We start from the raw sequence: 56,711 nt of genomic DNA on the forward strand, positions 1-56,711 counted from the left end.
AAGAGCCGCTCCAAATACGGTACGAAGAAAGAAAAGCCGGGTGCTAAAGGCGCTCCCGCTAAAGGTAAAAAATAAGATAAGGTCTCGCCCCCGGGTATAATATTCCTTTATACACAGGGCCGGCCACTTAATAAGTAAACAAAAATAAGCGCCGCAAGAGAAGGTTTTGCAGGAAGGCCCCGGTGGTTCCCTGCCGGTCCATTCCGTTAAGATCTTTTCCGCTGCGGATATAAATTCAGTGATACAATGAGGAAATCACAAGCAAAAAAACTCCCGCTGGCTCCAGACCCTCGTTTTAACGATAAGCTGGTGACCCGTTTTGTGAACAATATCATGTGGCAGGGTAAGAAAAGCATTGCCTATGATATTTTCTACAACGCTCTGGAAAGAGTAGCGAAGACAACCGGCGAAGACGGTTATGAAATTTGGAAAAAAGCCCTGTCGAACGTAACGCCTGCCGTAGAAGTACGCAGCCGTCGTATCGGTGGCGCTACCTTCCAGATCCCTTCGGAAGTACGTCCCGACCGTAAAATCTCCCTGAGCATGAAGTGGCTGATCCGTTACAGCCGCGAGCGCAATGGTCGCAGCATGGCCGACAAGCTGGCCAACGAAATCGTTGCCGCCAGCAAAGGTGAAGGTGCCGCTTTCAAAAAGAAAGAAGATACCCACCGTATGGCCGAGGCCAACAAGGCGTTTGCTCACTTTAAGGTGTAACTTTTTGTTGACAATTCAGTATAAAGAAATCCCACTTACCGGTGGGATTTTTTTATGCCCGGGCGAACTAAAGCCTGTTCATAAAAAAAACCATCCTGCAGCACAGGATGGTTTTTTTATGGATACTGCGGGGGCAGTGGTCTTAATCGTTATCCTCGTCTTCGCCGGAAGCGGGGCCCGATGTGTCTTCACCTTTTTCGCTTTCGCCGGCAGCGCCGGTTTCAGGGAAATGGTCGACAGGGGAGGGAGCGTTCTCCGGGGTTTCGTTCCCGGTAGTGCTGTCCGTTCCTTCCAGCAGGGGCGTCGATTCCAGGGCTGATTTCGTTTCTTCGGATTTGGCGCGGCCTCTTTTGGAAGCGGATTTCACCTTCCCGGGAGCAGCGGCGGCGCGGCCTTTGATGCCGGCGCTCTTAGCGGCCGATTTTACCGGGGCGGCGCTCTTCACGCCACCCTTGGCGGCGTTGCCGGCACGGCCCGGGGCGATGCCCTTGGTCGTGGTCTTGGTAGGGGCGGCGCTCTTAACGGCGGCGGCCTTAACGCCCTTGGTAGCGGACTTGGCGGCCTTGACGCCTTTTAAGGGGCTTTTGGCGGCCTTGGCAGCGCCTTTGATGCCTTTGGCGGCTTTAGGGGCGGCTCCTTTGATCGCGCCTTTGGAAGCGCCTTTCACCGCAGCTTTCACGGCACCCTTATGGGCACCTTTTACCGCACCTTTCACAGCGCTTTTAGCGGCACCTTTCACCGCACCTTTAACGGCACTCTTGGCGGCACCCTTGACGGCGCCTTTATTGGCTCCTTTTACAGCCCCTTTCACGGCACTTTTGGCGGCGCCTTTCACGGCTTTTTTCGGAGCGGCCTTGGCGGCGCCCCTGGCAGGAGCGGCGGCACCGCGGCCGGTGCTTTTAGCGGTACCGATGCCTTTGGCTCCGCCGCGGGCTGCGGTCTTGGTAACGCCTCCACGGCCTCCGGCGCTTTTGGTGGCGGCTTTAGCGGCCACGGCCTTGCCTTTGGCGGCTTTACCAGCACTTTTGATGGCTCCTTTGGCGGCTCCCTTGATGGCGCCTTTCACGGCTCCTTTGGAAGCGCCTTTCGGGGCTGCGGCCTTCGCGCCTTTGGCGGCTTTCACGCCGGTTGCACGGCCGGCGCTTTTCGCAGCGGCCTTGGGGGCGCTTTTAGCGGCTTTTGCAGCTCCTTTTACAGCTCCTTTCGCCGCCTTGGTGCCGGCAGCACCTTTGGGGGCAGCTTTTTTGACGGCAGCCTTTTTAACTGATTTTGCCATTTTAATGGGTTTTTTGTGAATTAATGGGTTTTGAAGTAAGGGTTACTTTTGTGTATGAAAATTACAACGTTAACACCATTTACAAAAACTATGCGAACACAGTTATACACATTGTCAATAAAAATTAGTATGAAATAGCCCAAAACCCCCATGGCATTTAACAAACAAACAATAAATGCCGAAAAAAAATGCTTTCTATTTCCTTACCTTTGCGAACTCGTTTTCGTGAATTGGAATGCGGTTGAGCAACCGGGGAATAGAAAGGTGAGGAAAACCCTTCCGGATCACGGCAAAAAAAACAAACTATATCAATTCAATCATCATGGCAGACTTGAGATTTCAACGCAACTTTGGTATCGCCGCCCACATCGATGCCGGCAAAACCACCACTACCGAGCGTATTTTGCGCTACACGGGTATGATCCACAAAATAGGTGAAGTACACGAAGGTGCTGCCACCACAGACTGGATGGAGCAGGAAAAAGAAAGAGGTATCACCATTACTTCTGCCGCCGTAAGCTGCCAGTGGAACTTTCCTACCGTAAAAGGAACGGCTGATGCCAATACCAAAAAATATTATTTCAACATCATTGATACTCCGGGCCACGTGGACTTTACCGTAGAGGTGGAGCGTTCCATGCGCGTACTGGACGGTCTGATCGCCCTGTTCTCTGCCGTTGATGGCGTGGAACCCCAATCCGAAACCGTTTGGCGCCAGGCCAACCGCTACCGCGTTCCCCGTATCGGTTTCGTCAACAAAATGGACCGCCAGGGTGCCGACTTCCTGATGGTGGTCAACCAGGTGCGCGACATGCTGGGTGCCAAAGCCGTTCCCCTGCAGCTGCCCATCGGTGCTGAAGACGATTTCAAAGGCGTGGTGGACCTGATCACCATGAAAGGGATTGTATGGCACATGGAAACCGAAGGCATGACCTTCGACAACATCCCCGTGCCCGAGGATATGAAAGAAGACGTGGAATACTGGAGAGCCCAGCTGATCGAAGCCGTTGCCGAATACGACGACAAGCTGCTGGAGAAATTCTTCGACGATCCGTCCTCTATCTCTGAAGCCGAAGTACACGAAGCCATCCGTAAAGCCACCATCGACCTGAGCATTGTGCCGATGATGTGCGGTTCCTCCTTCAAAAACAAAGGCGTGCAGACTGCCCTGGATGCCGTTTGCCGTTACCTGCCTTCTCCCGTGGACATCGACGCCATCGTAGGTACCGATCCCAACACCGGCGAAGAACTGGTGCGCAAGCCCGATGCAAAAGAACCCTTCGCGGCCCTGGCCTTCAAGATCATGACCGATCCTTTCGTAGGTCGTCTGGCCTTCTTCCGGGCTTATTCCGGTCACCTGGATGCCGGTTCCTACGTGCTGAACGTACGCAGCGGCAAGAAAGAGCGGATCTCCCGGATCATGAAAATGTTCGCCAACAAGCAAAACCCCATCGACTTCATCGAAGCCGGTGATATCGGTGCCGCCGTTGGTTTCAAGGAAATCAAAACCGGTGATACCCTTTGCGACGAAAACCACCCCATCGTTCTGGAAAACATGTTCATTCCCGAGCCGGTGATCTCCGTAGCCGTTGAGCCCAAGACGCAGGCCGACGTGGATAAAATGGGTATGGCCATCGCCAAGCTGGTAGAAGAAGATCCCACGCTGCGTGTACGCACCGACGAAGAGACCGGCCAAACCATCCTGAGCGGTATGGGTGAGCTGCACCTCGAGATCATCATCGACCGGATGCGCCGCGAATTCAAAGTAGAAGTAAACCAGGGCGCTCCCCAGGTAGCTTATAAAGAAGCCTTCCAGAACACTGTAGAACACCGCGAAGTGCTGAAGAAGCAGTCGGGTGGTCGCGGTAAGTTCGCCGACATCATCTTCGAACTGGGTCCCATCGACGCCGAGTTCAAAGAGAAGAACCCGGATGAGAACTACCAGTTCGTGAACGACATCTTCGGTGGTTCTATCCCCCGCGAATTCGTTCCGGCTATCCAGAAAGGTTTCCAATCGGCCATGACCACAGGTGTGCTGGCTTCTTACCCCGTAGACAACCTGAAGATCCGCGTATACGACGGTAGCTTCCACGCGGTTGACTCCGACTCCATGTCCTTCGAGCTTTGCGCCAAGCAAGGTTTCCGGGAGGCCGCCCGCAAAGCCAAGCCGGTGCTGCTGGAGCCCATCATGAAGGTAGAAGTAATCACCCCCGACCAATACATGGGTGATGTAACCGGTGACCTGAACCGTCGTCGTGGTATGATGGAAGGTATGGACACCCGTGCCGGCGCCCAGGTGATCAAAGCCAAGGTTCCGCTGAGCGAAATGTTCGGTTATGTAACCCAGCTGCGCTCGCTGTCTTCCGGCCGTGCCTCCTCTACCATGGAGTTCTCGCACTACGCCCCCGCTCCGAACAACATCGCTGAAGAAGTGATCGCCAAGAGCAAGGGGAAAGTAAGCGCTTCCTAAGGCAACTTTTTCCAATAGATCAAAAGCCCTCCCGCTTCAGCGGGAGGGCTTTTTCGTGCAGCACCTCCCGGAAATTATCCATAAAGCACCGTCCTTCCGTTAGCGTGGCACCAAACTTGCTAACTCAGCAGTAAAATTTAACTGATCTATGACCACCAGACGTTTCAGCGCAGTTTTTATGACTGTTTTGGCTTTGTTCCTGTTTGCCTGTTCGAAAAAGGATGCTTCCAGCACCGGCACCGAGAAACCCCGCCTGCAGGTATACCTGACAGACGATCCGGGCGATTACGAAGGCGTTTATATCGACGTGCAGGACATCCGCATCAACTATACCACCGATTCCACCAACGGCTGGCAAAGCCTGCCGGGGGTGAAAAAGACCACCTACAACCTGCTGACCCTTACCAATGACAAGGATACGCTGCTGGCGGATGCCGAACTGAACACCGGCAGGGTAGAGCAGATCCGCCTGATTCTGGGCACCGAGAACTATGTAAAGGTGAACGGCCAGATGATCAAGATGGAAACCCCCAGCGCCCAGCAATCCGGCCTTAAGCTGAACATCCACCAGGAAATCAAGGAAGGCATTCTTTATAAAGTGCTGCTGGACTTCGACGTGGCCAAATCGGTAAAAGAAACCGGCAATAAGAAGTATATGCTGAAGCCGACCATCCGCACCGTCCTGGAAGCCATCGGTGGCAGCGTAAAAGGCTATGTAAAGCCTGCTACCTTCCCCACCGCCGTCCTGGTGATCAAGGGATCGGATACCGTTGCCAGCACCTATACGAACAATGGTGGCTATACGCTGAAAGGCCTCGGAGCAGGTACCTACGACTTCCACTTCCTGCCCACAGACACCGCTTATAAGAAGGCTGTGAAAAATAGCGTAGGCATCCAGGTGAATACCATCACCACCGTGGATACCGTGACGTTAGTAAAATAGGCATTAGCAATTCCTCATAATTTCAGGCCGTTCCGTTCCCGGAACGGCTTTTTCTTTATTAGGCCTCTTCAGAGGTAACAACAGTGACAGGCTGGGTAGTTTTCAGGGGATCGTTAAAGACGAACCAGGCGCCCCAGACACAGCTGAGCAGGTTGCACAGGAAAAACAGCAGGCTAATGGTAACGCCCAGCTCGGGGGCCAGGTGGAAATATTTAGCGCCTTCGGCAAATACCAGCTCGCGGGTACCCAGGCCGCCGCCCATGGATACAGGGAACACGGCCACTACCGAGGCCAGCAGGAAAATAAACAGCCATTGCGGCTGCAGGGGCAGGCCCAGGCTGGCCAGGATCAGGTACACACAGCCCACCTGGATGCCCTGTACCACAAGGCCCCAGAACAGGGTGGGGAAGAAGCCCGGCAGAAAGTCTTTGAAGAAAAAGCGGATGCCCCCGTAAAAGGCGCCCACGGCCAGCAGGGAGCCGGCAATCAGAAAGGTATCGACAAGCGCATTATCGAGCACGATGACGCCATAAATCGCCAGAATGGCGCCGAGGCCCAGCAGGCCGCTGAAGCGGTCGAGTAATACGGCCGAAGAGGTCTTTTTCAGGGGCGCCTGCCGCTTCCGGTTCAGCAGGATCACCTTGTAGGCGTCGCCGCCGATCGAACCGGGCAGGAAGAGGTTGTAAAACATCCCCAGCCAGTAGAGCTTGAGGTTTTCCCATTCGGGCAGCCGGAGGTTGATGTTGCGCAGGTAGATATTGAGGCGGAAGGAAGAAACGACCTTGGAAAGGGTGTACAACAGCACGGCGCCGGCCAGCAGCCACCAGTTGGCCTTCAGCAGGGCGTGGAAGGTATGCTGGAAGTCGATCTTGGTGGACATGTACCAAAAGCAGAGGAGGGTGACGGCGATCTTCAGAAACAGCGTCAGGGCTTTCCTGACGGGGGAGGGGGGCGTATCGGGAATGGCGGACATGGCAGGAAGAAGCGGGGCTAAAACCCCCAAGGTAAGGCAGCGGACCCCAAGGAAGCGGCCTTTAAAATAGTTTTAACACCTTCTTAAAGATTCTGATGAAAAAAGACCCCGAAAACTTTGCAGAATCGTGATCATCCCCATACCTTTGCACTCCCATTCGAAAAAGTGGATTAGCTCTTATGTCACAGAGAATCAGAATAAAATTGCAGTCTTACGACCACAACCTGGTGGATAAATCGGCCGAGAAAATTGTAAAGACTGTACGCAGCACAGGTGCAGTTGTAACAGGTCCTATTCCTCTGCCCACGCGTAAAAAGATCTTTACCGTATTGCGTTCACCGCACGTTAACAAGAAAAGCCGTGAACAATTTCAGTTGGCAACGCACAAGCGTTTGCTGGACATTTACACCTCTTCTTCCAGAACTGTAGATGCGCTGTCGAAGCTGGATCTGCCCTCTGGCGTGGAAGTGGAAATCAAAGCCTGATGATTCCCTGCCACGATCGTGGAAGTGAATGAAGGTTTTTTCAATTTTTCGTCATCTCTCAATTGCCCGGTACGTTGCCGGGTCAAGAAAAGAGCTCTGAGTTTTAAAAATCCTCAGCCAATTTAAAAGCTGGGGTTACATATAAACAAGCCCTTCGAGGTTTGTTTGTCGCCGGTACTTCCCCAGTCTCGTCCAGCCGCAAGGGCCGGACGGGGCGCCTCGGGAAAAGGTCGGCGATGAACCAGGATTGAAGTCCCGCCCCTGTGCGGGAATGTCTTGTACAACCTTGCGGGGAAAAACCGTAAGAAAATGAAAGGAATCATTGGTAAAAAAATCGGGATGACCAGCATCTTCGATGCGGGCGGAAAGCAAGTTGCCTGCACCATTATCGAAGCTGGTCCCTGTGTTGTAACACAGGTCAAAACACAGGAGACAGATGGCTACACTGCCATCCAGGTAGCATTCGGCGACAAGAAAGAAAGCCGTACCACTCTCGCAGAGAAAAATCACTTCGCTAAGGCCAATACAGCCGCCAAAAAATTCGTCAAAGAATTCAGAAATTATTCCGAGGAGAAAGCCCTTGGTGACACTATTTCCGTAGACATTTTCGCTGAAGGCGAGAAAGTGGAAGTAGTAGGCACCTCTAAAGGAAAAGGCTTCCAGGGTGTTGTGAAACGCCATGGCTTTTCCGGTGTAGGCGAAGCTTCTCACGGTCAGCACGACCGTCAAAGGGCCCCCGGTTCCGTGGGCGGTTCCTCTTACCCCAGCCGTGTATTCAAAGGAATGCGCATGGCCGGTCGTATGGGTACCGATCGCGTGAAGGTGAAGGGCCTTAAGGTCGTTAAGATCTTCCCTGAGAAAAACTACATTTTGGTAAGTGGTTCTGTTCCGGGCCACAATGGTTCAATCGTTTTAATCCAGAAGTAACATGCAAGTAGAAGTAGTAAACATACAAGGACAAAAAACAGGTAGAACTGTTGAGCTTCCTGAAGAAATCTTCGGCATTGAGCCGAACGACCACGCCATTTACCTGGCTGTTAAGCAATACTTGGCTGCCCAGCGTCAGGGAACGCACAAGGTGAAAACCCGTGCGGAAGTGAAAGGTGCCAGCCGCAAGCTGCACCGTCAAAAAGGTACCGGCGGCTCCCGTAAGGGCAACATCCGCAACCCCCTGTACAAAGGTGGTGGTACCATCTTCGGCCCCAAACCCCACACCTACCACATTAAACTGAACCGTAAGGTGAAGGACCTGGCGAAAATCTCCGCCCTGTCGTACAAGGCGAAAGAAAACGCCATCGTGATCGTGGAAGACATCACCCTGGACGCCCCCAAGACCAAGACCATCGTGGGTATCCTCAGCGCCGTAGACGTGGCCGCCAAGAAAACCCTCTTCATCACTCCCGAGCAAAATACCAACGTGTACCGCAGCATCCGCAACGTACCCAACGTACTGGGCGTGATCCTGAGCGATATCAATACCTACGACATCGTGAACAGCGAAGTGCTGGTGTTGACCGAAAGCGCCGCAAAGATTTTTGCAAGTGACGAGGCTGAAGTAGCCGCTTAATGATAACCTTTTAAAAGCTGATTCAGATGAAACTCTCTGAAGTATTGATAAAGCCCATTTTAACCGAGAAAGCCAACGCCCAGCAGGAAAAACTGCGCCGCTACGCTTTCAAGGTAGCCCGTACTGCCAACAAGCTGGAAATCAAAAAGGCTGTTGAAGCTTTCTACGGCGTGAACATCATCGACGTGAACACTTCGGTGATCCCCGGCAAAAACAAAACCCGCTACACCAAGAAAGGTTTTGTAAAAGGCCAGAAGGCTGCTTACAAAAAAGCCCTGGTAACGGTAGCCGAAGGCGAAACCATCGACCTGTACACCAACATTTAATCCTTGATTCCCCGGAAGTAAGGAAGCTTTTTAAAAATATGGTTGCAAGAACCGAAAAGTCTTGAAAATTATATGGCATTAAAGAAATACAAACCGATTACAGCCGGTACTCGTTGGAGAATCGGTAATGCATACGCAGAAGTTACCACCAATGTTCCCGAGAAGTCGTTGGTTGAATTCAACAAAGGAAGCGGTGGACGTAACTCGTCCGGTCGCCGTTCCATGCGTTACATCGGCGGCGGTAACAAGAACATGTACCGTATCATCGATTTCAAACGCGACAAGAAAGAGATCCCCGCTACTGTAGCGACCATTGAATACGATCCGAACCGTTCGGCGTTCATTGCCCTGCTGCACTATGTGGATGGCGAAAAGCGCTACATCATCGCCCCCCAGGGTCTGCAGGTGGGCGCCAAAATCATCAGCGGCGACGCGGTAGCTCCCGAACTGGGAAATGCCCTGCAGCTGAAGAACATGCCCCTGGGTACCGTGGTGCACAACATCGAAATGCAGCCGGGACAGGGTGGCAAGATCGCCCGCTCCGCCGGTGCTTCCGCCCAGCTTTCCAGCAAGGAAGAAAAATACGCCGTGCTGAAAATGCCGAGCGGCGAGCTGCGCAAAGTACTCATCAACTGCTACGCTACCGTGGGTGTGGCCTCCAACAGCGACCACAGCCTGGAATCGAAAGGTAAGGCCGGCCGCAACCGTTGGAAAGGCATCAAGCCCCGTAACCGTGGTGTCGCCATGAACCCTGTCGATCACCCGATGGGTGGTGGTGAAGGTAAGGCTTCCGGTGGTCAGCCTCGCAGCAGAACCGGTAAGTACTCCCGCGGTCTGAAGACCCGCACCAAGGGTAAAGGCAGCGACAAGCTGATTATCCAGCGCAAGAACGGAAAGAAACTGGCTAAATAAATTGATAAGAGATAAAGAGGGAAAAGAGGTAAAGAGCAGTTTACTCTTTTACTCTTTCTCCTCTTTTAGCTCTTAGAATCTTAATTGTAAATCGTAAATCGTAAATATCAATGGCTCGTTCGATTAAAAAAGGTCCTTATGTAGCAGCTCACCTGGAAGACAAAGTGGTTGCTATCAACGAGGGTAAAAACAAAAAAGGTGTGATTAAAACATGGAGCCGCCGTTCAACCATTACACCTGACTTTGTAGGCCACACCTTCGCTGTGCACAACGGGAACAAGTTCATCCCCGTTTATGTGACAGAGTTCATGGTGGGTCATAAATTAGGTGAATTTGCACCTACCCGCAACTTCAAAGGACATTCAAGCAAAAAAGGTTAAGAGTGTTGATGGCAAAAGGTTGAGCGTTTATCGCTAAATAAACCGAAAGCCAAAAGCCAAAAACAAGAAACATAATACAATGGAAGCAGTAGCTAAACTGAATAATTATCCTACATCACCACGCAAGATGCGCTTACTGGCCGATTTGATCCGTGGTATGCAAGTAGAAAAGGCACTGGCTGTTCTGGAGCACAACCCCAAGCACCCTGCCGTGCCGATGCGTAAACTGGTGCTGAGCGCCATCAGCAACTGGAAACAGAAGAACGAAGGCGGCGACGAAGGCCAGCTGTTTGTTAAGACCGTGTTCGTAGACGGCGCCAAAACCCTGAAACGTATGCGCCCCGCCCCCCAGGGCCGTGGTTACCGTGTACGCAAAAGAAGCAATCACGTAACCGTAATTGTGGACGCAAAACCTTAATAAAAAACTTATAAAGTATAACCAATAAACATGGGTCAGAAAGCAAATCCTATTGGTAACAGGTTAGGGATCATCAGGGGATGGGAATCGAACTGGTATGGCAGCAAAAAAGATTTTGCTCCCAAACTGATCGAGGACAACAAAATCCGCACATACCTGAATGCCCGGATCAACAAAGGTGGTATTTCAAAGATCGTTATTGAAAGAACCCTGGGTAAATTAATCATCACCATACATACTTCCAAGCCTGGTATCATCATCGGTAAAGGCGGTAACGAAGTAGACCGTATCAAGGAAGAGCTGAAGAAGCTTACCGGCAAGGACGATGTGCAGATCAACATCCTGGAGATCCGCCGCCCCGAACTGGATGCCAACATCGTAGGCGACACCATCGCCCGCCAGATTGAAAACCGCATCAACTACAAGCGCGCCATTAAAATGGCCATCGCCTCCGCACTGCGTATGGGCGCCGAAGGGATCAAGATCAAGGTGAGCGGCCGTCTGGGCGGCGCCGAGATCGCCCGTACCGAAGAAATCAAGCAAGGCCGTACGCCCCTGCATACCTTCCGTATGGACATCGACTACGCCAACGTATTCGCCCTGACCGTTTACGGTAAGATCGGTATCAAAGTATGGATCTGTAAAGGTGAAGTACTGGCCAAGCGCGACCTGAACCCCAACCTGATCGGTGATGCCAAGGGCGGCGTAAGCGACCGTCGCGGCGACCGCAGAGAAGGTGGTGGCGACAGAAGAGACCGCCGGGAAGGTGGCCGTGATTTCGGCCGTGGCCGTGGCGGCAGAGGTCAGCACCAATAATCGAAAACAGCAATCATTCAACCATCCTGGCCGGCATGGAAGGGAAACCGGAAATGACCCGCCAAAAACAATAAACTTATCATGTTACAGCCGAAAAGAACAAAGCACAGAAAGGTGCAGAAGGGTCGCATGAAAGGCGACGCTAAAAGAGGAACCACCATTTCCTTCGGTTCCTATGCTCTGAAAGCTTTGGATAGCCATTGGATCACCGACCGTCAGATCGAAGCCGCCCGTCAGGCCCTTACCCGCCACATGAAACGGGAAGGTAACGTTTGGATCCGCATTTTCCCCGATAAGCCCATCACCAACAAGCCTGCAGAGGTACGTATGGGTAAGGGTAAAGGTAACCTGGAGTACTGGGCTGCCGTGGTGCAACCCGGCCGCATCATTTTTGAAATTGACGGCGTTACGGAAGAAGTGGCCAAAGGCGCTTTGGAACTGGCCGCAGGAAAATTACCTATCAACTGCAAATTCGTTAAGCGTCGCGACCTGATCACCGCTTAATGAGGCCTGCTGGCCGATTTTAACCCCTCGGCCGGCAAAAGGTATTGTAATTTCCCATTGTCGAATCGTCAAATTAAATAAAATGTCCAAGTCAGTAGATTTCAAAAAAAGCATCCAGGCTTTGAGCGCGGAAGACCTTACCGCCCGCATCAGCGAAGACGAACTGCGTCTGAAGAAGCTGGAATTCGCCCACGCCCTGACCCCGCTGGAAAACCCGATGAGCATTCGTAACCTCCGCCGGGAACTGGCACGTCTGAAAACCGAATTAAAGAAAAAGCAGTTAAGCGCTTAATTCGCCTTGAGCTACGGGCCCTGCCGGGGCCTCTTATAAAAATTGTTAGAAATGCTATCGGCTTAAAGCACGCAGCTCGAAGCTCATAGCCCCAAAGCTTAAAATAATGGCTGAAGTAACTAGAAACTTAAGAAAAACAAGAATTGGTGTGGTAACCAGCAACAAGATGACCAAAACCATCACCGTTGCTGTGGAACGTAAGGTGAAGCACCCCATCTACGGAAAATTCGTAAAGAAAACCACCAAGTTCCATGCGCACGACGAGAAAGACGAGTGCAGCATCGGCGACGTTGTCCGCATCATGGAAACCCGCCCTTTGAGCAAAACCAAACGGTGGCGCTTAGTAGAGGTGATCGAAAAAGTTAAATAAGTAAACATATTTCTGATTTGGGATTTGGGATTTGGAATTTGAATGCCCCTTTAAGGATCATTTCCATCTTCAAATTTCAAATGTCAACTGTCAAATTTCAAACTGAAACAAGATGATCCAGCAAGAATCCCGTTTGAATGTAGCGGATAACAGCGGTGCCAAAGAAGTGCTTTGTATCCGTGTACTGGGTAATAGCGGACAGCGTTACGCAGGTGTAGGCGACAAAATCGTCGTATCCGTAAAAGATGCTATTCCCGCCGGCGGTATCAAAAAAGGTACTGTGGCCAAAGCGGTAATCGTACGTACAACCCACAAGCTCCGTCGTAAAGATGGCTCTTACATCCGCTTCGATGACAATGCCGTAGTAATTCTGAATGCGGCCGACGAACCCCGCGGTACCCGTATCTTCGGACCCGTTGCCCGGGAACTTCGCGATAAAGGCTACATGAAGATCATTTCTCTGGCCCCCGAAGTTTTATAAGTCGTCCAAAGCGATTAATCTAATTCGATAACAAAAACAAAACAGTCCGCGTAGCGGATATGGTTATGAAAACAAGATTCAAACCAAAATACAATATCAGGAAAGGCGACACGGTGGTTGTTATCGCCGGCGATGACAAAGACGCAAAGAAGCCCCGCCTGGTAAAAGAAGTATTGGTGGAAAAAGGCAAAGTGGTGGTTGAAGGTGTCAACATCATCACCAAGCACACCAAACCTTCCGCCACCAACACCAAGGGCGGCATCGTGAAAAAAGAAGCCCCCATCCACATCAGCAACATCATGCTGTGGGACGGCACACAAGCCACCAAGGTGAAAAAACAAAAGCAGGAAGGCAAAACCATTCGTATATCTAAAAAATCCGGGGAGGCAATCAAGTAATGGCAAACGCAACATATACTCCGAGGCTGAAAGGCAAATACCAGCAGGATGTGATCCCCGCTCTGATGAAGCGGTTCCAGTACAAATCCATCATGCAGGTTCCCAAACTGGAAAAGATCTCCATCAACCGTGGCGTGAACGGCGCGGTAACCGACAAGAAGCTGGTGGACATCGCCCTGGAAGAGCTGACCATCATCAGCGGCCAGAAAGCGGTGGCAACGATGTCTAAAAAAGACATCTCCAACTTCAAGCTCCGTAAAAACATGCCCATCGGCGCCCGTGTCACCCTGCGTGGCGAAAAGATGTATGAATTCCTGGACCGTCTGATCGCCGTGGCCCTGCCCCGCGTTCGTGACTTCAAAGGCATCAACGAAAAGTCTTTCGACGGCCGTGGCAACTACACCATGGGTGTTACCGAGCAGATCATCTTCCCGGAGATCGACATCGACAAGGTGAACAAGATCACCGGTCTGGACATCTCCTTCGTAACTTCCGCCGGTACCGACGAAGAAGCCTACGAACTGCTGAAAGAACTGGGTATGCCCTTTAAAAACGTTAAAAAGTAACCACCGTTTAAGCGGTGTCTTCGAAAGAAGGCCTTCTTAAATATAAATTCTAGCAACTACTATGGCTAAAGAATCAGTAAAAGCCCGCCAGCGTAAAAGAGAGAAACTGGTTGCCCAATTCGCCGAGAAAAGAGAAGCCCTGAAGGCTGCCGGTGACTGGAAAGCCCTGGACGAACTGCCCCGCAACGCTTCTCCCGTACGTCTGAAGAACCGTTGCCAGCTCTCCGGCCGTCCCCGCGGTTATGTGCGCTACTTCGGTATCTCCCGTGTAGCCCTGCGCGACATGGCCCTGAACGGCAAGATCCCCGGCGTGAAAAAAGCAAGCTGGTAAGCAACGTTTATCGAATAAAACGGTAAACACCCAACAACAAACACAACTACTCAAACATTTAAACTTTTCCAATTATCCCGCCCAGGCGGGACGTAGGAGGGCCAAAAATATGGTAACAGATCCCATTGCAGATTTTTTGACGCGTATCCGTAATGCTCAGATGGCAGGTCACCGCATCGTGGAGATCCCTGCATCGAACCTGAAAAAACGCATGACCGAGATTTTATACAACCAGGGCTATATCCTGAAGTATAAATTTGAAGAGGACAGCAAACAAGGTCTCATCAAGATCGCATTGAAATACGATGCAGCAACAAAACAACCTGCAATCCAATCCCTGGAAAGAGTTAGCCGTCCGGGCCTGCGTCAGTACGCAAAGCCGGATGAGTTCCGCCGTGTGAAAAACGGTCTGGGCATCGCTATCATTTCCACTTCCAAAGGTGTTTTAACCGATAAAGAAGCGAAGGCACAAAATGTAGGTGGCGAAGTTCTTTGCTACATCTACTAATAAATTATTGCAGAAAAACGAATCCGTTGCCGATACATTAAGCCAGCACCTATCCTGGCTGACCGGTCGGCAACATCTCCAAAAAACGAATAAATAAATTACTATGTCTCGTATAGGTAAAGCCCCGATTGCTGTTCCCGCCGGTGTCACCGTAACTGTAGGCAACGACAATGTTATTACCGTTAAAGGACCCAAAGGCGAACTGAAACAGCCGATCGACCGCGATATCAACGTGGAAGTAAAAGACGGCCAGATCCTCTTTACCCGTCCTACCGACCAGATCCGTCACCGTGCCCTGCACGGCCTGTCCCGCGCCCTGGTAGCCAACCTGGTGAAAGGCGTAACCGAAGGCTATGTACGCAAGCTCGAGCTGATCGGTGTAGGTTTCAAGGCCGCCAACCAGGGCAACGTCCTGGACCTGGCCCTGGGTTACTCGCACAACATCATCTTCGAAGTTCCCAAAGAACTGACTGTGGCTACCGCCCAGGAAAAAGGTAAGAACCCCGAAATCACGCTGGAAGGCATCGACCGCCAGCTGATCGGCCAGGTGGCTGCCAAGATCCGCGGCCTGCGGAAGCCCGAGCCCTACAAAGGCAAAGGTGTTCGCTACAAAGGCGAAGTGGTGCGCAAGAAAGCTGGTAAAGCTGCTGGTAAGTAATTTCAAAAGATTAGTCAAAAGGAGCGGAGCACTCTGGTTCCTTTTGACTAATTCCGCTTTAAGCAAAATAGGTTTCTATTCTAATTCGATCCCTGGCAGTATCAGGGATCATAAACACTCCGCCCTCCGGGCGAACTAGGAGTTAACAATGAGAACAAACGCAAAAACTTTAAGAAGGCAGAAAATACGGTATACCATCCGTAAGAAAGTGGCAGGTACTGCTCAGAAGCCCCGTTTATCGGTATTCCGCAGCAACACCGACATCTACGCTCAATTGATCGATGACGAAAACGGTGTGACCCTGGCAGCCGCTTCCTCCCGCGAAAAGGACATCCAAGCTCAGACCGGCACCAAAACCGAAAAGAGCAAGCTGGTAGGACAAGCCATCGCCCGCAAGGCTACCGAGCTGGGTCTGGCCACTGTAGTTTTCGACCGTGGTGGTAACCTGTATCATGGCCGCGTTAAGGCTGTTGCCGAAGGCGCAAGAGAAGGCGGACTGAAGTTCTAAGTCCCTTTTCACCTATTCATATTCGTAAATCGTATTTCGCAAATAATTTATGGCAAAAGCTAATTTAAATAGAGTAAAAGCAGGCGACCTTGAGTTAAAAGAAAAGGTTGTTGCTATTAACCGCGTAGTTAAAACCACCAAAGGTGGCCGTACGTTCTCTTTCTCTGCCCTGGTGGTAGTAGGAAACGAAAATGGCGTAGTAGGTCATGGTCTGGGCAAAGCCAAAGAAGTTCAGGAAGCCATCACCAAAGGTATCGAAGATGCCAAGAAGAACCTGATCAAGGTTCCCATCATGCACGGTACCATTCCCCACGACCAGCTGGCCAAAGAAGGCGCTGCGATCGTGCTGATCAAGCCCGCCGCCCACGGTACCGGTGTAATCGCCGGAGGTTCCATGCGTGCGGTGCTGGAAAGCGCCGGTGTTACCGACGTACTGGCCAAATCGCTGGGTTCCGCCAATCCCCACAACGTGGTGAAAGCTACCTTCAAAGCCTTGGCTTTGCTGCGTGAGCCGGTAAGCGTTGCCCGCACCAGAAGGATCGGTCTGAAAAAGGTATTTAACGGATAAGACAGGCATTGGTCAAGGACCAGTGACTTTCACAAACTTCTTATAGCATGAAAAAGATCAAAATCACTTTAGTTAAAAGCCCGATCGACCGTCCGGAACGCCAGAAGCTGACCGTGAAGGCCCTGGGTTTGAACAAGCTGAACTCTTCCAAGGAAGTGGAAGCCACTCCCCAGGTTCTGGGTATGGTGCGTGCCGTGGGGCACCTGCTTTCCGTTGAGGAAGTTGCCTAAGTAACAGGAAAATGTAAAATTTAAAATGAATGATGTAAATCCTTACATCCTTTCATTTTAGATTTTACATTTGCCATTTTATATTTTTAATTTTTAAGCGAGGGGAGATTCCCCGTTAGTTAAAATCAATCAAGATGAAATTACACAATTTAAAACCTGCACAAGGTTCCGTACACAAAGAGAAACGTTTAGGTCGTGGTGAAGCTTCCGGTAAAGGTGGCACCTCCACAAAAGGTAACAAAGGCGGACAGAGCCGTGCCGGTTATTCCAGCAAGCGTGCCCACGAAGGTGGCCAGATGCCCATCCAGCGCCGTGTTCCCAAGCGTGGTTTCAAAAACTTCAACCGCGTGGAATACAAGGTCTTCAACCTGGGCCAGATCGAGCAACTGGTGGAGAAGTATGGCTTTACCGAGTTTTCTCTGGAAAACCTGTACACTAACGGCCTCATCAGCCAGACCGACCGCGTAAAGGTTCTGGGCGACGGAGAGCTGAACACGAAGGTTACGTTTAAGGTGAATGCCGTTAGCGCCAAGGCAAAAAGCGCTATCGAAGCAGCCGGCGGTTCCGTAGAAGTTGTAAAGTAATTTTAGTTAAATTGCAAGGCGCAGCAATGCGTCTTTTTGTTTTTTTGGACCGAAAACTGTAACCTTCTGTGAAGAATCTAATAAAAACTATCAAGAACATCTGGAGCATAGAGGAATTACGTAGTAAAATACTTTTTACTCTGCTTCTGATCTTTATCTACCGTCTGGGAACGCACATCGTACTGCCAGGTATTGACCCCAACCGGTTGAATTTACAAAATGCCAAGGGTGGGGTTCTGGGCCTGATCGATACCTTCGCCGGTGGCGCCTTCTCACAGGCGTCCATCTTCGCGCTGGGGATCATGCCGTACATTTCGGCGTCGATCTTTATGCAGTTGATGACGGTCCTGGTGCCCCAGTTCCAGAAAATGCAGAAGGAAGGTGAAAGTGGCCGCAAAAAGATCAACCAATGGACCCGCTACCTCACGGTGGGCGTAACGCTGGTTCAAGGCTCTGCTTATGTAAAGTACCTCATCGAAATGACCCGCAGCACCGGGGGCATCCACCCGGCCTACCAGGATTTCTTCTGGCTGTCCACCGTGGTGATCCTCACTGCCGGTACCATGTTCGTGATGTGGCTGGGTGAGAAGATCACCGACAAAGGTCTCGGCAACGGTACCTCGCTGATCATCATGGTCGGTATCCTGGCCCGCCTGCCCCAGTCGTTCATGCAGGAACTGACCGATAAATCGGTTCGTACCGGCCAGATCCTGGTGTTCATCATCGAGATCGCCATCCTCATTGGTATCATCATGGGTTGTATCATGCTGGTACAAGGGGTACGCAAGATCCCGGTAAACTATGCCAAGCAGATCGTGGGTAACCGCCAGTTCGGTGGCGCCCGCCAGTTCCTGCCCATCAAGGTCAACAGCGCTGGGGTGATGCCCATCATCTTCGCCCAGGCGATCATGTTCCTGCCCACCCTGTTCAACCTCAACTCCGCCGTACGGCAGTCCGAGGCCGGCCAGGGCTTGCACAACATCTTCACCGACCACTCCAACGTTTGGTACATGGTGATCTACTCGGTAGTGGTGATCGGCTTTACATTCCTGTACACTGCCCTGATCTTCAACCCGAAGCAAATTGCCGACAACCTCAAACAAAACAACGGCTTCATCCCGGGCGTTAAACCGGGCCAGCCTACGGTGGATTACATCGGAACCATCATGGACCGCATCACCCTCCCGGGCGCGATCCTGCTGGCGCTGATCGGTATCCTTCCCGGCATTGCCAAGCTGCTGGGCGTCACCCAGAACTTCTCCACCTTCTTCGGCGGCACCTCGCTGCTGATCATGGTCGGCGTGATCCTGGATACCCTGCAGCAAATTGAAACCCAGCTGCTCATGCGGCAGTACGACGGCCTGATGAAGAGCGGTCGTATCCAGGGACGGCAAACGCTGACCGAAGCTATGTAAGCCTTTCATAATGATTGATAAAACCTGGCAGGGATACTTGCCAGGTTTTATTATTAAAGACAAGCTATGGTTCATTATAAAAACGCGAAAGAAATAGAATTGATGCGGGAGAGCGCCCTGCTGGTCAGCAAGACGCTCTCGGAAGTGGCAAAGATCCTCAGACCCGGAATTACAACACTCTCCATTGATAAAATGATCGCCGAATTCATCCACGACCACCAGGCGATCCCTTCCTTTCTCAACTACCACGGTTACCCCTTTAGTTCCTGCATTTCGGTGAACGACGTGGTGGTGCACGGTTTCCCCAACGGTTCCGAACTGAAGGAGGGCGACCTGATCTCCATTGACGTAGGTGTGTTCAAAAATGGTTTCCACGGCGACCATGCCTATACCTTCCTGGTGGGCCAGCCCGCCCCCGAGGTGGAGCAACTGGTGAAGATCACCAAGGAATCGCTGTACAAGGGCATCGAAAAAGCCGTTTCGGGCAACCGCATCGGCGACATCGCCTTCGCCATCCAGGAGCATACCGAGCGCCGGCACGGCTATGGCGTGGTACGCGAGCTGGTGGGCCACGGCCTGGGCCGCAGCATGCACGAAGACCCCCAGGTGCCCAATTACGGCAAAAGGGGCAGCGGTCCCAAGCTGAAGGAAGGCCTGGTGCTGGCCATCGAGCCCATGATCAACCTGGGTACCAAGGACGTATTTACCGAGCCCGACGGCTGGACGGTACGCACCCGTGACGGCAAGCCTTCCGTACACTTCGAGCACGACGTCTGCGTGATGAAGGGCAAGGCCGACATTCTTTCGAACTATCAACCCATCGAGGAAGCCGAAAGGGCCAATCCGAATTTGTATAGCAATTATTAAGAGGGGAGAAGGTCCCGGAAGGGTTCCGAACCCTGTTCCTGTCAAAGCCCTCCAGCGAGGGCTTTTGCTTTTAGAGCTGTTAACAGATAAATGATTACTGCATGAGCCGGAAAAGATTGATCGTAGTGGGTGGGGGAGCGGCCGGGTTTTTTTGCGCCGTGAATGCCGCCCGCCTGGACCGCAACCTGAAGGTGACCATCGTGGAAAAGACCGGGAAGCTGCTGTCGAAGGTAAAGGTGTCGGGCGGAGGTCGCTGCAATGTGACCCATGCCCTGTTTGACCCCGTGGAGATGAGCCGCCGCTATCCCCGCGGAACCAACTTTGTGAAAAAAGCCTTTCACCAGTTTTTTACCACCGATACCATTGAGTGGTTCGAAGCCCGGGGGGTGAAGCTGAAAACGGAAAGCGACGGCCGGATGTTTCCCGTTACCGATTCCTCGCAGTCGGTGATCGACTGCCTGATGGCGGAAGCCAACCGCTACGGCGTGGAGATCCTGATGCATGCCGAGGTGAAAGAAGTACAGGGGCAGAACGGTTCCTTCTCCCTGCAACTGGCGGGCGGACGAACCCTCTCTGCCGAGGCGGTTTGCATTGCCTGCGGCGGCTATCCCAAGGCGGCCCTGTTTGAATGGCTGCGGCAGCTGGGGCACAGCATCGCCGAGCCGGTTCCCTCGCTGTTTACCTTTAACCTGCCCCAGCACCCCATTACCAAACTAATGGGCGTCAGCGCTGCCGACGTCCGGATCAAGATCGAAGGCACCAGGCTGGCCGAGCAGGGCCCCGTGCTCGTGACCCATTGGGGACTGAGCGGCCCGGCGGTGCTGCGCCTGAGTGCCTGGGGCGCCCGTGAGCTGTTTCAAAAAGAGTACACGTTCACCGTGCACCTCAATTGGATGCCCGAAGAGAACGAGCAGGGCGTACGGGCCCAGTTGCAGGAGTTCCGCAGTTCGGTAGCCGCCAAAAAAGTCGTTTCCCACAATTTTACTTCCCTCCCCAACCGCCTGTGGCAGTTTTTGCTGGAGCAGTCGGGTATCGGCGAAGCCGTTCGCTGGGCCGACCTGCCGGCCAAGGCGGCCAATGCGCTGGTGAAAAACCTGGTGGATTATACCGTGGAGGTAAAGGGGAAGACCACGTTCAAGGAAGAGTTCGTTACCGCCGGGGGCATCGTGCTGGGCGAGATCGACGTCCATACCATGATGAGCAAGAAAGTGCCCGGCCTCTACTTCGCAGGGGAAATCGCCGACGTGGATGGCATCACCGGCGGCTTCAATTTCCAGAACGCCTGGACCACCGGCTGGATTGCCGCCAACAGTATTGCCGCAGGTCAGGGCCAGGGATAAAGCCGGCCCGAGCTGTAGGTTTCAACGGTGAGCTTACCCGGTTGGCCTTTGTAGTACACATTGCCGGTATGTAGGATGCGCATAAACAGTGAATGGGAAACATTTACCGTGGTGTTCCGCGCCCCTGCATAGGTCAGGTTCATGTCCGCCACTTCCAGGTCGCTCAGATCGAGGTGGCCCCGGGGGTTGATATAGCCGCCGCAGGCGCCACTGGCGCCATGAAGGGTAATGCCCGCATTTTCGCTGTGGATAAGCACCATGACCACATCTGTATTCACAGACAGTTCGATGTCGCCGGCTCCTTCGTCCGAAGAAATTTCCAGGCGCGGCGCACGTAGGGCGTTGGTGGAGGTAATGTTGCCGGTGCCTTTGTAGAGGAGCTTGTCCAGCGCTTTCACGCTGGCGTGTACATTAATGGTTTCGCCGGGATCCCGCAGCCACTTGCAGGAAGTAGCATTGCGGACCACCAGCACGCCTTTTTCCACGGTGGTGGTAATGTTGGGCATCAGGTTGCGGCCGGCTTCCACGAAAAGGGTTTCGACCGTGTCCTGAGTCAGCAACAGGTTGATGTTGTCGTAGAGGTCAATCTCGTGAAAGCTTTCTACTTGCCGCTGCACCTTGATGCGGTCGCCGGCATGGGAAAAGCAGTCGTTCTTCCGGCAGTGGATGGCCGAAAGGGACAGGAGCAACAGCAATAGCAGGCGGGTGCTTTTCATGATGCGCTTTATTTTATTTGATAGCCCAGGCCCGCATGAATAAAATCGGCTCTTCCCATATGCGTCTTTAACAGCATCTGGCCCCGCCAGCGCGGCGAGATCCGGTAGCGGAGGCCCAGTTGCTGGTACAGGGGCGGGTTGTCCAGTTTGTTAAACACATAGGTGCCCAGCTGCAGCGGTATCGCTATGCGGCCCACGGTATGCTCCCAGGAGGCATACAGGCCGGCCTGCAATTTAGTTCCGTCCCGTTTGATGGGAATAGGGGCGGAAGGGTCCACTTCCAGCGACGGGTTGTAAAAAGCCGTCAGGCCGGCGCCCAGCACGTTGTTACGGGAATACCGACGACCCCATTCGGCCGTCAGCGCATTGATCAGGTAGCGTTTGCTGCCTACCCAGGGATATTGCTTCAGGGCTGCCGTGGAATAGAGCGCCAACCGGTTCCTGCCCTGCGGCCGGTCAGCCGGCACAACGGCAGGAGCCACCGGCTGCTGCTGTTCGGTGAAGCGGTAGCCCACACCCAGGGAAAGAGCCGGGATGTTCAGGCCCAGGTTGGGAATCGTGGTGGTGCCGTTGGACAGGTGGCTGAAGCTCAGGCCTGCGTTGGCGAACACCCGCCCGGACAACTGGTATTGCGCCTGTACCAACACGTGGAAATAGCCGTTCAGGTGGCTGCCGATCAGTGCGTTCTTATAATTGTGGTCTTTGTTATAAGGCTTTTCGATCCATCCCAGGCCCATGCCGGAACGGATGCTGCTGCTGAGGGCTCCGGCACGGAAGAGGGGAAACTGCAAAAACGAATAGGCGCCGCTCATGCTGCCGATATAGCGGTGGCTGCCGGTAGCGCCATGAAACAACCCTACGCCCCAGGAAGGCTGCAGCGGTGCCGCGCTTTCGCCTACCATCCGCTGGTAATAGATTTCTCCGAAATGCGTATAAGAATCCCGCAGGTACAGGGCTTTGGGTTCCCGGGCCAGGAAGGAGCCGTAATGGCCCTGGAAGCCCACCGAGGCATTGTGGGAAAAAAGTTTTTGCGCCGCCGTTACCCCATGAACATGGAGCAGCAGGATACAGAGTACGGAGCAGATAATTTGGTGGCGCATGCGGAACCTTTAGGCGGGGCAAAGATAAAAGTTTACAAGTTAATGAGTTGGCAAAGAGTTCGGAACCCTGGTAACGACTTTACTTTTACAAACGGCCTTGCAGGGTTCCGAACTCTTTGGTTTCCTTCATTCCGGTTTCCGGGCAAATTCTTTGGCTAGTTTTTCCACTGCGGGTGTGCGCATACGTTCCTTGCCGGAATCGAGCACGACGCGGTAGCGGAAGGTGACGGACTTTCCTTTGGGCAGGCCGAGCTGCAGGGAGTCGGCACCCTTGCTGAACACTTTCTGGCCCAGGGGGTTGGCGGCAAAGAGGCCATAGCCGCGGGCGTGCCAGTAGGTGGGGTAGCCGGGATTGGACGGGTGGTCGATGATGGCGATGCTGATGCTGTCGGCTTCGAGCTTGCCGTACAGCAGGCACCAGGAGGCACGGGTGCTCCAGACCGAGTCGCCCTCGATGCCGCGGGAGGAAAGGTAGTTGCCGGTGGACAGGCTATCCTTTTTATGGGCAGGGAGCTGCAGGCGGCGGGCAATGCGCAGGGCAATGAGGCCGTCCTTTACATCGTTGAACACCACGTCCTGTGCGGCGGTCAGCGTGGTAACCCGGTCGATGATGCGGCGGTTACCGGCAGCCTGGAAGCGGTAGGTGGTCCGCTCTTTCAGCAGCAGGTTTTGGTGAATGTCTTCCCAGCGGGCGCTGTAGGCCAGGGTGCCGGTGGCACCGCTTTTCAATTGCAGGATGCTGTCGGTCTTTACCCAACCGTAGCGGGGCTTGCGTTCGGCCGGGATGGCGAAGGAGTTGTTCCAGAAGTCGAGGCCGTTGACGTTTTCGTAATTGAACCAGAGGCCGATGTGGTGGGGATGGTCCACGGGGTCGCCGGGTTCCGGTTGCAGGGGAAAGCCCCGGGTGACGCTTTGCCCGCCGGCGGCATGCAGGGGATACAGCACCGGTTTTTCCAGGCTGTCGGGATACAGGAAGGCGGTAAAAGGTTTGCCGTCCAGGGTAATGGCGACTTTATTTTCGCCTTTTTCTTTCCGCAGCACAAAGCCCTTTTCCATTTTCTGCGCCCCGGCGGAAAAAGAGCATACGATTGCCCAAAGAGCCATCACCAGCCGGCTGGTCACCCTACGTTGTTCTTTCCAAAATGCCATAAAGTATATACGAATTACGATGATCAATTTGCAGCAGCCCTCCCAATTCCCGATTAACCAATCCCCCCTTTTTTCTCCGCCTGCTTCATATTCAGGTAGTCCGAGGGCGTCATGCCGAATTGTTTGAGGAAGTTGCGACCGAAGTTGGTTTGCGAGTTGTAGCCCACCATGCCGGCCACTTCATAAATTTTGTAGTTGCCCTCGGCCAACAGCTCGGCGGCCCGTTTCAGGCGGGTAATGTTGATCAGTTCGTTCGGCGTCAGGTCCGAGATGCCCTTGATCTTGCGGTACAGGGTGGGCCGGCTCATGTTCATTACCCCGGCCAGCTTTTCCACGTCCAGTTCGGTATCTTCCAGGTTGGCGATAATCACCTCGTTCAGCCGTTCCAAAAATGCCTCGTCGGCCTTGGAGTGAGCGGCGCTCTTGATGTGTACCAGCGGTGAGTGGGCGAAGTATTCCTTTATTTTATTGCGGTTGGCCAGCAGGTTGGCGATCTGTACCTGCAGGTATTCGGGCGAGAAGGGTTTTTCGATGTAGGCGTCGGCACCCTGCTCCAGTCCCTCGATCTTGGATTGCAGGGTGTTGCGGGCCGTCAGCAGGATCACGGGGATGTGGCTGAAGTCGAAATCGGTTTTGATGGCCCGGCACAGCTCGAACCCGTCCATCTCCGACATCATCACGTCGCTGACTACCAGTTGCACCGTTTCCTCCCGCAGCTTCTCCAGGGCCTGCCGGCCGTCGCCGGCGGTAAGGATGGTATATTTTTCGCCCAGTTCGTCGGCGAGGAATTCTAAAATCTCTTCATTATCGTCCACTAATAGCAATATGGGTTTCATCGTCAGGTCGTCAGCTTTTTGTTCGGCGTACAGGATGTTGCGAAGGTAGGTCAAAGGGAGCAAACGCTATTCCTGCTTCAGGGGCAACTCCAGGCAAAATACGTTCATGCCCTCCCCGGGCTCCTTCAGGTACAGGGTTCCCTTGTGCAGCTGTGCCAGCGAGCGGGCCAGGGCCAGGCCGATGCCGGTGCCCTTCTGCTTTTCGGTTTCCTTCAGCCGGAAGAAGGGCTCGAAAATTTTCTCGCTCATATCGGCAGGGATCAGGAAGCCGTCGCTTTTCACTTCCACCACGAAGTGGGCGTCCTCCTCGCTAAAAGGCAGCAGCCGCATCACCACGGCGGAGGCCGCGTACTTGACGGCGTTGCCGAGCAGGTTGGTCACCATCTTGTTCAGGGCTTCACCGTCCACCCAGGCGGTTAGCGGGGCTGCGGGCAGCTCCAGCTCGTAGCGGAGGGACTTTTGTTCGGCCAGCGATTTGAAGTTGCCGAAATGCTCCTCGAGCAGTTCCGTGATGTTGGTCGGGGTGAAGTTCAGGCTAAAGCCCTGGATCTCGGTCTGGCGGAAGTCCAGCAGCTGGTTGGTCAGGTCCACCAGGCGGTTGGTGTTGCGTTCGATGATCCGCAGGCTGTTGCCGATACCGGGCACGTCTTCGGCTTTTCGCATCACTTTTTCCAGCGGTCCCTTGATCAGGGTCAGGGGCGTGCGGATCTCGTGGGCCACGTTGGTAAAGAACTCCATCTTGGCCTGGAACAGCTCGTGCTCCTTCGCCACCTGCAACAGTTCTATTTTTCGCCGGTTGCGGGCCTCCGTGCGCCGGTAGTACAGCAGGGCGGCCAGGAACAGCAACAGCAGGCCGGTGAGGATATAAATGGTTTTTGCCAGGCGGCTGGCCCACCAGGGCGGGAGCACCTTGATGATCAGCCGGGCTTCCTGCCCATTCCAGGCGCCGCTGCCGTTGGAGGCCTTGACCTTGAATACGTAGGTGCCGGCCGCCAGCTCGGTGAAATAGGCTTTGCGGTTGGTTTTCAGGTGGGTCCAGGTCTTGTCGAGACCTTCCATCCGGTAGGCGTATTCCAGGCGGTCGGGGTCGGTATAGCTCAGGGCGGCGAAGTCGATGCCGAAGGTCGACTGCCGGTAGGTCAGGGTAATGCTGCGGGTATACGTGATGGACTGTTTCAGGGGCGAGCCGTCGGGGGAAATTTCCAATTCCCGGTTGTTTACCTGGATGCCGGTGATGTAGACCGGCGGCACGAAGGTGTTGGGGTGGAATTCTTCCGGCTTGAAGGAGATGAGGCCTTTGACGCTTCCGAAATACATGCGGCCCGAGGGGTCTTTGTAGGCCGAGTTGAAGTTGAACTGGTCGTTCAGCAGCCCGTTGGCCCTCGTATACACGTTGAGCTTTTCGCTGGCTGGGTCGAAGCAGACCAGTCCCCGGGAGGTGCTGATCCAGAGTTGTTGTTTTTGGTCTTCCAGGATGCTCAGGAAGAAGTTGGACGGGAAGCCGTTGGCGGTGGTATAACGCTGGAAGTCGGCGGTTTGGGGCCGGTAGCGGCACAGGCCGCCTTCCGTGGCGATCCACAGGCGGTGGCGGCTGTCCTCGAAGATGCTGTTCACCCGGTCGCTGGCCAGGCTGTTGCGGTTTTTGGGGTCGTAGCGGAAGTTCGCGGTCCTGCCCGCCGCGGAATCGTACACGCTCAGGCCGTTGCCGTAGGAGCCCGCCCAGGTGGTGCCGCCGCCGTCCTGGTACAGGCAGGTGTACCAGGTGTCCTGCGGCAGGCCGGGCAGGGGCGAAAAGTCGTTGGTGGCGCGGTGGTAGGCAAAGGCACCGGTGGTGGTGCCCAGCCAGAGCTCGCCCCGGGGCGTGCCGTACAGGCAATAGATAAAGTCGCTTTTGAGGGCGCGGGGGCCGGGGCCGGCATTGTAGTGCCGGATCACTTTGTGGGTTCGCAGGTCCAGCACGTCGAGGCCGTGCAGGAAGGTGCCGATCCAGAGCTCGTTGCCCCTGGTGTAGAGGCCGTGGATGTTGGCGTAGGAGATGCTGCCCGGGGCGCCCGTAGGCTGGAAGTGGGTAAAGGCGCCGGTAGCCGTATCCATGCGGTTCAGGCCGGCATCCTCGGTGCCCAGCCACAGGTGCCCCCTATTGTCCTGGCGAATCTCGCGGATCACGTTGCCGCTGAGCGAGTTTTCGCCCACCTTGGGAAAATATTTTTTAAACGACGTGTACTGGGCGGGGTAGTAGTTGACCCCGCCGAAGTAGGTGCCGGCCCAGATGCCGCCCTCTTTGTCGCGGCAGAAGGAGTACACGGCATTGTCGGACAGGGAGTAGGGGTTGTTGTAGCGTTTGCGCAGGTTGGTGTGGCGGCCAGTGGCGGCATTATAAATATAGATGCCGCTTTCGGTGGCGATCCAGTATTCGTTTTCCCCGCTGCGGATGAAGTCGCGGGCAAAGATGCTGGTGCGGTCGGGGTTATAGGTCAGCAGGTCCCGGAAGGCCCCGGTAGCAGGGGAAAACAGTTTGACGCCCTGGTTGGAGGTGCCCACCAGCAGTTGCCCCTGGCCACCGCCGTAAATTTTTTCGATGCGGCGGGCCCCGGGAGAGGGAGAGCCCGAAAGGATATTATAAGCGGTAAAGTTGTCGGTGGCCGGCGCATACCGTTCCAGGGTGCCGGCATTGGTGCCGGCCCAGAGGGTGCCGTCGGCGGCCAGGTGCAGGGCGCTGGCCTGGAAGTAGCGGTCGGCGGGGTACACGCGGAGTTCCTGGGTTTTCTTATGGTAGCGGAACAGCGTAAAGCCCGAGATGAACCAGAGGTTGCCCGCCCGGTCGAGCTGCATTTCCCGGGTATCGTAATGCATAGGGGTGGCGATTTCCCGGAAGCTTTCGCTGGTGGCGTTGTATTCGCAGAGGCCGCTGTTGGTGCCCACCCATAATACGCCTTCCGGGTCTTCGTACAGGCTGTGGATAAAGTTGTTGCCAATACTGCCGCTGTCGTCGGGGTTGTTGCGGAACACCTTGAAGGAGTAGCCGTCAAACCGGTTGAGGCCGTCCTTGGTGCCGAACCACATAAAACCCTTGCGGTCCTGGAGGGTGGCAATGACGGCATTGTTGGAAAGCCCGTTCTCAACCTGGTAGTGCCGGAAGTAAACGGGCTGGGCCGGCAGACGGGCGGCCGGCAACAGGAAAAGTAAGCCAAATAAAAAGAGGATGCGTAGCGACAAGCGGTGGTTTTTAAAACAGTAAAAGTAGGGGACGACGGACAATTTAAAGATTTTCGGCTATCGTAAAGGGGTTTTTGGCAGGCCTTTAGGGGCGTAAAAACAGGCTGAAAGGGTGAAAAAGGATATTGAGACGTTTTGAGGAAATACTGATACGCATTGGAGCCATGAAAAAGAAGAATCATCTCAACTTCACACTTCAGTATTATTCTTCCTTTCATAAAAAACGATACAGTCTATGCGATTGACTTGTCATGGAATGCTCCGGAAGGCGTTTATATGCCTGACGGCATCTGTCTTTCTCATTCAGAGCCAGGATGCTTCGGCTCAGCAAGGACCCAAAAGAATGTTTAAAGGAGTCGTCACCAACGATAAAGGCGAGCCGGTTTCCGGCGCTACGGTGGTGATCAGCGGTACCAAAACCGGTACGACTACCGACGAACGGGGCATTTTTTCTATTGAAGCGCCCGAGGGCACAAAAGTTACCTTGACCAGCGTGGGGTTCGAAGCCTATGACCTGGTATTGAAAGGAACGGCGGCCCATACCATTAAATTAGCGCAGGTACCCAGCACCCTGACCGACGTGGTGGTGGTGGGTTATGGCGCGCAACGCAAAAAGGACCTGACCGGCTCCGTAGCCTCCGTCAGCACCCAGGAATTGAAAAAGACCTCCGCCAGCGATGTGGGCCAGATGCTGCAGGGCCGTGTATCGGGGATCAACGTGGCCAGCGACGGCCAGCCCGGCGCCCTTCCTTCCATCCGCATCCGCGGCATTACCACCTTCGGTAACCAGACGCCTTTGTACGTGGTGGACGGGGTGATGCTGTTCAACCCGCCCCGCGATTTCAGCCCCAACGACATCGAGTCCATGCAGGTGCTGAAGGATGGTACGGCTGCCGCCATTTACGGCGCCGCCGCCGCCAACGGCGTGATCATCATCACCACCAAGCAGGGCAAGAAGAACGCGCCTTTACGGGTGGAATACAGCGGTTACCATGGCATCGATAAAGTATGGCAAAAGATCCCGGTAGCCAACCGCGTGGGTTACCAGATGCTGAACAACGAATCGCAGCTGAACGGCGGCCAGACCGTAGCGCCGGCCAACGACCCCAACAATCCCAAATACATCAGTAATGTGGATGTGGACTGGCAGAAGGAAGGGCTGAAAACCGGCAACCGGATGAACCACAACCTGAACCTGTCGGGTGGCGGCGCCAACGTTACCTACAACGCTTCGCTGGACTTCTTCAAGCAGGAAGGCACCTTCAAGGGTAACGGACCGGATTATACCCGCTATACCGGCCGCTTCAACTCCACACAGGAGAAAGGTATTTTCCGCTTTGGGCAGTCGATCAGCTATACGCATTCCAAAGAAAACAACCTTACCTTCCGCACCGACGTGCTGACCGGCGGGCGGCCTCCGCTGATCAATGACCTGGTGATCAACATCCCCACCATGAAGGTATACGATTCCACCATGCCCCAGGGCTACGGCGGTACGCAGTCCGACCTGCAGCGGGCCATCTCGCTGAACGTGGTAGGGGTGAACAACCTGTTTACCAACTTCGTGGAAGTGGACCGCACCTTTGCGGTGGGCTGGGTGGAAGCTCAATTGTTGAAAAGGGGAGGACACAGCCTGAAATACAAGCTGAATGCTTCGTATGACAAAACCATTACCCGGGACTTCCTGTATCAGCCCATCTTCGATCTCGGCTTCTTCTTCAAGCAAGGCATCAGCCGCCTGGACGATAATTCCCGCACCTTCACCAACGGCCTGGTGGACAACACCCTGACCTACGATAAGGTGTTCGGTCGCCATACCGTGAATGCCGTGGTGGGCCACAGCTATATTAAGCATAATGCCCTGACCCGGACCGGCCATTCCGAAAACGTAAATCCCGATTTCCCCGTGCTGCAGAACGGTACCAACCAGTCGGCCTGGGGCGAAATGCAAGAGTATTCCTTTTCCGGCCTGTTCGGACGGGTGAACTACAACTTCGCCGACAAGTACCTGCTCACCGCCAACTTCCGCCGCGACGGATCGTCCCGCTTCGCACCGGCCAACAAGTACGGGAATTTCCCCGGCCTCTCCGCCGGCTGGCGCCTGAGCAAGGAAGAGTTCCTGAACCTGCCCGATTTCATTACCGACCTGAAGCTGCGCGGCGGATGGGGACAATTGGGCAACGCCAATATCGGCAACTACCTGTGGCAGGCCTTCCTGAACCCCAACGTGGTGTATAACTTCAACAGCGTACGGGTAACCGGCGGCCTGCAGACCAACGTAGTAGACCCCACCATTCGCTGGGAGACCAAAACCACTTCCAGTGCCGGCTTCGACGCGACCTTCCTCAACGGCATGTTCGACCTGACGGCGGAATACTACAACAACAAATCCAGCGACGTGCTGGTGCCGGTGAACATCCCCCTGACGGTAGGCTCCATCAACTCGGCCCCGGTAGTAAATGCGGCCTCGCTGAAAAACTCCGGTTTTGAAGTGGTGGCAGGCTACCATAAACGCAAGGGCGCCCTGACCTTCGACGTTTCGGCTAACTTTACCACCCAGAAGAACAAAGTGCTGGCCATCAGCGGCAACACCGACAAGCGGATCGTAGGCGGGTTCATTACCAAGGTAGGCCAGGAAATCGGCCGGCATTACGGCTGGAAAACCGAGGGCATCTTCCAAAGCCAGGAAGAAATCAGCCAGCACGCCTTCCAGAATGCCAATACCGCTCCCGGCGACCTGAAGTTTGCAGACCTGAGCGGTCCCGAAGGCAAGCCCGATAATATCATCGATGCCTATGACCGCACCGACCTGGGAAGTTCCCTGCCCAAGGCCTTCTATGGCTTCAATGTATCGGCCGGCTTCAAAGGGTTCGACTTGACCCTCTTTGCTTCGGGCCGTATCGGCGGGCTGATCAACAGCAACCTGTACCGGTCCCTGATGCACACCACCGACTACATCAACTACCACGAAGACGCCCTGAACCGCTGGACGCCTGCAAACCCGAACAACGAGTTCCCCCGCCTGGTGGCCGGCGATCCCAATGGCAACGGACGCGACTCGGACCGCAAGAATTGGTTGCAGAGCGCCAGCTACCTGCGCTTCAACACCATGTCGCTGGGCTATACCCTGCCCAAGAGCCTTGTCAAAGGCATCTCCAACCTGCGGGTGTATGTAACCGGCCAGAACTTGTACACCTTCCAGGAGTATAAAGGATTTAACCCCGACTTTACCTCCAGCGTATGGGAGCCCGGCTTCGACTTCGGCTCGTATCCCACACCGCGGACCATCATGTTTGGCGTGCAGGCCGGTTTTTAATCCTTGTGTAACCTCAATAAAGCAGTATCAATCATGAAAAAAGTATTCATCTATATAACCCTTGCGCTGGCTGTATCCGGCTGCAAAAAGAAACTGGAATTGCTCAATCCCAATGCGCCGGTGATCGCAACCTACTGGAAGACCGAGGCGGATGCCATGGCAGGCGTAAATGCTATTTACAACGCCCTTATCCTGGACGGTACCTACATGCGGATGTTCCCGGCCCTGACCGACGCCCGCGGCGACGATTTCCAGGGCGACAGTCCCTGGGGCGACCTGCACAACGTGGGTAAATTTACCATCCCCACCACCTCGGGTCCCGTGGAATGGCTGTGGCATGCCCATCACATCCTTATCTTCCGGGCCAACCAGGTGCTGGCGAAAGTGCCGGAAATCCAAATGGACGCGGCCCTGAAAAACCGCGTGCTGGGCCAGGCGCATTTCCTGCGCGGGCTGGCGTATTTCAACCTGGCGAACACCTACAAGATCGTTCCGGTGATCACCACGCCGCCCGCCACCGAGGAGTTCTTCCCCGCCACCGCCTCCGAGGAGGTGCTGTGGAACCAGATCTTTTCCGATTTTAAATCGGCCAAGGACCTGCTGCCAGTTAGCTATGTTGGGCTGAACGGTGTGGATGCCGGCCAGATAGGTCGTGCCACCAAAGGCGCCGCTACCGGCATGTTGGGCAAGGCTTTCCTCTACCGCAAGCGCTGGCAGGATGCCGCCAACGAATTCAACGAATTCACCAACGGCTCGCTCAAGGGCGTGTACAACCTGATGCCCGACTACCGCGACAACTTCAAGGAGATCAATGAAAACAACGTCGAATCCCTCTTTGAAGTGCAGTTTGCCCAGCCCGATAAGGTAGGGGGAACGGTAATGAACTACGGCGGCGAGCCCGGTTCCAACTGGAAGCAGGTAAGCTCCACCGGCCGCACCTATGCCATGGACGGCTACGGCTATGCCGACTTCCTGCCCACCCGCTGGATCTACAACGAGTTCAAGCAGGAAAAGACCACCGACGGCAAAAGCGATCCGCGCCTGCTGGCCACCATTGCCTCCTACGAGCCGGCCGACAATTCCACTACGGTTTACGGCAATCCCTGGCCCCATGCCCAGACCGCGATCTATCCCCGCAAATACACCCACGACGGGCTGGCCTGGCCCGGCAACGACGACCAGGAAAACTCCGGCATCAACTACCGCGTGCTGCGCTATGCCGATATTTTGCTGATGTATGCCGAAGCCCTGAACGAGCTGAATCGCACTGCCGAGGCGTATCCCCTGATCCAGCAGGTGCGCACCCGCGCCAAGCTGGCCAACCTGGCCACCGTTCGTCCCAACATGACCCAGGCGCAGATGCGCGACCAGATCGCCCACGAACGGGCACTGGAGTTCTCCGTGGAAGCGCAGCGCATCAACGACATCATCCGCTGGGGATGGCTGTACGACGCCACCAAGCTGGCCGAACTGAAAGCACACGACCCGGACTTCAATACCTGGACTCCCGGTAACGAATACCTGCCGATCCCCCAGCGCGAACTGGACACCAACCCCAACCTGCTGCCCAACCCGGCCAATAAATCCTAACAACGGAAGCCTGCCGGCAGCCGCCGGCAGGCCTTTTATTTCCCTCCAACTACTCAATTGCGTATGAAAAAAATTACCCGGAATATTGCCCTTTTCTCCGCCGCCCTTTCCCTCGGCCTTTCCTCCTGTAAAAAGGACAATGCGTTTGACGACCTGACGATGCAGGACCCGCCTGCCCTTACCGTTCCCTTCAACATCAACAACATCAACGATACCTACGGACAGTATGCCGCCTTCGAATACAACTACATGTGGGGGCCCTACAACCTGCACGACCCCTCCATCATCCGGGTGGGCGAATGGTTTTACTGCTACAGCACCGATGTGGCCTACGGCGCCGCTGCCAAGGTGGGCATCATGGTGCGCCGGTCGAAGGACCTGGTGGACTGGCAGTTCGTAGGCTGGGCCCTGAACGGCCTGCCCCAAATGGGCGTCCAGTACATCCAAAGCCAGGGCGGCACGCCGGTGCAGGGCCTGTGGGCGCCTTATATCATGAAGGTGGGCAACGAGTTCCGCCTGTATTATTCGCTGGCGCCCACCACGGGCCGCACCAGCGCCATTGGCCTGCTGACATCCACTTCCCCCGAAGGCCCCTGGACGGAAAAAGGCCTGGCCGTGACCTCCATTAATGCCGGTCCCGGCACCAATGCCATCGATCCCTCGGTAGTGGTGACCCCTTCGGGCGAACACTGGATGGTGTACGGCTCTTCCTGGGACGGCCTGTACGAGCTGCAGCTCGACCCCGCCACCGGCTTGGCCAAAACCCCCGGCGACCGCGGCACCCGCAAGGTGAGAAGAGGCATTACCAACGGTACCATCAACGGCAACCTCGAAGGTCCCGAGATCATCTACAATGCCGATACGAAAATGTACTACCTCTTCGTGGCCTACGACTGGCTGTCGACCAAGTACAACGTCCGGGTGTTCCGTTCCACCAGTGCCAACGGTCCCTTCCTCGACTGGAACGGCGTAAACGTGGACAACCAGGCCGACAACGGGCCCATGATCCTGTCGCCCTACAAGTTTGGCGAGCACGGCGGCTGGGCCGGCGTGTCGCACGTATCGGTGTTCCAGGACAACGGCCAGTATTACATGGCCCACCAGGGACGGCCGGGCGTGGACCGCGCCTATATGGTGATGCATGTGCGCAAGATCCACTGGACGCCGGAAGGCTGGCCGATCGTATCGCCCGAGCGCTATGCCAACGTGGCCAACAGCCCGGTTACCCGCGAAGAGATTGCCGGTACCTACGACCAGGTGGTGCATGGCTACTCCGTGGTTCCCGGCTTTGACCGCGAACAAACCAACCCCCAGATGAACCAATCCTTTGTGACGAAGCTGGATGCCGATGGAAAGATCAATGGCGACGCCAACAACACCTGGAGCTACAACGCTCCCTGGCTGGAGCTTCGCTGGGCGGGCGGCCTGTTTGTAGACAAGCTGCACGTGTCGCGGGAGCGGGACTGGGAGAACAAAGTAAAATCCACCGTGGTGATGACCGGCCTGAATGGCGGCGGCCTGGCCATCTGGATGAAGAAGAAACCATAAGCATTTCACAATACAGTGATGACGGCCGAAGGCGTGAAGGCAACAGGCAATAAGCAAATCTGGAAAACATTCAATAAACAATATTCAACACTCAATATTCATGGGGAAAGGCAATTGACCAATGACCATTGCCCAATGATCCTTCACTTTAAAAAACGACGACCAACAATGAACATGAAACGGTTTGCTGTGGCGGCGCTGGCGGCGGGCTCGCTGCTGACGGCTGCGGCACAGGAAAATGTAATTACGGTAAAAGCCAAAGACATCAAGGCGTCCATTCAGCCCACCATGTGGGGGGTGTTCTTCGAGGACATCAACTTCGGCGCCGACGGCGGCATCTATGCCGAGCTGGTAAAGAACCGCTCCTTCGAATTCGCCAAACCCCTGATGGGATGGACCATCCAGCGGAAAAATTTAGTGGAAGGAGAGGTGCTGGTGCTGAACCGCCAGGATAACAACACCGCCAACCCCCGCTTCCTCCGCGTTGTGGGCAAAAACGGCGCAAAGTCGCTGGGCATCACCAACGAAGGTTTTCGCGGCATGGGCATCAAGCAGGGCCTGCGCTACGATTTTTCCGTGATGTACCGCCAGCAAACTCCCGGCGTGAAGCTGCACTTGGAGCTGGTGAATGCCAGCGGCCAGCCGATCGGCGACACGGTGCTGGCACCCACGGCTACGGATAAGGAGTGGCACAAGCAGTCCGCCTCTTTCCATGCCACCGCCTCCGAGCCGAAGGCAAAGCTGAATGTATGGTTCGAAGGTCCGGGCGTTATCGACCTGGACATGATCTCCTTATTCCCCGAAGACACCTGGAAAGGGCGTCCCGGCGGCATGCGGGCCGACATGATCCAGCTGCTGGCCGACATGAAGCCCGGCTTTGTTCGCTTCCCCGGCGGCTGTATCGTGGAAGGCTACGACCTGTCGCAGCGCTACCAGTGGAAGAACACCATCGGCCCCCTGGAGGAGCGCCAGCTGAAGATCAACCGCTGGAACTTTGAGTTCGCCCATCGCCCGGCCCCCGACTACTTCCAGACCTTCGGCCTGGGCTTTTACGAATACTTCCAGCTGTGCGAGGACATCGGCGCCGAGCCGCTGCCCATCCTCAACTGCGGCATGGCCTGCCAGTTCAACACCGCCGAGGTGGTGCCCCTGGACCAGCTCGATCCCTACGTGCAGGATGCCCTCGACCTGGTGGAGTTTGCCAACGGCCCCGCCACCAGCAAGTGGGGTTCGGTACGCGCCAAAATGGGCCATCCCGCTCCCTTTAACCTGAAGATGATGGGTGTGGGCAATGAAAACTGGGGTCCCCAGTACCTCGAGCGCCTGGCCGTATTTACCAAAGCGCTCAAGGACAAATACCCCGATATCCGGCTGGTGAACAGCTCCGGCACCGATCCCGACGGCGAGCGCTTCGACCTGCTCAATACAGAGCTGCGCGCCCGCAAGGCCGACATCATCGACGAACACTACTACCGCCGCCCCGAGTGGTTCCTGGCCAACGCGGGCCGCTATGACAATTACCCGCGCAACGGCTCCAAGGTGTTTGCCGGCGAATACGCCGCCCAGAGCGACAAGACCGTCAGCATCAACAACAAGAACAACTGGCAGACCGCCATCGCCGAAGCCGCTTTCATGACCGGCCTGGAACGCAACGCCGACGTGGTGAACATGGCTTCCTATGCGCCCCTCTTTGCCCATGCCGAAGGCTGGCAGTGGACCCCCGACATGATCTGGGTGGACAACCTGCGTGCTTACGGTACGCCCAACTATTATGTGCAAAAGCTGTATTCCATCCACAAAGGAACCCACGTGGTGCCCATGACGCTGAACGGCCGGGCCATTGCCGGCCAGGACAGCCTGTATGCCACCGCCAGCATCGACAAAAAGACCGGCGAGCTGATCCTGAAACTGGTGAATGCGTCGGATAAGGAAGTGAAAAGGGATATCCTGGTGGAAGGTGCGAAGCTGGCTGCCAAAGGCAAGGTGTTCGTGATGAAGAACGAGCTGAACCAGGTGAACTCGTTTGATACCCCGAAGGCTGTCAGCCCCTCGGAATCGGACATTTCCATCAAAGGAAAGAAAGTGACGGCCGTTGCCGCTCCTTACTCCTTTACCGTCATCCGCGTAAAGATGTCGTAAGCAGCGCGCTGTTTACAGCCCACCTATGACCTGCAATACCCCCGGCAGAAGCGCTCCTGGCGTTCTGTTCCGGGGGTATTTTTATAAACAATAAGGCAGCTTCGGGAGAAGCTGCCTCTGGGTTGTTTTCATCAATAAGCGCGTTAGCGTTGGTGTATTTATTTATTTCACCAGGGTGAAGGTGGCGCTGATGGTCGATCCCTGCACGGCGCCCAGCTTGGATTTGGTACCGGCGTAGGGCGTGGCTTTGATGGTGTATGTGCCCGGGGCGGCCTTCCACTCGAAATAGTCGCCGTCGCGGTCGTCGCCGAACAGGGCGTAGGGTTCGCGGTGGTCGAAGCGGGTCTTGTTCAGGGCGCCGCTCATTTCGAATTTGATCACTCCCGGCGTGCCGTTGATGGTGTTGGCGCGGATGTTCAGCTTTTTGCTTCCCAGCTTCTTCAGGCTGATGGTGGCGCCCGGCGTAATGGTCATGAGGTCCTTGTTGTCGTCGGCATCGATGAGGGTGTAGCTCACCACCTGCTGCGTATGCGTCACCGGCGTTTCGGGTTCATTGTCGGTGATCACGTTGGTGGTATCACCGGAAGGAATGGAACCGGTGGTATCTTCCGTCACGGGCGGGTTGATGACCGTATTGGTTCCCGACATCATATCCGCCAGGGTGGCTTTGGCATTACCTACACGTACGTTATCGAAGTACAGGACACGCGAGTTGCGGTTGGAGGTACCGTTCAGGAAAGAAGCTTTGTACAGGCCGATCTTCCATTTGGGAACCTTCAGGTGGCTGTTGCGGCCCTTGATCTCGTGGATCTTTACCCCATCACGCCATACTTCGATCAACCCATCGGAGCCGGTGGAGTGGATGAAGTGGAACACGAACTGGTGCCATTGGTCTTTAGAAATGTCTTTGAAGCCCGACACTGAGCCGGTGGTCACGCTGCTGCCGTTGAGGGAAGAGCCGAACAGGTCGTACTTCTTCAGGGCAACGGAGCCGGCGGGAGGCGTTACTTCCAAGAAGGCTTTGTCGCTCTGGCAGCGGATGGTGGTCTCATCGGAACCATCCTCGAACCACTGGTTGATGCAATCTCTTTCGTTATCGGCCTCAAAGCCTTGTGCGGGGAAGTAGATGGCAAAGGAGTACCAGGCTTCCTTGCCGAAGCCGGGCCATTCGGAACCGCGGATAACCGTTACTTCGGAGCGGATCTTGGAAGAGGAGCCTACTTTAGGCTGGTCCTTGCGGATCTCGAAGCGTACGGACTTGCCGCCTTCGAAGGCCAGGCCGGGGAAGGTATAGGAATAGTTGGTGGGGGCAACTTCGGGGTTGCCGCCAAAAGAAACGAAGGGGCTGGAACCTTCCATGGTCTCGTCTACGAAGAGGGCGGAATTCGAAGGTTGGGCAGCTGTGGCTACGGTATTGGCTTCGTGCTGCAGCGAAGGTTCCTGGCTGTAATTTTTCGAGCAGGAAAGCAGGGCGGAAACGCAGAGGGCGGAAAGGCAGATAGTTTTGGTTGCGGTCAGCATCGTTCTTAAGTTATTCATGATCTTGTCCAAAGGTTTTTCGTTAGTGGCGCCGGGCGCCAGAAAATGATTGGGGTCTTCAGGGGGTGCGGGCTTCCGTGGTATGCACGGAAAAGAGTAACGAAAACAGGTAAGGAACAGGGGATTTCAGGGGGTGGAGGATCGGACCGAAAGGCTGTCTGTGTTTGACAAGTCAAAGCTAACACCCTTAAAAGGGCTTCGGTTGCCTGTTTCGGTGAATGGGGGCTAGTTGGGGGGTAAATGCCCGTTAGTGCCCGTTAAGTGTTTATTGATGAGCTTGATATGAATGATAAAATTTTTAATGATCCGGGGCGGGGCGGCAAAATAAAACCCCGGTCTCGCCTGTGCGAAACCGGGGTGGTACAGGAGTGCGTTTCTCCAGTGATACAATAGTTGTTAAAAGCCGTTTTTGCCGGTGGCCTTTTGCATCGGGCTGATGCCCTGCGGCTGCTGGCGGCGGCTGGCGTCCCGCTTCGCCTTAAAAATCTGGAAGCGCGTTGGCTCGGAAGGCACATCGCCCCAGGAGTTGTTGCTTTCGTCGATGTCGGCGGTTTCCCGCATCGGGTCGAGGCGGATAGCGGCAACCTTCTTGTCTTTCATGAAAAACTTGACCACGTTCTTTTCGTTGTGCCGCCAGATCTGGGCCGGTATGCGCTCCACCTCCTTGGTGCTGTCGGTGTACGTCCATTGAATGATCAGCGGCATCACCAGGCCGCCCTTATTGGTGAAATAGAGCTGGTAGAGGTGCTTGCCTTCGAATTTGGCACGGGTGGCCTCGTCCAGCGTTTGGTAGGGCGAGGGCAGGGTAACGCGGATCAGCGAGGAGTCGTAAGGCGCCAGGCCGCGGTCGTAGCGCCAGTAAAAATCACGCAGGCTGGTATCGGCATCGGTCAGGAACTTAATGGAGGGGTCCTGGCGGTTCCGCACTTTCGAAAGATCATCATAGGCGGGGAGCTGCGGCTTCAGTACGCGGCCCACCACGGCGGAATCGCGGATCTCGTCGGGGCGGATGGCGCGGGCCTGCAGGTATTTTACCGAATCCAGCGAAATGTCGCAGGCGTCGGTGCCGTAAAACCAGCCGCGCCAGAACCAGTCCAGGTCCTCGGCGCTGGCATCTTCCATGGTGCGGAAGAAGTCGGCCGGCGTGGGGTGCTTGAAGGCCCAGCGGCGCGCATATTCCTTAAAGGCATAATCAAACAGCTCGCGGCCCATGATGGTCTCCCGCAGGATGTTCAGCCCCGTGGCCGGCTTGGAGTAGGCGTTGGGACCGAAGCTGATGATGTTTTCCGAGTTGGTCATGATCGGCTCCAGCTGGTCTTTCGGCAGCTTCATATAGTCGGTAATGGCCCAGGCCGGTCCCCGGCGGGCGGGAAACTTGTTGTCGAACAGCTCGCAGGTGAGGTAATCGCAAAAGGAGTTCAGGCCTTCGTCCATCCACGACCACTGGCGTTCGTCGCTGTTGACGATCATGGGAAAGAAGTTGTGGCCTACTTCGTGGATGATCACGCCCAGCATGCCGTACTTGGTGGCCTCGGTATAGGTGCCGTCGGGGGCCGTACGTCCGTGGTTGAAGCAGATCATGGGGTATTCCATGCCGTTGGCGGCTTCCACGCTTTGCGCCACCGGATAAGGGTAGGGGATGGTAAATTTCGAATAGGTTTTGATGGTATGGGCCACGGCCTTGGTGGAGAAGCGGCGGTACAGGGGATAGGCCTCCTTGCCGTAAAAGCTCATACACATTACCTTCTTGCCTTCCACCAGGGCGGGCATGGCGTCCCACACGAACTTGCGCGAGGACGTCCAGGCGAAGTCGCGGACGTTGCTGGCCGAGAAGATCCAGGTTTTGGTGGCGCTGCTGCGGTCCTTTTCCGCGGCCACGGCTTCGTCGAGGGTGACGATCTCCAGAGGCTCGCTGCCTTCCTGGGCTTTCTGCCAGCGGGCGTACTGGGTGGGCGTCAGCACCTGCTTGTAGTTCTGGCACTCGCCGGTGGAACCCACGATGTGGTCGGCGGGCACCGTCATCTGCACGCGGAAGTTGCCGAAGGCCAGGGCGAACTCGCCCCGGTTGGTGAACTGGTGGTTCTGCCAGCCCTGGAAGTCGCTGTACACGCACAGGCGGGGGTACCATTGCGAAACGGTGAACAGGTAGTTGTCATCTGCGGGGAAATATTCCATGCCGCCGCGGCCGCCGCGCAGGGTGCGGTCCACCATCTTGTAGTTCCAGTCGATCTTAAAGGCGAATTTTTTCCCCGGTTTCAGGGGGGCGGGCAGGTCGATGCGCATCATGGTGCGGTTGACCGTGTAGGGCAGGGGCGCGCCGGAGGCCGTGGTGACTTTGCTGATGTTGATGCCATAGGGATTGCCGGTACGGGCTTCCTCCGCAAATTCCAGCTGCTGCACGTCCAGTTGCGGGGGGACGGCGGAGTTCATCTGGTAGTTGGCGTTCCGGTTGGCGCTGTGCTGGTTTTCGTCCAGCTGCAGCCACAGGTAGGTCAGCACATCGGGCGAGTTGTTGAAATAGGTCACCAGCTCGCTGCCCGTCAGGCGCTGTTCCTTTTCGTCTAGGGAGGCCTGGATGTCGTAGTCGCAACGTTGTTGCCAGTAGCGGGGACCCGGGGCCCCGCTGGCGGTGCGGTATTCGTTGGGGGTAGGCAACAGGGTGCCCAGCTGCTCGAACCGGTTGGCATGGTTCGAGCCGGGGTTGTTTTGCAGGGTCTGTCCCCTGAGCAGTCCGGCAAACAGCAGGCTGCAGGCAAGAGAAAGTTGCTTTAGGAAACGGAGTTTGTTCATGCTGTGAAACTAAGCGATAAAGTGAAAAAAAAGCTAAAGAGTTAACGGAACAGGACGGCCCTGACCGGAGGCTGCTGGCCAAAAGAATATATTTCCCTTACTCTTTTTCTCTTTTCCCTCTTTATCCCTAGATCCTGGTAACGGCCATTTCCAGGGCCAGGCTGAAGACGCCTGCGGAAATGAACAGCACCCATTCGCGCCGCTGGATGCGCAGGCGGTGGATAAAGACGTACGAAAGAAAAAGCGCCACGCCGACGATCACGATCTGGCCCAGCTCCAGGCCCAGGTTAAAGCCCAAAAGGGCCCATCCCAGTTTCTGGTCGGCTGCCAGGATAAAGCGAAGCGTGTTGGCAAATCCCAGTCCGTGCACGAGGCCGAAGAGCAGCGCCATGCCGTATTGCTGCCGTGCCGCCACGGTAGACGTGCTTTTGCGGAAAAGGTTGCTCACTGCCGTAATCACAATGGTGCAGGGGATCACGAATTCCACCCATTTCGCAGGGAGCTCCACCAGGTTCAGCGTGCTCAGGGCAAGGGTCAGGGAATGGCCGATGGTAAAGGCCGTTACCAGCACCAGCACTTGCTTCCAGTCCTTCGGCAGGTAAATGGCCGTCAGCACAATAATGAACAGGATATGGTCCAGGGCCCCGGGCGTCATGATATGCTCCCATCCGAGGGCGAGGTAAAAGCCAAAGTCGGTCATAACCACTTAAAGTTTACAAGTTTACGGGTTTACGAGTTTACGAGTTCCCGGACCGCCGGCCATCCCAGTCCATCCTGTTTTCGGCCTTTTAACGCTTTGCGCGCCAAAATAAACCCCACTTTTGCATTTTGGGAGAACGAACTATGTCAATGGCATCTATCCTTTACCAGTGGTTACTGGCCCTGTCCCTTTCTTTCGGGGGGCCGGCAGCGCCGGCCAGAATTGTGGGCACAGAAGTCCTGCATCCCTTTTATGTAGGGGTTATCGAGATCAACCATAACAGCCGGGAAAAAGCCCTCGAGATCACCTGCAAGCTCTTTGCGGAAGATATAGAAGCGATCCTGGAAAAGAATTCCCGCGCCAAAGTGGACCTGTCCACTCCAGGCCCGCAGACCGACCGCCTGGTGCACGATTACATCAGCCACCACCTGCTGCTGGCCGTAGACGGCAAAAGGGCCAGCCTGGCCTTCGTGGGATTTGAAAAGCAGGGCGAATCGGTTTACTGCTACCTCCAGGCGCCGGCCGCCGCCCCTCCTAAAAAGCTCTCTCTCACCAACACCCTCCTCCACGATTTTACCAACAAGCAGGTAAACATTATGCACGTCACGGTCTTCGGTAAGCGGCAAAGTCTGAAGCTGGATTATCCTTCCAGGGAGGCGGCGTTCGAATTTTAAAAGTTTACGAGTTGCTGGCGCCCGTAAGGAACTTGTAAACCCGTAAACTTGTAAACTCGTAAACTTCCTCAGACGCTCACAATCAACACCGGAATCTTCAACTGGTGGCGAACGTCGTCGATGGTGGTGCCGTACAGCCAGTCCTTGAGGCCTTTGTGGCCGTGGGCGCCGATCACCAGCAGGTCGGCGTTCGCTTCTTTTACCAGGCGCACGATCTCGCGGGTGCGGCTCTGGAAGCCCAGGCGGCTTTCGGCATGGATGCCCTGTTGTTTGAGGTAATAGAGGTATTCGTCCAGCTTTTCCTGGTCGCGGCGCGTTTCCAGGTCGTCGCTTTCCGTGCCCAGCACCTGGGCCGACACGCTTTCCACGATATGGATCAGGAACATGGAACCGCCCGACTGGCACTGCCCGATGGCATGGGAGATCAGCTGGTAGTCGTGGCGGCTGAAGTCCAGCGCCACGGCAATGCGGTTGTAGGCGGGGCGGGGCAGGCTGCTGCGCTCCACTTCCTGGGCGGCATGGATCTCCACCGAGGCCGGCACGGCCCTTCTTTTCACCAAGGGATAGATGATCGAGCAGAGCAACAGGGCGATGAAGCCGGCGCAACCGGCAAGGATGATGATTTTCCACAGCAGGTTGTCGCTGGTGGCGAAATAGTCGGCCATCTGTCCGAACACCATGCGCAGGTTGAGGTATACCAGTACGGCCGTGATCAGCCAGGCCAGGGCTTGGGTGGCGGGCTTGATGGTAAAGGCGCCCATGGTCTTGCGGTCGCTGACGAAGTGGATGAGGGGGATGACGGCAAAGCCCAGTTGCAGGCTCAGGATCACCTGGCTCAGCACCAGCAGGCTGTCGATGTCTTTTTCGCCCTTGATGGCAATGACCAGCACTGCCGGCACGATGGCCAGCAGGCGCGTCAGCAGCCGCCGCAGCAGGGGATTGATGCGCAGGCGCAGGTAGCCTTCCATGACGATCTGCCCCGCCAGGGTGCCGGTGACGGTGGAGCTCTGGCCGGCGGCGATCAGCGCCACGGCAAAGAGCACCGGCGCCAGTTGGGAGCCCAGGAGCGGTGCCAGCAGCTCGTGGGCGGTGCGGATCTCCGCCACGTCGGTGCGGCCGGTCTTAAAAAAGACCGTGGCCGCCAGCACCAGGATGGCGGCATTTACCAGGAACGCCAGGTTCAGGGCTACGGCGCTGTCGATGAAATTGAGCTTCAGGGCCCGCCGGATGCCTTCGGGGTCGCGTTTGATCTTGCGGGTCTGCACCAGGGCCGAATGCAGGTACAGGTTGTGCGGCATGACGGTGGCCCCGATGATGCCGATGGCGATGTAAAGGGCGGTTTCATTGGGCAGGGTGGGGATAAAGCCCAGGGCCACCTCGCCCAGGCGGGGGCGGGCCAGGATGATCTCCACCAGGAAGGAAAGGCCGATGATGGCCACCAGCGTGATGATGAAGGCTTCCATTTTGCGCATGCCCAGGCGCTGCAGCGCCAGCAGCAGGAAGGTGTCCAAAACGGTGATCAGCACCGCCCATAGCAGGGGGATGCCGGTAAGCAGCTGGATGCCGATGGCCATCCCCAGCACTTCGGCCAGGTCGGTGGCGGCAATGGCTATTTCGGCCAGCAGGTACAAAAAGAAGTTGATGCCCCGGGGGTAGGTTTCGCGGTTGGCCTGGGCCAGGTCGCGGCCCCGCACAATGCCCAGGCGGGCCGAAAGGGACTGCAGCAGCAGGGCCATCAGGTTGCTCATGAGCAGCACCCATACCAGGGCGTAGCCGAACTGGCTGCCGCCGGCCAGGTCGGTGGCCCAGTTGCCGGGATCCATATAGCCCACGCTCACCAGGTAGGCGGGACCGAAAAAGGCCAGCACCCGCCGCCACCCGGGCTTCGAGGTGCTGGTAGTGTCCACCGACTGGTGCACTTCACTCAGCGATGCGTCCGTGTTTGTTCTGAAGTTCATGGTGTACAAAAATGTTTTTGGCCAGCTGTTCGCTGATGGTCGTCAGCGTGTCGCCGGCCTTTATTTCCAGGGAATGGTCAAAGGCAAACTGTTGGGTTACTTCCAGCACCGTGCCGATACCGATCTGTTTATGGTGCAGCAGGTCGAGCATTTCGGCCGACTGGTTGCTGACGCGGCGCACTTGGGCGGGTTGGTGGTGCGGCAGCTCCGTCAGCGGCGCTTCGGGCTGGGGGCAGATCTTTCCCCGGCTGTCGGGGATGGGGTCGCCGTGCGGGTCGAAGCGGGGATAGCCCAGGAACTCATCGAGCTTGTCGATCAGCTTTTGGTTGTGGATATGTTCCAGTTCTTCCGCCACCTCGTGCACCTCGTCCCAGCTGAATTTGAGCTTTTCCGCCAGGAAATACTCCCAAAGTCGGTGACGCCGGATGATGTTCAGGGCAATTTTTTTCCCTTCGGCGCTCAGGTAAAAGCCGTGATAGGGTTTGTAATGCAGCAGTTTTTTGGCATTCAGCTTCTTCATCATGTCGGTGACCGAAGCCGGCTTCGTCCGCAGCTTTTCCGCCACCGCGCTGGTGCATACCGTTTCGCTTTCCAGCTGCAGGTGGAAGATCGCTTTGAGGTAATTTTCTTCGCTTTGGGAGCAGTTCAAGGCGTGGCTAATTTAAAAGTTAGACGAATCTAAAAATATATTTTGAATCTTCAAAAGATTTGTGCCGGGTTTAGGAGAGCAGGGGGCTTTTGGCCCGCAGGGCAATTGCATTTGCCCCCAGTTGCAAATGCCGTTATATTCGTTTTTTATACACCAAATACAACTTATGCGCAGGACAGGATTGATTTTACTGGCGTCACTATTTTTTGCCTGTAACAATGAGGACGGCAAGCCGGCCGCCGCCGCCGAAACAGGGAAGGAGAACAAGCAACCGGACTCGGTGAAGGCACCCGCGGCGGATACGGGAGAATTTCCCGTGGCGGCGCTGCCCTACCGCCTGTCCGATACGGCCCTGCTCGGCGATGGCCGGCAGGATACCATCCGTGGCATGGCTTTTTCTGAGATGATCCCGGATAGCCTCAGCAGCGAAATCTTCGGCAAGGGCGGCAAAGTGAAGTACATGCCCCTGGCGAAAGTGGAAGGTCCCGATGGCGGCAGTTTTTATATTGTGAAAGGAGAGAACCGGCGCCGTAAAGCCGCTATCCTGGTGAGCCTGGATCAGCAGCAGCAATTCGGAGCGGCCTTTCCCTTCCTGGTTCCCGATGCGGACGCTTCCACCACGCAGGCCGGCACCATTGATAAAACCTACTCCATTTCCCGGACGGTGTGGCGGCAGCAGGAAGATGATAAGCTGGAAGGAAAAGATGTGTACGCCTACAACAGCAAGGCAAAACAGTTTACGCTGATCATGACGGACCTGCTGGACGACAAGGACCTGGAGCTGATCAACCCGATCGACACCCTGGCACGCAGCCACAAGCTGGCCGGCGATTACGTGCGCGATAAGAAAAACATCATTTCGGTGCGGGATGGAAGAAAACCAAACCTGCTGACGGTTTTTGTGCATACCGAAAAAGGCAAGACCGGCTGCACCGGCGAGTTGAAAGGCGACGCGCAGATCACTTCGCCCACCACTGCCCTCTACCGGCAGGCCGGCGACCCCTGTGTGCTGCAGTTTACCTTTACGGCATCGGCGGTGATCCTGAAAGAATTAGAAGGCTGCGGTGCGCGCCGGGGGCTGGAATGCCCGTTCGACGGATCGTTTCCCCGCAAAAAAGAAGGAAAGGAGACAGATGAAAAAAAATCAAAAAAAGTAAAATAAAATCGTCAAAGAAGTAGTTTTTTTTTGGAACAGTTAGCCTTATCTTCCATTTAAGTTAGAACCCTTAGCCATAATGCGCCTGGCCGGTATCGAAAGCTGGGACCCTTTTTTTAGTGTACCTTAATTACTTTCAACATGATCTTTAAAGCCTATAAAGTCCCCTACACTGTGGACGAACGTTACAAAAAGAGAGTAGCTTATTTCTCCATGGAGTTTGCCATCCACCAGCCCCTGAAAATTTACAGCGGCGGCCTGGGCTTCCTGGCGGGATCGCACCTGCGCAGCGCCTACGAACTGCGCCAGAACCTCGTAGGCATCGGCATCCTGTGGAAATACGGCTATTACGACCAGGGCCGCAACCAGGACCAGACCATGCAGGTATCCTGGATGGAAAAGAACTACAGCTTTTTGGAAGATACCGGCATTAAATTCCAGATCCTGGTGCACGAACACCCGGTGTGGGTAAAGGTCATGTACCTGCCGCCGCAAACCTTCAACAGCGCCCCGCTGTTCTTAATGACCACCGATATCCCGGAAAACGACTACGTGTCGCAGACCATCACCCACCGCCTCTACGACGCCAACGTGGCAACCAAGGTGGCCCAGTTCATCCTGCTGGGAGTGGGCGGCGCCCGCCTGCTCGACGAGATCGGCTTCAAGCCCGAGGTGTACCACCTCAATGAAGCCCATGCCGTTTCCGCCGCTTTTTACCTGTACCAGAAGTTCGGCAAAAAGATCGAGGAAGTGCGCAAGCGCATGGTATTCACCACCCACACCCCCGAAGAGGCCGGCAACGAAAAGCACGATATTTACCTCTGTCATAAAATGAGCTACTTCTGCGGGCTGTCGCTCGACGAAGTGCGCAAGATCACGGGCATGCCCGACGATGCGTTCAACCACTCGCTGGCCGCCCTGCGCTTCGCCCGCATCTCCAACGGCGTGTCGCAGCTGCACGGCGAGGTGTCCAACGAAATGTGGAACCGCCACGAAAATATCTGTCCCATCCTGTCCATCACCAACTCGCAGAACTGGCGCTACTGGGCAGACAAGCAGCTGTATAAATTCAAGGAAGAAGGTGACGACGCGGCCTTCGACGACCGCAAACGCTACCTGAAAAGAAGGGCGTTCGAGATCGTGGCCGACCAGACCGGTAAGGTATTCGATCCCAACGTATTCACCATTGTGTGGTCGCGCCGTTTTGCCGGCTACAAGCGGGCGGGCCTGATCGCTTCCGACCTGGCCCGGTTCGAGGCCCTGCTGAACGACAAGCAGTATCCCGTGCAGATCATCTGGGGCGGTAAGCCCTACCCGGCCGATTATCCCGCCATCAACGAGTTCAACTACCTGGTGCACTTAAGCCGCAATTACAAGAACGTGGCGGTGCTGGTAGGATATGAATTAGGATTGTCGAAGCGCCTGAAGCAGGCCGCCGACGCCTGGCTGAACAACCCCCGCGTACCCCGCGAGGCTTCCGGCACCAGCGGCATGACCGCCGCCATGAACGGGGCGGTGAACTTTTCCACCAACGACGGCTGGATCCCCGAGTTCATCCACCACGGCAACAACGGCTTCGTAGTGCCCCCGGCCGATTACAGCTATATGTCGGTGCAGGAACAGGACCAGTACGACCTGGACCAGCTGTACGAGATCCTCCAGAACGAGATCCTGCCGCTGTATTACAATAAGCGCGGAACCTGGCGCCAGATCGTGAAGAACGGCATGCGCGACGTGCAGCTGCAATTCGACAGCAACCGCATGGTCGACGAGTACTACGAGCTGCTGTACAAGGAACGCTACAATGTGGAAGCGGCCTATTGAAACTGTGCAATTAATTCATCTATATCCCGGCTGGCCCCGTAAAAAAGGGCCAGCTTTTTTATGACCCCTTCCACCAGCGCATCCGGGCAGGAGGCGCCGCTGGTAATGAGTACCGTCACGGGCTCTTTGGCGGGCAGGTAGTTTTCCGTCACCGACTCGGTATGGGTGTGGAAATCGTAATGGCTGATGGCGTTTGCGGACAGCAGCTTGTCTTCGCTGTTGATAAAATAAGTGGGCAGCTTTTCCTCGCACAGTTCCACCAGGTGCGAGGTGTTGGAGGAGTTGTAGCCGCCGACAACGATGGCCAGGTCGGCCGCGGCCTGCAGCATGCCCGTCACGGCGCTCTGGTTGTCGTTGGTGGCATAGCAGAGGGTGTCGCGGGTGTCGGCAAAGCGTTCCTTTACCCCGTCGCCGCTCAGGCCGTATTGCTGCACCATCACTTCCCGCAGATAATCGGCAATGGCCTGGGTGTCGGTGGCCAGCATGGTGGTCTGGTTCACCACGCCAATGCGCCCGAGGTCTTTGGTTACGTCGAAGCCGGGGGAGAACTGGCCGGCGAATTCGGTATAAAACTGGTCGGCCCCCTTTTCGCCGCGGATGTATTTGGCCAGTTCCACGGTCTGTTTCATGTCCTTCACCACCACGCTGGGGGCGTTGGCGGAAGCATGGGAAAAGGTGGCCCGGGTTTCCTCGTGGTTCGGCTTGCCGTGGATAATGATGGTGTACTGGCTGCGGGCGATGGCTTCGCTGCGGTTCCACACCTTTTCCACGAAGGGGCAGGTGGTGTCGTATTTTTCGGTCTGGATGCCGATGTCGCGCAGGCTTTTTTCGATCTCGAGGGTGGTGCCGAAGGCGGGGATCAGCACGATGTCGTCGGCGTTGAGGGTATGAAAAGGAATGATCGGTTTGCCGGAATTGTCCTGCAGGAAGCGGACGCCGCTTTTTTGCAGGTCGGCGTTCACCTGCGGGTTATGGATCATCTCGCTTAACAGGAAGATGCGCCGGCCCGGGTTTTCCTCGATGGTGCGGAAGGCGATGTCGATCGCGTTTTCCACGCCGTAGCAAAAGCCGAAATGGCGGGCCAGGTAGATCCGCAGGGGGCCGAAGTCCAGCAGGGTGGGGGCATAATCCTTTTTCATACGGTCCTGCTCCTTTCTTTTTTTCTTGATGGCGGAGATCAGCGGGCTTCTGTAAAAAACGGGAACGTCAAAACTTTTCATACGAACCGCAAAGCTAAGCGATATAAAAGAGAAGAAAGCGATAAAGAGGGGTTAAGACCAGGAGAGGCGGGAGGATGGTCCCGGGCGGTGGAACGGTATTAGTATCCCTTCTGTTTTTCTCATTTTCCCCTTTTTCCCTTAGTTTTCATTTAAAGCGTACTTATCATGAGCAATTATTCCGGAGAAACCGCCTGGATCAAGTCCACGAACGTATATGAAGTCAACCTGCGCCAGTATACAAAGGAAGGCACGTTTGCCGCCTTCGGCAAGGAATTGCCGCGGCTGAAAGATATGGGGGTGAAGACCCTCTGGTTCATGCCCATCACCCCGATTGCCCAGAAACACAAAAAAGGCTCCCTGGGCAGTTATTATGCCGCTTCGGATTATACCTCCATCAATCCCGAGTTCGGCACCCTGGACGATTGGAGGCGCCTGGTGGACGAGGCGCACGAAATGGGCTTCAAGGTCATTATCGACTGGGTAGCCAACCATACCGGCTGGGACCACATATGGACCGTGACCCATCCCGAATACTACGAACGCGACCCACATACCGGCGACTTTTTGCGGGCTTCGGGCATGGACGATATCATCGAGCTGGATTTCAACCATCCCGGCCTGCGGCGGGCCATGATCGACGCCATGAAGTTCTGGGTGACGGAAACCGGCATCGACGGCTTCCGCTGCGACCTGGCCTTCTGGGTGCAGCTGGATTTCTGGGTGGAAGCCAAAAAAGAGCTGGATCCCGTAAAACAGCTGTTCTGGCTGGGCGAGCTGGACCCGCTGGAGCATCCCGCCTATATGCAGGTGTTCGATGCCGCTTATACCTGGACCTGGATGCAGAAGGCCCAGGAGTTTTACCACCACCACCTGCCCATACATGTATTATATGACGTGCTGTACCGCTACCAGCATGTGCCCGGCCTGAAAGCCTGGTTTACCGCCAACCACGATGAGAACAGCTGGAACGGGACGGAATTTGAAAAGTACGGGCATGCGGCGCCGCTGCTGGCGGTTTTCAGCTGCACCTGGCCGGGCGTTCCCCTGATCTACAGCGGGCAGGAGCTGCCCAACCGCAAGCGCCTGCAGTTCTTTGAAAAAGATACCATCGAGTGGAGCGGCCGCAACGAGCTGCACGACTTTTACAAGACCCTGCTCACCCTGCATGCCACCCACCCGGCCCTGATGGCCGACGAATGGGAGGCCCACGTGCACCGCCTGCATTGTTCGGACGAGAAACGGGCGCTGGTGTACGTGCGCAAGAACGGCCACCGGCAGGTGCTGGTGCTGCTCAATTTTTCGGGCGGTCCGCTGCATTTGGCCATTGACGACCGCCGGGTGACCGGGGTTTTCCGCGATGTGTTCAGCGGCGAAGAAAAGGACCTTTCCCAAAGCAAAGCCTTTGAGCTGGAAGGCTGGGGCTACCGGGTGCTGGAGAAATAAAGAGCCGTCGGGGAAAATGGGGAACAAGCTCATCAGTTTGATGGGGTGGTTCCCATTTTACCCCCAAACGGTCAAATCAATGGTGAAACAACAAATTTGGAAGCGCAAAAACGGCGTTGGAAATAATGAAAAGAAAAGGCTGTAATCCGCTCTGGCAGAGGCTTTTAGGTGGGGGAGTAGGTGTTTTGACGTAATAAGATGGCACATTAATTGAAAATAAGAGGAGTAGGACTCCTCTTATTTTTGTGTTGTCGAAAGAGATAAAAGAATAGCAATCGTGAAAGACAGGCAATGACAAGTAGCAAGTAAGCAAGCAATCGTTAGTGACAAGAGCAATCGTTAGTAGCAAAGAACTTCATACGCAAGCCAATCGTTAGTGGCAAAATGAATCGTTAGTAGCAAAGAACATAAGCAAGCCGATCGTTAGCGGCAAATTTGAATCGTTAGTAGCAAAGAGCATTCATACGCAAGCAATCGTTAGTGACAAGAACAATCGTTAGTAGCAAAGAACTTCATACGCAAGCCAATCGTTAGTGGCAAAGTGAATCGTTAGTAGCAAAGAATTTATAGCAAAGACAATCGTTAGCAGCAAAGCATCGTTAATCGCAAAATATCTGGGAATCTTTCAGTTCGCGCAAAAAATTTTTTTAACATCTTCCCGCCTGAATGTCGATTTTATTAATCGTTTCGTCTCAATTATTCGCTCGTTTGTCTTTTTTGCTGTGCGAAGATAACTCATGAATTGATATCGCAAAAGGTTTAGCCGGATTTTGTTAAAAAAAATTTATTCTTTTAACAATTTGCCGGCCTTGCAGTTTTATAAAATGCCACCAGGGATTTTCAGCTCGCTTTTCCCAAATTTATTTTTTCCTGCTTCTTCTCTTCCCCAAACGCCTCCTCCTTCCCGGAAATCTGTACATTTAATCCTCTAAAACGTAAGGACTATGGGATTACTGACTCCGAAAAACAATAAGAACGATAAGGCCGCCAAAGGTTCGAAGCCTAAAGAATCCAGCTTCATCCCCAAAGGGGGCAAGACATCATCGGCCAACTTTGTAAAGAAGCCCACGGTGCCCGGCTCCAGAAGAGGCAGCTGATAAAACAAGCACCCGACGCTATTTAAAACCCGCTTCGCTTCAGGCGAGACGGGTTTTTTTATTTCCGCTTATTAGTATGCTGCCGGCATACCTGAAATGCCTGACCACGTACCCCGAAAGCTGCAAAAAAAATCCCCGTCCGACCTGGGGCCGAGCGGGGATTGGAAAAATATCCCTTTTATACTTTATTGATTCAGGTTCAGCGGGTAGGTATAAGTACCGTCATAACCTTCGTAGACGCCTTCCAGGCTAATGGGGCCGGTAGCGCTGCCCAATACCTTGGTCAGTTCTTCCACGCTGGTGACGGCTTCACCGTTCACCGAGACGATAACGAATCCTTCGAGGATGCGGGAACGGCTCAGGGGACCGTCCTTGGTGATCTTCTTCACGGCCACACCGCCTTCCACACCCAGCCGGCGGGCTTTGGTCTTATCCAGGGTTTCCAGGTCGGCGCCCAGGCGGCTGCCGACGTTGGCGGAGGCCACATCCTGGAAGGTACCTGCCTGCTTTTTCAGGGTTACCTGCGCGGTGTATTCCTTGCCGGAGCGATTATAGGTAATGGAGATCTTGTCGCCGGGGCGGAACGAAGCTACCTGGGCGCTCATTTGCAGGCCCGAGCCCACTTCCTGTCCGTTTACCCGGGTAATGATGTCGCCTTTCTTGATACCGGCTGCAGCGGCGCCGCCATCACCCGACACGGAGTACACGTATACGCCGTTGATGTTGGTGGGGATGCCGTAGGCCTTGGCCTGCTCCTCGCTCATTTCCTCGGTGGAGTAGTAGCTGATACCCAGGTAACCGCGCTGCACGTCGCCAAACTTGACGATGTCTTCCACGATCTTTTTGGTAATATTCACCGGGATGGCAAAAGAGTAACCGGCATAGGTGCCGTTGGGCGCCAGGATGGCGGAGTTGATGCCGATCAGTTCGCCATTGGTATTCACCAGGGCGCCACCGCTGTTCCCCTGGTTCACCGCGGCATCGGTCTGGATAAAGGATTCTACGGGGGTTTTGCTTTGCTGGCGGTTGATGTTGATGGTCCGTCCCGTGGCCGAAACGATACCGGCGGTCACCGTAGTTTCGAGGGTCAGGGGATAACCGATGGCCAGCACCCACTGTCCCAGCTGGATGTTGTTGGAGTTGCCATACAGCAGGAAGGGGAATTTATTGCCGTCGATCTTCAGCACGGCCAGGTCACTGCTGGGGTCACGGCCGATCAGTTTGGCCTTGTAGGTCTTTTTGTTGTGCAGGGTGACGGTCAGCTCGGAAGCCACGCCGCCTTCGCCGTCGGAGATCACGTGGTTGTTGGTGACGATATAGCCGTCCTCGCTGATCAGCACGCCGCTGCCCGAGGCCCGTTGTTCCGGCACCACGTTGGGGCCGTAGCCAAAGAAGTCGTCGAACAGGTCGTCGAAGATGCCGCCGCCGCGCTGGCGCACGTTATTGCTGAGTTTTTTCGCCGGGATCTTGGTCTTGATGTGGACCACGGCCGGTACCGCGGCGCTGGCCGCACGGGTAAAGTCTATCCCGCCTTCGGCCGCATTGTTTTTATTGTCGAAAAACCCGGTATAATTGGCGGGCAGGCCCTTTTCTCCGCTGCCGATGGCAGTGGGGGCATCCACTATTTTATTGTATGTCCAGACACTTCCCACCGCAGTTGCCGAGCTGATTCCTGCTACTAGTAAAAGTTGTTTCCAGTTCATGTGCTTTCAGTTTGAATGAGGTAATGTTTTGTGTCAAATTGTATGCCCTCCAAAAATAACTACTAAGCCTTTCGTAATAAATGCCCTTTTTCCAGTTTAACAGAACGTTTACTAAGGTCTTCGTAGTTCTTTAACTTCCGGGGGTCGATTTTGTTAAGGAAAGGTTTTTCAAAAAATCCATGGTGTCCACGCGGTCGGCAAAATCGCAGATGCCGGGTTGCTGGGCCTGCCCAAACGCGGTAAAGTCCGGCCCCACGCTGCACTGGATGGAGGCGTTGTCCTGCAATTGCTGCCGAACGGCTTCCCGGTCGCGGTAATATTCGTAGTGCAACTGGCTGATGGGGGAGAAGGGCGAAGCGTCCTCTACCAGCAGCAGGCTGCCGTTGCTCATGTAGTAGCGGTTGTTCAGGATATGGATGGAGAGGTGGTAGTCGTAATTGTTCTTGTACTTGTGGTGGTTGATGAGGTAGTCGTACTTCCGGAACGCTTCCAGCAGGGGCACGAAGTCGTAGCCTTCGGGCACGTACAGCTTGGTGACGTTGCGGCAGCCCAGTCCGAAATACTGGTACACGTCGTCCGCCAGCTGTTCCAGCTCCCCGGGGCTTTCCTGCCCGGTCAGCACGGCCACCGAGGTGCGGTTTTTCCGGATAATGTGGGGATAACTTTTAAAATAGTATTCAAAGTAGCGCCCGGTATTGTTGCTGCCGGTGGCGATGTAGGCGTCGCAGCCCTTGAGCATTTCGCCCAGCACCACCCAGTCGGCCACGGCGGGGTTCCACTCGGTCAGCTTTTGCACCACGTGCTTGATCATGACCTCGTCCTTGGAGGAAGGTTTGATAAAAGCGTAGTGGCCGCTGAGGAACACGCAGAGGAAGTCGTGGAAGCCCACCAGCGGGATGTTGCCGGCCATGACGATGCCCACCTTTTTGGGGGCGGGGTTGCGCTCCTGGAGGGCGTAGCGGCCGATCAGCTCGTCCAGTTGGGCGGGCTGCAGGAAGTTATGGGCGATGTTGGAAACGGCCAGCTGGATAAACTCGGGGATAAACCAGTTGTTGTCCAAAAAAGCGCGGTGCCGGGCCGCCTGCCAGGCCTCGTCATCGCTCAGCATATAGGCGCCCAGGCGCACCAACAGGTCTTTTCGATCTTGTATGTTCATATCGATAGCTTTTTCTGTAATAAGGGCCGGGGGAATATTTGAATGGTAATTTGGTCCCCACGGTTTATTTTTGTCCGCAAAAGTATAATCCTACAAATCAAATATTGTTATGGCTATTAAGATAACAGACGAATGTATCAATTGCGGAGCTTGTGAGCCGGAATGTCCCAATAATGCAATTTACGAGGGGGGAGTGGAATGGGCGATTGCCGACGGCACCAGCGTGAAGGGTTCCTACGTACTGGTGGACGGCTCGGCCGTAGACGCCGCCCAGCGCAATGCCCCCATCGCGGTTGATACCTATTATATCGTTCCCAGCAAATGTACCGAATGCCAGGGCTTCCACGAAGAGCCCCAGTGCGCGGCGGTTTGCCCGGTGGACTGCTGCGTTCCCGACGAAATGTACCAGGAGACCGTGGAAGAACTGCTGTCGAAAAAAGAAAGATTGCATCTTTAATAAAATCGTTGTATCTTTCGTTTACTATCGTAACACAGCGTAATGCTGAGGGTAAACAGGTGATATTTCCTGTTGTAAAAAGGTGAAGGCATGAACATCCTTCACCTTTCTTATTTTCATTCCTTCCCTGTTTACTCTTTATCTCTTTTCCCGCTTTATCGCTTAGTTTTGGGACCATGAAGAAGAAAATCGCCCTGGTGACCGGAGGCTTTTCCGGCGAAGCCGTCATTTCCTATAAATCGGCCGTGACCATCAACAACCATCTGGAGAAAGAGAAATTCGACGTCTATAAGATCGACATCACGCCTACCGGCTGGTATTACGAAAACGAGGGCGGCGAACGGACGGAGGTAAACAAGAATGATTTTTCCATCCAGGTGGCCGGTGGTAAACTGACCTTCGATGCCGTGTTCATCGGCATGCACGGCACACCGGGCGAGGACGGCAAGCTGCAGGGATATTTCGACCTGCTGGGCATTCCCTACACCTCCTGCAACGCGGCCACTTCGGCCCTTACCTTCAACAAGCGCTACACCGTGGCCGTGGCCGGCATGGCCGGAATACCCGTAGCCAAATCGGTGCACCTGTTCCGCCATACGCCCTTCAGCCTGGACGAGATCCTGGGCCAGCTGCGGCTGCCGCTGTTTGTCAAGCCCAATAACGGCGGCTCCAGCATCGGCATGAGCAAGGTCACCGAAGGCATCCAGCTGGCGCCCGCCCTGGAAAAAGCCTTCAAGGAAGACGACCAGGTGCTGGTGGAAGAAATGATCACCGGCCGCGAATTCACCGTAGGCGTCTTCAAATCGAGGGGCCAGGTGATCGTGCTGCCGATTACCGAGGTGATCTCCCAGAAAGACTTTTTCGATTACGAAGCTAAATACCAGGGTGCCTCCACCGAGATTACCCCCGCCGATATCAGTCCCGTGTGGCAGGAGCAGCTGGAGCACATGGCCCAAAAGATCTACGCGGTGTTCAACTGCCATGGCGTGGTGCGTATCGACTTTATTTACAATCCCGAGCAGGCACGGCCCTACATGCTGGAGATCAACACGGTTCCCGGCCAGAGCGAGGCCAGCATCATTCCGCAGCAGGTACGGGCAAAAGGCTGGAAGCTCGAAGACTTTTATTCGAAGCTCGTAGAGGATGCGTTGGAAGGGTAACTTTCTAAAAGTTTACGAGTTTACGCGTTCACAAGTTCACGGGTTCGTTCCGGCAGGGTAGTTTTTGGGTTTTAATGGTTCGGTTAAGGTCGTTGGCGGGCGCAGCCCCTAATACCCAATTAACCAATGAACCAATACCCCGAAGCCCCATTCCCGGACGCCTGTTGAAGTTTACTTATATTGCACCCCGAAATTCCATCACCTGCATGTTCAAGTTCATTACGAGTCGGCCGCTTTGGGTCAATATAGTTTTTGGTACCGTATTATTTGTGGCTCTTTTCCTGTTGTTCGTCCTATCGCTGAACTGGCTGACGCACCATGGCGAGTCCAAGACCGTACCGGCGGTAGTGGGGAAAAAGGTGGAGGAGGTCCGCGAGCTGCTCGATGAGCAGGGCTTTGAGATGATTGTCCAGGATTCGGTCTATTTCGATACCCTGGCGCCTTCGGTGGTGATCAAGCAGGTGCCGGAAGCCGACGCGGTGGTCAAGATCAACCGTACGGTCTATGTAACGGTCAACCGGGTGGTGGCTCCCGACGTGGACATGCCCAACCTGATCGGCTACAGCTTCCGCAACGCCGAGATGGTGCTGAACAACATGGGGTTGAAAATCGGGGATACGACCTTTAAGCCCGACTTTGCCAAGAATTCGGTGCTGGAGCAGCTCTTTAACGGCC

Annotated in this window: 54 protein-coding genes (1 of these 54 cut by a window edge); 39 read left to right on the top strand and 15 right to left on the bottom strand. The window is 55.2% G+C overall.

Features of this window, described 5'->3' with window-relative positions; all coding sequences use genetic code 11:
• The first annotated feature begins 246 nt into the window (after window positions 1–246).
• Window positions 247–714 (top strand): 30S ribosomal protein S7, encoded by a 468-nt coding sequence (gene rpsG, locus V9K67_RS02555; protein WP_336719847.1) that lies wholly within the window; start codon window positions 247–249, stop codon window positions 712–714.
• Between the two features lie 142 nt (window positions 715–856).
• On the opposite strand, the gene V9K67_RS02560 is transcribed toward rpsG, so the two are convergent.
• Window positions 857–1,990, bottom strand: a complete 1,134-nt coding sequence (locus V9K67_RS02560) for a hypothetical protein (RefSeq protein WP_336719848.1) — start codon at window positions 1,988–1,990, stop codon at window positions 857–859.
• A gap of 322 nt (window positions 1,991–2,312) precedes the next feature.
• On the opposite strand from V9K67_RS02560, the gene fusA reads away from it, so the two are divergent.
• Both fusA and V9K67_RS02570 read left to right on the top strand, forming a co-directional pair.
• The gene (fusA, locus tag V9K67_RS02565; RefSeq protein ID WP_336719849.1) at window positions 2,313–4,460 is read left to right on the top strand and encodes an elongation factor G; all 2,148 of its coding nucleotides are present in this window, start codon (window positions 2,313–2,315) and stop codon (window positions 4,458–4,460) included.
• Between the two features lie 148 nt (window positions 4,461–4,608).
• Window positions 4,609–5,403: a DUF4382 domain-containing protein gene (locus tag V9K67_RS02570; RefSeq protein WP_336719850.1), complete on the top strand. Its 795-nt coding sequence runs from the start codon at window positions 4,609–4,611 to the stop codon at window positions 5,401–5,403.
• Window positions 5,404–5,461: 58 nt separating this feature from the next.
• Here V9K67_RS02570 and V9K67_RS02575 read toward each other — a convergent pair whose 3' ends face one another.
• Window positions 5,462–6,376 carry a lysylphosphatidylglycerol synthase transmembrane domain-containing protein gene (locus V9K67_RS02575; RefSeq protein ID WP_336719851.1) on the bottom strand — a complete coding sequence of 305 codons (915 nt, stop codon included), beginning with the start codon at window positions 6,374–6,376 and terminating at the stop codon, window positions 5,462–5,464.
• Between the two features lie 179 nt (window positions 6,377–6,555).
• Between V9K67_RS02575 and rpsJ the strand changes: the two genes are divergently transcribed.
• The 24 genes from rpsJ (at window position 6,556) to V9K67_RS02695 (ending at window position 20,900) form a co-directional block, all read left to right on the top strand.
• Window positions 6,556–6,861: a 30S ribosomal protein S10 gene (gene rpsJ, locus V9K67_RS02580; RefSeq protein ID WP_028787065.1), complete on the top strand. Its 306-nt coding sequence runs from the start codon at window positions 6,556–6,558 to the stop codon at window positions 6,859–6,861.
• Window positions 6,862–7,170: 309 nt separating this feature from the next.
• Window positions 7,171–7,788, top strand: coding sequence for a 50S ribosomal protein L3 (rplC, locus tag V9K67_RS02585; protein WP_336719860.1), 618 nt, complete (start codon window positions 7,171–7,173; stop codon window positions 7,786–7,788).
• A gap of 1 nt (window position 7,789) precedes the next feature.
• Entirely contained in the window at window positions 7,790–8,428 is a 639-nt protein-coding gene (gene rplD / locus V9K67_RS02590) for a 50S ribosomal protein L4 (RefSeq protein ID WP_336719861.1), read from the top strand.
• Window positions 8,429–8,454: 26 nt separating this feature from the next.
• The gene (gene rplW, locus V9K67_RS02595; RefSeq protein ID WP_336719863.1) at window positions 8,455–8,754 is read left to right on the top strand and encodes a 50S ribosomal protein L23; all 300 of its coding nucleotides are present in this window, start codon (window positions 8,455–8,457) and stop codon (window positions 8,752–8,754) included.
• 72 nt (window positions 8,755–8,826) lie between these two features.
• A complete protein-coding gene (gene rplB, locus V9K67_RS02600) occupies window positions 8,827–9,666 on the top strand; it encodes a 50S ribosomal protein L2 (protein WP_336719865.1) in 840 nt (279 codons plus the stop codon).
• A gap of 110 nt (window positions 9,667–9,776) precedes the next feature.
• The gene (gene rpsS / locus V9K67_RS02605; protein ID WP_336719867.1) at window positions 9,777–10,046 is read left to right on the top strand and encodes a 30S ribosomal protein S19; all 270 of its coding nucleotides are present in this window, start codon (window positions 9,777–9,779) and stop codon (window positions 10,044–10,046) included.
• Between the two features lie 79 nt (window positions 10,047–10,125).
• Complete coding sequence (gene rplV, locus V9K67_RS02610; protein ID WP_336719869.1) at window positions 10,126–10,464, top strand: 50S ribosomal protein L22; 339 nt, start codon at window positions 10,126–10,128, stop codon at window positions 10,462–10,464.
• A 30-nt stretch (window positions 10,465–10,494) separates the two neighbouring features.
• Complete coding sequence (gene rpsC / locus V9K67_RS02615) at window positions 10,495–11,280, top strand: 30S ribosomal protein S3 (protein WP_336719871.1); 786 nt, start codon at window positions 10,495–10,497, stop codon at window positions 11,278–11,280.
• A gap of 81 nt (window positions 11,281–11,361) precedes the next feature.
• Window positions 11,362–11,784, top strand: coding sequence for a 50S ribosomal protein L16 (rplP, locus tag V9K67_RS02620; RefSeq protein ID WP_336719873.1), 423 nt, complete (start codon window positions 11,362–11,364; stop codon window positions 11,782–11,784).
• An 82-nt stretch (window positions 11,785–11,866) separates the two neighbouring features.
• On the top strand, window positions 11,867–12,076 hold the full coding sequence (gene rpmC / locus V9K67_RS02625; RefSeq protein ID WP_336719874.1) for a 50S ribosomal protein L29: 210 nt from the start codon (window positions 11,867–11,869) through the stop codon (window positions 12,074–12,076).
• Window positions 12,077–12,182: 106 nt separating this feature from the next.
• Window positions 12,183–12,446, top strand: coding sequence for a 30S ribosomal protein S17 (gene rpsQ, locus V9K67_RS02630; protein WP_336719875.1), 264 nt, complete (start codon window positions 12,183–12,185; stop codon window positions 12,444–12,446).
• 112 nt (window positions 12,447–12,558) lie between these two features.
• The gene (gene rplN, locus V9K67_RS02635; RefSeq protein ID WP_336719876.1) at window positions 12,559–12,927 is read left to right on the top strand and encodes a 50S ribosomal protein L14; all 369 of its coding nucleotides are present in this window, start codon (window positions 12,559–12,561) and stop codon (window positions 12,925–12,927) included.
• Window positions 12,928–12,992: 65 nt separating this feature from the next.
• Window positions 12,993–13,325 carry a 50S ribosomal protein L24 gene (gene rplX / locus V9K67_RS02640; RefSeq protein ID WP_336719877.1) on the top strand — a complete coding sequence of 111 codons (333 nt, stop codon included), beginning with the start codon at window positions 12,993–12,995 and terminating at the stop codon, window positions 13,323–13,325.
• Window positions 13,325–13,891: a 50S ribosomal protein L5 gene (gene rplE, locus V9K67_RS02645; RefSeq protein ID WP_336719878.1), complete on the top strand. Its 567-nt coding sequence runs from the start codon at window positions 13,325–13,327 to the stop codon at window positions 13,889–13,891. The genes rplX and rplE overlap by 1 nt, the downstream gene beginning before the upstream one ends.
• 61 nt (window positions 13,892–13,952) lie before the next feature.
• Window positions 13,953–14,222, top strand: a complete 270-nt coding sequence (gene rpsN, locus V9K67_RS02650) for a 30S ribosomal protein S14 (RefSeq protein ID WP_336719879.1) — start codon at window positions 13,953–13,955, stop codon at window positions 14,220–14,222.
• A 109-nt stretch (window positions 14,223–14,331) separates the two neighbouring features.
• Window positions 14,332–14,730, top strand: coding sequence for a 30S ribosomal protein S8 (rpsH, locus tag V9K67_RS02655; RefSeq protein WP_336719881.1), 399 nt, complete (start codon window positions 14,332–14,334; stop codon window positions 14,728–14,730).
• Window positions 14,731–14,833: 103 nt separating this feature from the next.
• A complete protein-coding gene (gene rplF, locus V9K67_RS02660) occupies window positions 14,834–15,388 on the top strand; it encodes a 50S ribosomal protein L6 (RefSeq protein WP_336719883.1) in 555 nt (184 codons plus the stop codon).
• 148 nt (window positions 15,389–15,536) lie between these two features.
• Window positions 15,537–15,896 (top strand): 50S ribosomal protein L18, encoded by a 360-nt coding sequence (rplR, locus tag V9K67_RS02665; RefSeq protein ID WP_336719885.1) that lies wholly within the window; start codon window positions 15,537–15,539, stop codon window positions 15,894–15,896.
• A 49-nt stretch (window positions 15,897–15,945) separates the two neighbouring features.
• The gene (gene rpsE / locus V9K67_RS02670) at window positions 15,946–16,464 is read left to right on the top strand and encodes a 30S ribosomal protein S5 (protein ID WP_336719886.1); all 519 of its coding nucleotides are present in this window, start codon (window positions 15,946–15,948) and stop codon (window positions 16,462–16,464) included.
• A gap of 47 nt (window positions 16,465–16,511) precedes the next feature.
• A complete protein-coding gene (gene rpmD, locus V9K67_RS02675) occupies window positions 16,512–16,694 on the top strand; it encodes a 50S ribosomal protein L30 (RefSeq protein WP_336719887.1) in 183 nt (60 codons plus the stop codon).
• Window positions 16,695–16,828: 134 nt separating this feature from the next.
• Window positions 16,829–17,278, top strand: coding sequence for a 50S ribosomal protein L15 (gene rplO, locus V9K67_RS02680; protein ID WP_336719888.1), 450 nt, complete (start codon window positions 16,829–16,831; stop codon window positions 17,276–17,278).
• 68 nt (window positions 17,279–17,346) lie between these two features.
• Window positions 17,347–18,693 (top strand): preprotein translocase subunit SecY, encoded by a 1,347-nt coding sequence (gene secY / locus V9K67_RS02685; RefSeq protein ID WP_336719890.1) that lies wholly within the window; start codon window positions 17,347–17,349, stop codon window positions 18,691–18,693.
• 66 nt (window positions 18,694–18,759) lie between these two features.
• Complete coding sequence (gene map / locus V9K67_RS02690; protein WP_336719891.1) at window positions 18,760–19,560, top strand: type I methionyl aminopeptidase; 801 nt, start codon at window positions 18,760–18,762, stop codon at window positions 19,558–19,560.
• A gap of 101 nt (window positions 19,561–19,661) precedes the next feature.
• Complete coding sequence (locus V9K67_RS02695; protein ID WP_336719892.1) at window positions 19,662–20,900, top strand: BaiN/RdsA family NAD(P)/FAD-dependent oxidoreductase; 1,239 nt, start codon at window positions 19,662–19,664, stop codon at window positions 20,898–20,900.
• Here the strand turns inward: V9K67_RS02695 and V9K67_RS02700 are convergent.
• From V9K67_RS02700 to V9K67_RS02720, 5 genes are all read right to left on the bottom strand, one after another.
• Complete coding sequence (locus V9K67_RS02700) at window positions 20,885–21,616, bottom strand: GIN domain-containing protein (protein WP_336719893.1); 732 nt, start codon at window positions 21,614–21,616, stop codon at window positions 20,885–20,887. The genes V9K67_RS02695 and V9K67_RS02700 overlap by 16 nt on opposite strands.
• Window positions 21,617–21,624: 8 nt before the next feature.
• A complete protein-coding gene (locus V9K67_RS02705; RefSeq protein WP_336719894.1) occupies window positions 21,625–22,716 on the bottom strand; it encodes an acyloxyacyl hydrolase in 1,092 nt (363 codons plus the stop codon).
• Between the two features lie 126 nt (window positions 22,717–22,842).
• Window positions 22,843–23,865 carry a DUF6807 domain-containing protein gene (locus V9K67_RS02710; RefSeq protein WP_336719895.1) on the bottom strand — a complete coding sequence of 341 codons (1,023 nt, stop codon included), beginning with the start codon at window positions 23,863–23,865 and terminating at the stop codon, window positions 22,843–22,845.
• Between the two features lie 53 nt (window positions 23,866–23,918).
• Window positions 23,919–24,701, bottom strand: coding sequence for a response regulator transcription factor (locus V9K67_RS02715; RefSeq protein ID WP_336719896.1), 783 nt, complete (start codon window positions 24,699–24,701; stop codon window positions 23,919–23,921).
• Between the two features lie 66 nt (window positions 24,702–24,767).
• Window positions 24,768–27,917 (bottom strand): ligand-binding sensor domain-containing protein, encoded by a 3,150-nt coding sequence (locus V9K67_RS02720; protein ID WP_336719898.1) that lies wholly within the window; start codon window positions 27,915–27,917, stop codon window positions 24,768–24,770.
• A 343-nt stretch (window positions 27,918–28,260) separates the two neighbouring features.
• On the opposite strand from V9K67_RS02720, the gene V9K67_RS02725 reads away from it, so the two are divergent.
• The 4 genes from V9K67_RS02725 to V9K67_RS02740 all read left to right on the top strand — a co-directional run bounded on the left by V9K67_RS02725 (window position 28,261) and on the right by V9K67_RS02740 (window position 36,510).
• On the top strand, window positions 28,261–31,233 hold the full coding sequence (locus V9K67_RS02725) for a SusC/RagA family TonB-linked outer membrane protein (RefSeq protein WP_336719899.1): 2,973 nt from the start codon (window positions 28,261–28,263) through the stop codon (window positions 31,231–31,233).
• Between the two features lie 33 nt (window positions 31,234–31,266).
• Window positions 31,267–32,823: a RagB/SusD family nutrient uptake outer membrane protein gene (locus tag V9K67_RS02730; protein WP_336719900.1), complete on the top strand. Its 1,557-nt coding sequence runs from the start codon at window positions 31,267–31,269 to the stop codon at window positions 32,821–32,823.
• Between the two features lie 63 nt (window positions 32,824–32,886).
• Window positions 32,887–34,371: an arabinan endo-1,5-alpha-L-arabinosidase gene (locus tag V9K67_RS02735; protein WP_336719901.1), complete on the top strand. Its 1,485-nt coding sequence runs from the start codon at window positions 32,887–32,889 to the stop codon at window positions 34,369–34,371.
• Window positions 34,372–34,545: 174 nt separating this feature from the next.
• Window positions 34,546–36,510: an alpha-L-arabinofuranosidase C-terminal domain-containing protein gene (locus tag V9K67_RS02740; protein WP_336719902.1), complete on the top strand. Its 1,965-nt coding sequence runs from the start codon at window positions 34,546–34,548 to the stop codon at window positions 36,508–36,510.
• Window positions 36,511–36,672: 162 nt separating this feature from the next.
• Here the strand turns inward: V9K67_RS02740 and V9K67_RS02745 are convergent, their stop codons facing one another.
• From V9K67_RS02745 to V9K67_RS02755, 3 genes are all read right to left on the bottom strand, one after another.
• Window positions 36,673–38,049: a polysaccharide lyase family 20 protein gene (locus V9K67_RS02745; protein ID WP_336719904.1), complete on the bottom strand. Its 1,377-nt coding sequence runs from the start codon at window positions 38,047–38,049 to the stop codon at window positions 36,673–36,675.
• Between the two features lie 396 nt (window positions 38,050–38,445).
• Window positions 38,446–40,839, bottom strand: coding sequence for a M1 family metallopeptidase (locus tag V9K67_RS02750; RefSeq protein WP_336719905.1), 2,394 nt, complete (start codon window positions 40,837–40,839; stop codon window positions 38,446–38,448).
• Between the two features lie 127 nt (window positions 40,840–40,966).
• Window positions 40,967–41,539: a HupE/UreJ family protein gene (locus V9K67_RS02755; protein ID WP_336719907.1), complete on the bottom strand. Its 573-nt coding sequence runs from the start codon at window positions 41,537–41,539 to the stop codon at window positions 40,967–40,969.
• Window positions 41,540–41,688: 149 nt separating this feature from the next.
• Between V9K67_RS02755 and V9K67_RS02760 the strand changes: the two genes are divergently transcribed.
• Window positions 41,689–42,213 (top strand): DUF6702 family protein, encoded by a 525-nt coding sequence (locus tag V9K67_RS02760; RefSeq protein ID WP_336719908.1) that lies wholly within the window; start codon window positions 41,689–41,691, stop codon window positions 42,211–42,213.
• A 68-nt stretch (window positions 42,214–42,281) separates the two neighbouring features.
• Here the strand turns inward: V9K67_RS02760 and V9K67_RS02765 are convergent, their stop codons facing one another.
• On the bottom strand, window positions 42,282–44,171 hold the full coding sequence (locus tag V9K67_RS02765) for an Nramp family divalent metal transporter (protein WP_336719909.1): 1,890 nt from the start codon (window positions 44,169–44,171) through the stop codon (window positions 42,282–42,284).
• Complete coding sequence (locus V9K67_RS02770) at window positions 44,134–44,820, bottom strand: metal-dependent transcriptional regulator (RefSeq protein ID WP_336719910.1); 687 nt, start codon at window positions 44,818–44,820, stop codon at window positions 44,134–44,136. Before V9K67_RS02770 ends, V9K67_RS02765 begins: the two co-directional genes overlap by 38 nt.
• A 166-nt stretch (window positions 44,821–44,986) precedes the next feature.
• Between V9K67_RS02770 and V9K67_RS02775 the strand changes: the two genes are divergently transcribed.
• Both V9K67_RS02775 and glgP read left to right on the top strand, forming a co-directional pair.
• Window positions 44,987–45,982 carry a hypothetical protein gene (locus V9K67_RS02775; RefSeq protein ID WP_336719911.1) on the top strand — a complete coding sequence of 332 codons (996 nt, stop codon included), beginning with the start codon at window positions 44,987–44,989 and terminating at the stop codon, window positions 45,980–45,982.
• Window positions 45,983–46,117: 135 nt separating this feature from the next.
• A complete protein-coding gene (gene glgP, locus V9K67_RS02780; RefSeq protein ID WP_336719912.1) occupies window positions 46,118–47,800 on the top strand; it encodes an alpha-glucan family phosphorylase in 1,683 nt (560 codons plus the stop codon).
• Here the strand turns inward: glgP and V9K67_RS02785 are convergent.
• A complete protein-coding gene (locus V9K67_RS02785) occupies window positions 47,794–49,020 on the bottom strand; it encodes a 4-hydroxy-3-methylbut-2-enyl diphosphate reductase (RefSeq protein WP_336719913.1) in 1,227 nt (408 codons plus the stop codon). The genes glgP and V9K67_RS02785 overlap by 7 nt on opposite strands.
• A 165-nt stretch (window positions 49,021–49,185) precedes the next feature.
• On the opposite strand from V9K67_RS02785, the gene V9K67_RS02790 reads away from it, so the two are divergent.
• The gene (locus V9K67_RS02790; RefSeq protein WP_336719915.1) at window positions 49,186–50,463 is read left to right on the top strand and encodes an alpha-amylase family glycosyl hydrolase; all 1,278 of its coding nucleotides are present in this window, start codon (window positions 49,186–49,188) and stop codon (window positions 50,461–50,463) included.
• 944 nt (window positions 50,464–51,407) lie between these two features.
• Entirely contained in the window at window positions 51,408–51,560 is a 153-nt protein-coding gene (locus V9K67_RS02795) for a hypothetical protein (RefSeq protein ID WP_336719917.1), read from the top strand.
• Between the two features lie 185 nt (window positions 51,561–51,745).
• Here the strand turns inward: V9K67_RS02795 and V9K67_RS02800 are convergent, their stop codons facing one another.
• Together V9K67_RS02800 and V9K67_RS02805 are read right to left on the bottom strand one after the other, a co-directional pair.
• On the bottom strand, window positions 51,746–53,263 hold the full coding sequence (locus V9K67_RS02800) for a trypsin-like peptidase domain-containing protein (protein ID WP_336719918.1): 1,518 nt from the start codon (window positions 53,261–53,263) through the stop codon (window positions 51,746–51,748).
• Between the two features lie 130 nt (window positions 53,264–53,393).
• Window positions 53,394–54,419 carry an acyl-CoA reductase gene (locus V9K67_RS02805; protein WP_336719920.1) on the bottom strand — a complete coding sequence of 342 codons (1,026 nt, stop codon included), beginning with the start codon at window positions 54,417–54,419 and terminating at the stop codon, window positions 53,394–53,396.
• Between the two features lie 109 nt (window positions 54,420–54,528).
• Between V9K67_RS02805 and V9K67_RS02810 the strand changes: the two genes are divergently transcribed.
• The 3 genes from V9K67_RS02810 to V9K67_RS02820 form a co-directional block, all read left to right on the top strand.
• Complete coding sequence (locus tag V9K67_RS02810) at window positions 54,529–54,876, top strand: 4Fe-4S dicluster domain-containing protein (RefSeq protein WP_336719922.1); 348 nt, start codon at window positions 54,529–54,531, stop codon at window positions 54,874–54,876.
• A 176-nt stretch (window positions 54,877–55,052) separates the two neighbouring features.
• Window positions 55,053–56,036, top strand: coding sequence for a D-alanine--D-alanine ligase (locus V9K67_RS02815; protein ID WP_336719923.1), 984 nt, complete (start codon window positions 55,053–55,055; stop codon window positions 56,034–56,036).
• Window positions 56,037–56,242: 206 nt separating this feature from the next.
• Window positions 56,243–56,711 carry the 5' portion of a PASTA domain-containing protein gene (locus V9K67_RS02820; RefSeq protein ID WP_336719924.1) on the top strand. 362 nt of this gene lie beyond the right edge of the window, so 469 of the gene's 831 nt are visible here — the first part of the coding sequence; its start codon is at window positions 56,243–56,245; the stop codon falls past the right edge of the window.

It is taken from the genome of Huijunlia imazamoxiresistens (genome assembly GCF_037132455.1).
Taxonomy (GTDB): domain Bacteria; phylum Bacteroidota; class Bacteroidia; order Chitinophagales; family Chitinophagaceae; genus Flavisolibacter; species Flavisolibacter imazamoxiresistens.

Excerpts from the sequence above, each read along its gene's own strand:
- rpsG (WP_336719847.1), top strand. The coding sequence starts at position 247 with ATGAGGAAATCACAAGCAAAAAAACTCCCGCTGGCTCCAGACCCTCGT.
- V9K67_RS02560 (WP_336719848.1), bottom strand. The coding sequence starts at position 1,990 with ATGGCAAAATCAGTTAAAAAGGCTGCCGTCAAAAAAGCTGCCCCCAAA.
- fusA (WP_336719849.1), top strand. The coding sequence starts at position 2,313 with ATGGCAGACTTGAGATTTCAACGCAACTTTGGTATCGCCGCCCACATC.
- V9K67_RS02570 (WP_336719850.1), top strand. The coding sequence starts at position 4,609 with ATGACCACCAGACGTTTCAGCGCAGTTTTTATGACTGTTTTGGCTTTG.
- V9K67_RS02575 (WP_336719851.1), bottom strand. The coding sequence starts at position 6,376 with ATGTCCGCCATTCCCGATACGCCCCCCTCCCCCGTCAGGAAAGCCCTG.
- rpsJ (WP_028787065.1), top strand. The coding sequence starts at position 6,556 with ATGTCACAGAGAATCAGAATAAAATTGCAGTCTTACGACCACAACCTG.
- rplC (WP_336719860.1), top strand. The coding sequence starts at position 7,171 with ATGAAAGGAATCATTGGTAAAAAAATCGGGATGACCAGCATCTTCGAT.
- rplD (WP_336719861.1), top strand. The coding sequence starts at position 7,790 with ATGCAAGTAGAAGTAGTAAACATACAAGGACAAAAAACAGGTAGAACT.
- rplW (WP_336719863.1), top strand. The coding sequence starts at position 8,455 with ATGAAACTCTCTGAAGTATTGATAAAGCCCATTTTAACCGAGAAAGCC.
- rplB (WP_336719865.1), top strand. The coding sequence starts at position 8,827 with ATGGCATTAAAGAAATACAAACCGATTACAGCCGGTACTCGTTGGAGA.
- rpsS (WP_336719867.1), top strand. The coding sequence starts at position 9,777 with ATGGCTCGTTCGATTAAAAAAGGTCCTTATGTAGCAGCTCACCTGGAA.
- rplV (WP_336719869.1), top strand. The coding sequence starts at position 10,126 with ATGGAAGCAGTAGCTAAACTGAATAATTATCCTACATCACCACGCAAG.
- rpsC (WP_336719871.1), top strand. The coding sequence starts at position 10,495 with ATGGGTCAGAAAGCAAATCCTATTGGTAACAGGTTAGGGATCATCAGG.
- rplP (WP_336719873.1), top strand. The coding sequence starts at position 11,362 with ATGTTACAGCCGAAAAGAACAAAGCACAGAAAGGTGCAGAAGGGTCGC.
- rpmC (WP_336719874.1), top strand. The coding sequence starts at position 11,867 with ATGTCCAAGTCAGTAGATTTCAAAAAAAGCATCCAGGCTTTGAGCGCG.
- rpsQ (WP_336719875.1), top strand. The coding sequence starts at position 12,183 with ATGGCTGAAGTAACTAGAAACTTAAGAAAAACAAGAATTGGTGTGGTA.
- rplN (WP_336719876.1), top strand. The coding sequence starts at position 12,559 with ATGATCCAGCAAGAATCCCGTTTGAATGTAGCGGATAACAGCGGTGCC.
- rplX (WP_336719877.1), top strand. The coding sequence starts at position 12,993 with ATGAAAACAAGATTCAAACCAAAATACAATATCAGGAAAGGCGACACG.
- rplE (WP_336719878.1), top strand. The coding sequence starts at position 13,325 with ATGGCAAACGCAACATATACTCCGAGGCTGAAAGGCAAATACCAGCAG.
- rpsN (WP_336719879.1), top strand. The coding sequence starts at position 13,953 with ATGGCTAAAGAATCAGTAAAAGCCCGCCAGCGTAAAAGAGAGAAACTG.
- rpsH (WP_336719881.1), top strand. The coding sequence starts at position 14,332 with ATGGTAACAGATCCCATTGCAGATTTTTTGACGCGTATCCGTAATGCT.
- rplF (WP_336719883.1), top strand. The coding sequence starts at position 14,834 with ATGTCTCGTATAGGTAAAGCCCCGATTGCTGTTCCCGCCGGTGTCACC.
- rplR (WP_336719885.1), top strand. The coding sequence starts at position 15,537 with ATGAGAACAAACGCAAAAACTTTAAGAAGGCAGAAAATACGGTATACC.
- rpsE (WP_336719886.1), top strand. The coding sequence starts at position 15,946 with ATGGCAAAAGCTAATTTAAATAGAGTAAAAGCAGGCGACCTTGAGTTA.
- rpmD (WP_336719887.1), top strand. The coding sequence starts at position 16,512 with ATGAAAAAGATCAAAATCACTTTAGTTAAAAGCCCGATCGACCGTCCG.
- rplO (WP_336719888.1), top strand. The coding sequence starts at position 16,829 with ATGAAATTACACAATTTAAAACCTGCACAAGGTTCCGTACACAAAGAG.
- map (WP_336719891.1), top strand. The coding sequence starts at position 18,760 with ATGGTTCATTATAAAAACGCGAAAGAAATAGAATTGATGCGGGAGAGC.
- V9K67_RS02695 (WP_336719892.1), top strand. The coding sequence starts at position 19,662 with ATGAGCCGGAAAAGATTGATCGTAGTGGGTGGGGGAGCGGCCGGGTTT.
- V9K67_RS02700 (WP_336719893.1), bottom strand. The coding sequence starts at position 21,616 with ATGAAAAGCACCCGCCTGCTATTGCTGTTGCTCCTGTCCCTTTCGGCC.
- V9K67_RS02705 (WP_336719894.1), bottom strand. The coding sequence starts at position 22,716 with ATGCGCCACCAAATTATCTGCTCCGTACTCTGTATCCTGCTGCTCCAT.
- V9K67_RS02710 (WP_336719895.1), bottom strand. The coding sequence starts at position 23,865 with ATGGCATTTTGGAAAGAACAACGTAGGGTGACCAGCCGGCTGGTGATG.
- V9K67_RS02715 (WP_336719896.1), bottom strand. The coding sequence starts at position 24,701 with ATGAAACCCATATTGCTATTAGTGGACGATAATGAAGAGATTTTAGAA.
- V9K67_RS02725 (WP_336719899.1), top strand. The coding sequence starts at position 28,261 with ATGTTTAAAGGAGTCGTCACCAACGATAAAGGCGAGCCGGTTTCCGGC.
- V9K67_RS02730 (WP_336719900.1), top strand. The coding sequence starts at position 31,267 with ATGAAAAAAGTATTCATCTATATAACCCTTGCGCTGGCTGTATCCGGC.
- V9K67_RS02735 (WP_336719901.1), top strand. The coding sequence starts at position 32,887 with ATGAAAAAAATTACCCGGAATATTGCCCTTTTCTCCGCCGCCCTTTCC.
- V9K67_RS02740 (WP_336719902.1), top strand. The coding sequence starts at position 34,546 with ATGAAACGGTTTGCTGTGGCGGCGCTGGCGGCGGGCTCGCTGCTGACG.
- V9K67_RS02745 (WP_336719904.1), bottom strand. The coding sequence starts at position 38,049 with ATGAATAACTTAAGAACGATGCTGACCGCAACCAAAACTATCTGCCTT.
- V9K67_RS02750 (WP_336719905.1), bottom strand. The coding sequence starts at position 40,839 with ATGAACAAACTCCGTTTCCTAAAGCAACTTTCTCTTGCCTGCAGCCTG.
- V9K67_RS02755 (WP_336719907.1), bottom strand. The coding sequence starts at position 41,539 with ATGACCGACTTTGGCTTTTACCTCGCCCTCGGATGGGAGCATATCATG.
- V9K67_RS02760 (WP_336719908.1), top strand. The coding sequence starts at position 41,689 with ATGGCATCTATCCTTTACCAGTGGTTACTGGCCCTGTCCCTTTCTTTC.
- V9K67_RS02765 (WP_336719909.1), bottom strand. The coding sequence starts at position 44,171 with ATGAACTTCAGAACAAACACGGACGCATCGCTGAGTGAAGTGCACCAG.
- V9K67_RS02775 (WP_336719911.1), top strand. The coding sequence starts at position 44,987 with ATGCGCAGGACAGGATTGATTTTACTGGCGTCACTATTTTTTGCCTGT.
- glgP (WP_336719912.1), top strand. The coding sequence starts at position 46,118 with ATGATCTTTAAAGCCTATAAAGTCCCCTACACTGTGGACGAACGTTAC.
- V9K67_RS02785 (WP_336719913.1), bottom strand. The coding sequence starts at position 49,020 with ATGAAAAGTTTTGACGTTCCCGTTTTTTACAGAAGCCCGCTGATCTCC.
- V9K67_RS02790 (WP_336719915.1), top strand. The coding sequence starts at position 49,186 with ATGAGCAATTATTCCGGAGAAACCGCCTGGATCAAGTCCACGAACGTA.
- V9K67_RS02795 (WP_336719917.1), top strand. The coding sequence starts at position 51,408 with ATGGGATTACTGACTCCGAAAAACAATAAGAACGATAAGGCCGCCAAA.
- V9K67_RS02800 (WP_336719918.1), bottom strand. The coding sequence starts at position 53,263 with ATGAACTGGAAACAACTTTTACTAGTAGCAGGAATCAGCTCGGCAACT.
- V9K67_RS02805 (WP_336719920.1), bottom strand. The coding sequence starts at position 54,419 with ATGAACATACAAGATCGAAAAGACCTGTTGGTGCGCCTGGGCGCCTAT.
- V9K67_RS02810 (WP_336719922.1), top strand. The coding sequence starts at position 54,529 with ATGGCTATTAAGATAACAGACGAATGTATCAATTGCGGAGCTTGTGAG.
- V9K67_RS02815 (WP_336719923.1), top strand. The coding sequence starts at position 55,053 with ATGAAGAAGAAAATCGCCCTGGTGACCGGAGGCTTTTCCGGCGAAGCC.